Origin of the sequence: Robertmurraya mangrovi (genome assembly GCF_034427655.1) — a bacterium.
In the GTDB taxonomy this organism is placed as follows: domain Bacteria; phylum Bacillota; class Bacilli; order Bacillales; family Cytobacillaceae; genus Robertmurraya_A; species Robertmurraya_A mangrovi.
On the sequence record NZ_JAXOFX010000017.1, the window covers coordinates 57,672 to 114,362 of the forward strand.

General features: G+C 36.4%; 50 protein-coding genes, 2 pseudogenes and 1 riboswitch (1 of these 53 cut by a window edge). Of the genes and pseudogenes, 44 read left to right on the forward strand and 8 right to left on the reverse strand.

Translation table 11 applies throughout. The features are described from left to right. The 10 genes from SM124_RS19360 to SM124_RS19405 all read left to right on the forward strand — a co-directional run. On the forward strand, positions 1-1,202 hold the 3' portion of the coding sequence (locus tag SM124_RS19360) for an aldehyde dehydrogenase family protein (RefSeq protein ID WP_322448182.1). 280 nt of this gene lie to the left of the window's left edge; only the last 1,202 of its 1,482 coding nucleotides appear in the window; its start codon lies beyond the left edge, outside the window; its stop codon occupies positions 1,200-1,202. Positions 1,203-1,376: 174 nt separating this feature from the next. Next, positions 1,377-2,543, forward strand: coding sequence for an NAD(P)/FAD-dependent oxidoreductase (locus SM124_RS19365; protein ID WP_322448183.1), 1,167 nt, complete (start codon positions 1,377-1,379; stop codon positions 2,541-2,543). Between the two features lie 27 nt (positions 2,544-2,570). Next, the gene (locus tag SM124_RS19370; protein ID WP_322448184.1) at positions 2,571-3,413 is read left to right on the forward strand and encodes a 3-hydroxyacyl-CoA dehydrogenase; all 843 of its coding nucleotides are present in this window, start codon (positions 2,571-2,573) and stop codon (positions 3,411-3,413) included. Positions 3,414-3,439: 26 nt separating this feature from the next. Then, complete coding sequence (locus SM124_RS19375) at positions 3,440-4,153, forward strand: CoA transferase subunit A (RefSeq protein ID WP_407691425.1); 714 nt, start codon at positions 3,440-3,442, stop codon at positions 4,151-4,153. Next, positions 4,134-4,814 carry a 3-oxoacid CoA-transferase subunit B gene (locus tag SM124_RS19380; protein ID WP_322448186.1) on the forward strand — a complete coding sequence of 227 codons (681 nt, stop codon included), beginning with the start codon at positions 4,134-4,136 and terminating at the stop codon, positions 4,812-4,814. Before SM124_RS19375 ends, SM124_RS19380 begins: the two co-directional genes overlap by 20 nt. Before the next feature lie 15 nt (positions 4,815-4,829). Further along, positions 4,830-5,606 (forward strand): enoyl-CoA hydratase/isomerase family protein, encoded by a 777-nt coding sequence (locus SM124_RS19385; protein WP_322448187.1) that lies wholly within the window; start codon positions 4,830-4,832, stop codon positions 5,604-5,606. 18 nt (positions 5,607-5,624) lie between these two features. Beyond that, positions 5,625-6,773, forward strand: coding sequence for an acyl-CoA dehydrogenase family protein (locus SM124_RS19390; RefSeq protein WP_322448188.1), 1,149 nt, complete (start codon positions 5,625-5,627; stop codon positions 6,771-6,773). Positions 6,774-6,796: 23 nt separating this feature from the next. Further along, entirely contained in the window at positions 6,797-7,990 is a 1,194-nt protein-coding gene (locus SM124_RS19395) for a thiolase family protein (RefSeq protein WP_322448189.1), read from the forward strand. Positions 7,991-8,008: 18 nt separating this feature from the next. After that, entirely contained in the window at positions 8,009-9,004 is a 996-nt protein-coding gene (locus tag SM124_RS19400) for a hydroxyacid dehydrogenase (RefSeq protein WP_322448190.1), read from the forward strand. Between the two features lie 9 nt (positions 9,005-9,013). Continuing rightward, positions 9,014-10,093, forward strand: coding sequence for a tartrate dehydrogenase (locus tag SM124_RS19405; RefSeq protein ID WP_322448191.1), 1,080 nt, complete (start codon positions 9,014-9,016; stop codon positions 10,091-10,093). A 152-nt stretch (positions 10,094-10,245) separates the two neighbouring features. On the opposite strand, the gene SM124_RS19410 is transcribed toward SM124_RS19405, so the two are convergent. Together SM124_RS19410 and SM124_RS19415 are read right to left on the reverse strand one after the other, a co-directional pair. Next, positions 10,246-11,730, reverse strand: coding sequence for a sodium-dependent transporter (locus SM124_RS19410; RefSeq protein ID WP_407691426.1), 1,485 nt, complete (start codon positions 11,728-11,730; stop codon positions 10,246-10,248). A 245-nt stretch (positions 11,731-11,975) separates the two neighbouring features. Continuing rightward, entirely contained in the window at positions 11,976-13,241 is a 1,266-nt protein-coding gene (locus SM124_RS19415; protein WP_322448193.1) for a CdaR family transcriptional regulator, read from the reverse strand. Positions 13,242-13,376: 135 nt separating this feature from the next. Here SM124_RS19415 and SM124_RS19420 point away from each other — a divergent pair, with 135 nt between their 5' ends. The 12 genes from SM124_RS19420 to SM124_RS19475 all read left to right on the forward strand — a co-directional run bounded on the left by SM124_RS19420 (position 13,377) and on the right by SM124_RS19475 (position 26,786). Further along, a complete protein-coding gene (locus SM124_RS19420) occupies positions 13,377-14,456 on the forward strand; it encodes an aromatic ring-hydroxylating oxygenase subunit alpha (protein ID WP_322448194.1) in 1,080 nt (359 codons plus the stop codon). Positions 14,457-14,529: 73 nt separating this feature from the next. Next, positions 14,530-15,921, forward strand: a complete 1,392-nt coding sequence (locus tag SM124_RS19425) for an amino acid permease (protein WP_322448195.1) — start codon at positions 14,530-14,532, stop codon at positions 15,919-15,921. Between the two features lie 48 nt (positions 15,922-15,969). Then, on the forward strand, positions 15,970-17,391 hold the full coding sequence (locus tag SM124_RS19430) for a flavin monoamine oxidase family protein (RefSeq protein ID WP_322448234.1): 1,422 nt from the start codon (positions 15,970-15,972) through the stop codon (positions 17,389-17,391). A 75-nt stretch (positions 17,392-17,466) separates the two neighbouring features. Beyond that, a riboswitch (TPP riboswitch) is annotated at positions 17,467-17,573 on the forward strand. A 332-nt stretch (positions 17,574-17,905) separates the two neighbouring features. Next, the gene (gene thiM, locus SM124_RS19435; RefSeq protein WP_322448196.1) at positions 17,906-18,715 is read left to right on the forward strand and encodes a hydroxyethylthiazole kinase; all 810 of its coding nucleotides are present in this window, start codon (positions 17,906-17,908) and stop codon (positions 18,713-18,715) included. Between the two features lie 12 nt (positions 18,716-18,727). Beyond that, positions 18,728-19,537 carry a bifunctional hydroxymethylpyrimidine kinase/phosphomethylpyrimidine kinase gene (gene thiD / locus SM124_RS19440; protein ID WP_322448197.1) on the forward strand — a complete coding sequence of 270 codons (810 nt, stop codon included), beginning with the start codon at positions 18,728-18,730 and terminating at the stop codon, positions 19,535-19,537. Further along, entirely contained in the window at positions 19,534-20,196 is a 663-nt protein-coding gene (gene thiE / locus SM124_RS19445) for a thiamine phosphate synthase (protein ID WP_322448198.1), read from the forward strand. Before thiD ends, thiE begins: the two co-directional genes overlap by 4 nt. A 136-nt stretch (positions 20,197-20,332) precedes the next feature. Next, complete coding sequence (locus tag SM124_RS19450; RefSeq protein ID WP_322448199.1) at positions 20,333-21,952, forward strand: DEAD/DEAH box helicase; 1,620 nt, start codon at positions 20,333-20,335, stop codon at positions 21,950-21,952. Between the two features lie 370 nt (positions 21,953-22,322). Then, entirely contained in the window at positions 22,323-23,081 is a 759-nt protein-coding gene (locus SM124_RS19455; protein ID WP_322448200.1) for an exodeoxyribonuclease III, read from the forward strand. 96 nt (positions 23,082-23,177) lie between these two features. Beyond that, positions 23,178-23,759, forward strand: coding sequence for a branched-chain amino acid aminotransferase (locus SM124_RS19460; RefSeq protein WP_322448201.1), 582 nt, complete (start codon positions 23,178-23,180; stop codon positions 23,757-23,759). Positions 23,760-23,865: 106 nt separating this feature from the next. Next, complete coding sequence (locus SM124_RS19465; protein ID WP_322448202.1) at positions 23,866-24,858, forward strand: LLM class flavin-dependent oxidoreductase; 993 nt, start codon at positions 23,866-23,868, stop codon at positions 24,856-24,858. Between the two features lie 75 nt (positions 24,859-24,933). Then, on the forward strand, positions 24,934-25,953 hold the full coding sequence (locus tag SM124_RS19470) for an LLM class flavin-dependent oxidoreductase (protein ID WP_322448203.1): 1,020 nt from the start codon (positions 24,934-24,936) through the stop codon (positions 25,951-25,953). Positions 25,954-26,054: 101 nt separating this feature from the next. Beyond that, a complete protein-coding gene (locus SM124_RS19475) occupies positions 26,055-26,786 on the forward strand; it encodes a DsbA family oxidoreductase (protein ID WP_322448204.1) in 732 nt (243 codons plus the stop codon). Positions 26,787-26,863: 77 nt separating this feature from the next. Here SM124_RS19475 and SM124_RS19480 read toward each other — a convergent pair whose 3' ends face one another. Beyond that, positions 26,864-27,529 (reverse strand): Spo0E family sporulation regulatory protein-aspartic acid phosphatase, encoded by a 666-nt coding sequence (locus tag SM124_RS19480; RefSeq protein WP_322448205.1) that lies wholly within the window; start codon positions 27,527-27,529, stop codon positions 26,864-26,866. 204 nt (positions 27,530-27,733) lie between these two features. On the opposite strand from SM124_RS19480, the gene SM124_RS19485 reads away from it, so the two are divergent. From SM124_RS19485 to SM124_RS19495, 3 genes are all read left to right on the forward strand, one after another. Next, entirely contained in the window at positions 27,734-28,867 is a 1,134-nt protein-coding gene (locus SM124_RS19485) for an ATP-binding protein (RefSeq protein ID WP_322448206.1), read from the forward strand. Positions 28,868-29,418: 551 nt separating this feature from the next. Further along, positions 29,419-31,818 carry a S8 family peptidase gene (locus SM124_RS19490; RefSeq protein ID WP_322448207.1) on the forward strand — a complete coding sequence of 800 codons (2,400 nt, stop codon included), beginning with the start codon at positions 29,419-29,421 and terminating at the stop codon, positions 31,816-31,818. Between the two features lie 197 nt (positions 31,819-32,015). After that, a complete protein-coding gene (locus tag SM124_RS19495; protein WP_322448208.1) occupies positions 32,016-32,291 on the forward strand; it encodes a DUF1292 domain-containing protein in 276 nt (91 codons plus the stop codon). A 30-nt stretch (positions 32,292-32,321) separates the two neighbouring features. Here SM124_RS19495 and SM124_RS19500 read toward each other — a convergent pair whose 3' ends face one another. Further along, complete coding sequence (locus tag SM124_RS19500) at positions 32,322-32,585, reverse strand: spore coat protein (protein ID WP_407691427.1); 264 nt, start codon at positions 32,583-32,585, stop codon at positions 32,322-32,324. 13 nt (positions 32,586-32,598) lie between these two features. On the opposite strand from SM124_RS19500, the pseudogene SM124_RS19505 reads away from it, so the two are divergent. The 5 genes and pseudogenes from SM124_RS19505 to SM124_RS19525 form a co-directional block, all read left to right on the forward strand. Then, positions 32,599-32,820 (forward strand): annotated as a pseudogene (locus SM124_RS19505) (glutathione-dependent formaldehyde dehydrogenase); the annotation flags it as partial. A gap of 214 nt (positions 32,821-33,034) precedes the next feature. After that, complete coding sequence (gene desA, locus SM124_RS19510; RefSeq protein ID WP_322448210.1) at positions 33,035-34,096, forward strand: Delta(5) desaturase DesA; 1,062 nt, start codon at positions 33,035-33,037, stop codon at positions 34,094-34,096. Between the two features lie 120 nt (positions 34,097-34,216). Next, positions 34,217-35,332 (forward strand): sensor histidine kinase, encoded by a 1,116-nt coding sequence (locus SM124_RS19515; protein WP_322448211.1) that lies wholly within the window; start codon positions 34,217-34,219, stop codon positions 35,330-35,332. A 20-nt stretch (positions 35,333-35,352) separates the two neighbouring features. Then, entirely contained in the window at positions 35,353-35,952 is a 600-nt protein-coding gene (locus tag SM124_RS19520) for a response regulator (RefSeq protein ID WP_322448212.1), read from the forward strand. Positions 35,953-36,070: 118 nt separating this feature from the next. Next, positions 36,071-36,868, forward strand: coding sequence for a GNAT family N-acetyltransferase (locus SM124_RS19525; RefSeq protein ID WP_322448213.1), 798 nt, complete (start codon positions 36,071-36,073; stop codon positions 36,866-36,868). Positions 36,869-36,911: 43 nt separating this feature from the next. Here the strand turns inward: SM124_RS19525 and shc are convergent, their stop codons facing one another. Together shc and SM124_RS19535 are read right to left on the reverse strand one after the other, a co-directional pair. Next, positions 36,912-38,798, reverse strand: a complete 1,887-nt coding sequence (gene shc / locus SM124_RS19530; RefSeq protein ID WP_322448214.1) for a squalene--hopene cyclase — start codon at positions 38,796-38,798, stop codon at positions 36,912-36,914. Positions 38,799-38,977: 179 nt separating this feature from the next. Beyond that, positions 38,978-39,511, reverse strand: a complete 534-nt coding sequence (locus SM124_RS19535) for a GNAT family N-acetyltransferase (protein WP_322448215.1) — start codon at positions 39,509-39,511, stop codon at positions 38,978-38,980. A 208-nt stretch (positions 39,512-39,719) separates the two neighbouring features. On the opposite strand from SM124_RS19535, the gene SM124_RS19540 reads away from it, so the two are divergent. From SM124_RS19540 to SM124_RS19565, 6 genes are all read left to right on the forward strand, one after another. Next, positions 39,720-40,955, forward strand: a complete 1,236-nt coding sequence (locus tag SM124_RS19540; RefSeq protein WP_322448216.1) for a cell wall-binding repeat-containing protein — start codon at positions 39,720-39,722, stop codon at positions 40,953-40,955. An 86-nt stretch (positions 40,956-41,041) separates the two neighbouring features. Next, positions 41,042-42,058, forward strand: coding sequence for a F510_1955 family glycosylhydrolase (locus tag SM124_RS19545; RefSeq protein ID WP_322448217.1), 1,017 nt, complete (start codon positions 41,042-41,044; stop codon positions 42,056-42,058). 70 nt (positions 42,059-42,128) lie between these two features. Beyond that, on the forward strand, positions 42,129-43,460 hold the full coding sequence (locus SM124_RS19550; RefSeq protein WP_322448218.1) for a HAMP domain-containing sensor histidine kinase: 1,332 nt from the start codon (positions 42,129-42,131) through the stop codon (positions 43,458-43,460). After that, entirely contained in the window at positions 43,461-44,126 is a 666-nt protein-coding gene (locus tag SM124_RS19555; protein ID WP_322448219.1) for a response regulator transcription factor, read from the forward strand. Between the two features lie 20 nt (positions 44,127-44,146). Then, a complete protein-coding gene (locus SM124_RS19560) occupies positions 44,147-44,770 on the forward strand; it encodes a nitrite reductase (RefSeq protein WP_322448220.1) in 624 nt (207 codons plus the stop codon). A gap of 202 nt (positions 44,771-44,972) precedes the next feature. Next, positions 44,973-46,019, forward strand: a complete 1,047-nt coding sequence (locus SM124_RS19565; protein ID WP_322448221.1) for a class I SAM-dependent methyltransferase — start codon at positions 44,973-44,975, stop codon at positions 46,017-46,019. A 48-nt stretch (positions 46,020-46,067) separates the two neighbouring features. Here SM124_RS19565 and SM124_RS19570 read toward each other — a convergent pair whose 3' ends face one another. Both SM124_RS19570 and SM124_RS19575 read right to left on the reverse strand, forming a co-directional pair. Then, positions 46,068-46,214, reverse strand: coding sequence for a hypothetical protein (locus SM124_RS19570; protein ID WP_322448222.1), 147 nt, complete (start codon positions 46,212-46,214; stop codon positions 46,068-46,070). Between the two features lie 25 nt (positions 46,215-46,239). After that, positions 46,240-46,383: a hypothetical protein gene (locus SM124_RS19575; RefSeq protein ID WP_322448223.1), complete on the reverse strand. Its 144-nt coding sequence runs from the start codon at positions 46,381-46,383 to the stop codon at positions 46,240-46,242. A gap of 320 nt (positions 46,384-46,703) precedes the next feature. Here SM124_RS19575 and SM124_RS24125 point away from each other — a divergent pair. The 8 genes and pseudogenes from SM124_RS24125 to SM124_RS19610 all read left to right on the forward strand — a co-directional run. Beyond that, positions 46,704-46,931 (forward strand): annotated as a pseudogene (locus SM124_RS24125) (glutaredoxin family protein); the annotation flags it as partial. A 10-nt stretch (positions 46,932-46,941) separates the two neighbouring features. Next, a complete protein-coding gene (locus SM124_RS19580) occupies positions 46,942-47,229 on the forward strand; it encodes a metal-sensing transcriptional repressor (RefSeq protein ID WP_322448224.1) in 288 nt (95 codons plus the stop codon). 203 nt (positions 47,230-47,432) lie between these two features. Further along, entirely contained in the window at positions 47,433-49,313 is a 1,881-nt protein-coding gene (gene htpG, locus SM124_RS19585) for a molecular chaperone HtpG (protein ID WP_322448225.1), read from the forward strand. Positions 49,314-49,444: 131 nt separating this feature from the next. Beyond that, positions 49,445-49,864 (forward strand): hypothetical protein, encoded by a 420-nt coding sequence (locus SM124_RS19590; protein ID WP_322448226.1) that lies wholly within the window; start codon positions 49,445-49,447, stop codon positions 49,862-49,864. Positions 49,865-49,874: 10 nt separating this feature from the next. After that, the gene (locus SM124_RS19595) at positions 49,875-54,755 is read left to right on the forward strand and encodes a DUF4132 domain-containing protein (protein ID WP_322448227.1); all 4,881 of its coding nucleotides are present in this window, start codon (positions 49,875-49,877) and stop codon (positions 54,753-54,755) included. Positions 54,756-54,877: 122 nt separating this feature from the next. Next, on the forward strand, positions 54,878-55,735 hold the full coding sequence (locus SM124_RS19600; RefSeq protein ID WP_322448228.1) for an arginase family protein: 858 nt from the start codon (positions 54,878-54,880) through the stop codon (positions 55,733-55,735). Positions 55,736-55,831: 96 nt separating this feature from the next. Next, positions 55,832-56,011, forward strand: a complete 180-nt coding sequence (locus SM124_RS19605; protein WP_322448229.1) for an SH3 domain-containing protein — start codon at positions 55,832-55,834, stop codon at positions 56,009-56,011. Beyond that, positions 55,971-56,528, forward strand: a complete 558-nt coding sequence (locus SM124_RS19610) for a hypothetical protein (protein WP_322448230.1) — start codon at positions 55,971-55,973, stop codon at positions 56,526-56,528. Before SM124_RS19605 ends, SM124_RS19610 begins: the two co-directional genes overlap by 41 nt. Positions 56,529-56,691: the final 163 nt, after the last annotated feature.

The window sequence follows — 56,691 nt, forward strand, 5'->3', positions numbered from 1 at the left end:
TCATTTCTGAAGCTCGTGGAGAAGTTCAAGAGGCGATTGATATGGCTTATTATATGGCTGGAGAAGGTCGACGTATGTTTGGAGACACTGTACCTTCAGAACTTCGAAATAAATTTGCGTTAAGTGTACGTGTTCCAGTAGGTGTAGCAGGTTTAATTACTCCTTGGAATTTCCCAATTGCGATCGCCTCTTGGAAATCACTACCTGCACTTGTAACAGGAAATGCAGTAGTCTGGAAGCCAGCAACGGAAACTCCTATGGTTGCCTATGAATTTGTGCGAGTTTATGAGGAAGCTGGTTTACCAAAAGGTCTTATTAATCTAGTGAACGGTTCAGGAAGTGTTGTAGGAAATGCAATGGTTGATCATCCGGATATTGACCTCATTTCTTTTACAGGTTCAAACGAAGTCGGGAAAGAAATTAACGGTCGTGCAGGTGCTCTTTTAAAAAGAACCTCTCTTGAGATGGGCGGAAAAAATGCCGTAACGGTATTAGAGGACGCTAATTTAGATTTGGCTGTTGACGGAATCCTTTGGGGAGCATTCGGAACAAGTGGTCAAAGATGTACCGCCACGAGTAGAATTATCGTACATGAAAGTGTCAAAGAAGCATTAGAGCAAAAATTACTAAATCGAATTGGCGAACTAAAGTTAGGGAACGGTCTAGATGAAACGGTTAAGGTAGGACCTGTCATCAATCGTTCTTCATTGGAAAGAATTCATGAGTTTGTGCAAATAGGAAAAGATGAGGGAGCTAAACTGTTAACCGGCGGACATTATGTAACGGAGGAAGGGTTAGAGTTTGGTAACTATTATGCTCCTACCATTTTTACAGATGTAACACCAGATATGCGTATTGCTCAGGAAGAAATCTTTGGTCCAGTCGCTTCTATCATTCCTGTTAAAAGTTTAGAAGAAGCCGTTGAAGTGAACAACAGTGTAGAGTTTGGATTATCAAGTGCTATTTTTACAGCTGATGTTAATAAAGCTTTCCAGGCTATGAGAGATTTAGATACTGGAATAGTCTATATAAATGCTGGGACAACAGGTGCTGAAATTCATCTTCCATTTGGAGGAACAAAAGGAACTGGAAATGGTCATCGAGATTCTGGTGTAGCATCCTTAGATGTGTATACGGAGTGGAAATCCATTTATATAGACTATAGTGGGAAGCTACAAAGAGCGCAAATTGATAATTACTAAATCATATAAATTAATTCCTTCTATTAAGAACATGCTAAAGTGCCAGGCACCAAAAATGCCTGGCATGATGTTTATTTTACTAGAATAATCACTTTGTTCACAATCGATATACTAAATCTCATATATAACTCGTACATATAATAATAGAGTCTATGTATTAATGGGGTGAAACACGTGAATAACAAGGCTGATGTGATCATTATTGGTGGCGGTGTTATTGGATCTAGTATTGCATATAATCTTTTGAATGATGGGTTTAGTGGTAGGGTTGTTGTATTTGAGAAAGATGGTTTGTACGAGTTTGCCTCAACTCCAAGGAGTGTTGGAGGAATCAGGCAACTTTACACAACGGCCATTAATATTCAACTAAGTAAATATAGTCTTCAAGTTTATAAGAATTTTTCAGAGACCATGACTATTGATCAAGAAAAAGCTGAAATTGATTTTAAACAAAGGGGTTATTTGTTCTTAGCTACAGAAGAGATGATTCCCCGATTCGAAAAGCACTTGAAACTTCAACATGACAACGGTATTAACTCCGAGCTACTAGGAATCAATGAACTGCTTGAAGTGATACCTGAACTAAATATAAATGATTTAGCCGGAGGACTTTATTGCTCAGAAAGTGGATATTTAGATCCATACTCTGTTATGCAAGGTTACATCAAATATGCTAAAAAACTCGGTGCAGAGTATGTTTACGATGAGGTAGAGAGCTTAATTACGGCAAGAGGGAAGATAACAGGGATTAAACTTATTAACGGACAGACTTACTCAGCTCCTATTGTTGTGAATTGTGCAGGGGCATGGGCTTCTATTTTAAGTGAGAAAGCTGGTTTGCCTTTACCAGTCGTTCCCCTACCGAGACAAGTGTTTCAATTTGATATTGAAAAACCATTAAGTAAGTACCTTCCGTTAACGATGGATCCTACCGGTGTTTACTTTCGCCATGAAGGAGAGAAATTCATTGCAGGTTATGCGGAAGAAATTGACCCGAAAATTGATTTTAAATGGAAGCGTTCATCCTTTGTTGAACATATTTGGCCCGTGCTTGCCAATCGAGTAACTAACTTTGAACATGCAAAAATCGAACGTGGTTGGGCAGGATTATATGACTTCAATACAAAGGATCATAACGCTATCTTAGGGGAATATCCTAACATGAAAGGATATTACGTAGCTTTCGGCTTTAGCGGTCATGGGATGCAGCAGGCACCAGCAGTAGGTAAAGGATTATCTGAGTTAATTCGTACAGGAAAATACGATACGATTGATATGACACCTTTAAGAGTGGAACGATTTGCTGAAAATGATCTTGTTGTTGAAGATGCAATTTATTAAAAACTAGTAATTAAAGGAGAAAGTACGATGAAAAATCTAACGGTAGTCGGTTCAGGAGTCATGGGTAGAGGGATTGCCTATGTGGCAGCCTTAGGTGGTTTTAATGTATACCTTCAAGATATTCAAGAAGAGAATCTAGAAAAAGCAAAAACATATATAGAAGTAGAAATGACGAAAAGTGCGGAAAAAGGTTTTCTGACGTTTGCACAAGTAGAGAATGCTCTTAAAAATATCCACTATACTAGTCTATTGGAGACAGCTGCAAAGGAAGCAGATATCGTTATTGAAGCGGTATTTGAATTAATGGAATTAAAAGTAGAGATCTTCAAAAAGCTAGATGAGCTTTGCCCAAAACACACAATCCTTGCCACGAATACTTCCACCATGAGTCCTACAGAAATCGCTGCACAAACTTCTCGTCCAGAAAAATGTATCGCTATGCACTTCTTTAATCCTGTTCACAAAATGAAGCTAATTGAATTAATTAGAGGTTTAGAAACATCAGATGAAACGGTTGAAATGGCTAAAGCTGTTGGTCAAAAATTAGGTAAAGAAACGGTGGAAATCAATGAGTTTCCAGGTTTCGTAACGAGTCGTATGAACTGCTTAATTGGAAACGAAGCTATGAATCTCTTAATGGAGGGTGTTGCTTCTGCCCACGATATTGATAAAGCCATGAAACTAGGGCTGAATCATCCAATGGGACCGTTAGAACTAGCTGATTTAGTAGGTTTAGATACTCGTCTTCGAAATATGGAATATCTTTATAAAACGCTAGGGGAAAAATACAGACCTTGTCCACTGCTCATTAAATATGTAAAGGCAGGTCGTTTGGGTCGTAAATCTGGAGCTGGGTTTTATCAATATTAATACTCCTCATGATCGGAGGAATGGGTATGAAACAACAATTAAGATGTGAAAAATTAAAAACAGCCCAAGAAGCAGTTGAAATGATTAGAGAAGGTGATGTGCTATTAGTAGGTGGATTCGGATTATGTGGGACACCATTTACGTTAATTGACACCATTTCAGAATCTAATCACGCTAAAAATTTAACTATTATTAGTAACAATCTCGGAGAAGCAGGTAAAGGGCTCGGGAAACTACTTATCTCTAAACATATAAAAAAAGCAACCGGATCTTACTTTACCTCGAACCGAGATGCCGTAAAGGCTTGGAAAGCGGGAGAGCTTGAAATTGAACTGATTCCACAAGGTACATTAGCAGAAGCTATTCGTGCTGGTGGTGCGGGTATTGCTGGTTTTTATACAAAAACAGCGGTCGGTACGAAGCTCGCTGAAGACAAAGAAGAAAGAATATTTGATGGAGAAAGATATATTTTCATTCGAAGTTTAAAAGGCAATGTTGCCTTAATCAAAGCAGCTAAAGCAGATACTTTAGGGAATTTAGTCTATTCTCGAACGGCCCGTAATTTTAATCCGATAATGGCAACGGCGGCAGACCTCGTGATAGCAGAAGTGGATGTAATCGTTGAAGTAGGAAGCTTAGATCCTGAACATATTGTGACCCCTCATTCATATGTAGATGTGGTTGTTATGAATGATCGCTATGAAAAAGTAGGAGGTGAATATGTTGAGCGAAAAAAATAGAGATGAGAGCTTTTATAAAATTAGAATAGCGAAAAGAATTGCACGGGAATTACAACCTCATACCGTCGTTAACCTTGGGGTAGGTATCCCAACATTAATTCAGAATTATCTTAATCCAGAACAGAATGTTTATTTACAATCAGAGAATGGACTACTTGGGATGGGACCGACTCCTCCAAAGGAAGAAATAGACATGGACTTGATCAGTGCAAGTAAACATCCTATTACGCTTGGAGTCGGTTCGTCTATTTTTTCAAGTTCGGACTCTTTTGTCATGATACGCGGTGGGCATATTGATGTAGCCGTGTTAGGTGCTCTTCAAGTAAGTGGGAAAGGAGAAATAGCGAATTGGGCCGTTCCTGGTCAAGACATTTTAGGTGTTGGTGGAGCAATGGACTTAGTGGCTAGCGCGAAGAAGATTATTGTAGCCATCACTCATTTGACCAAAAATCAAAAGCCTAAGATTGTTGAAGCTCTAAATTATCCGACTAGTGGAATTCGTACGGCAGAAATGATTGTAACAGAAAAGGCGGTATTTACAATTAATCAAGGCGAGCTCTTCTTACGGGAAGTAGCGGAAGACAGCTCCCTTGAGGAAGTACGTCACTTTACCGAAGCCAATTTTATCGTTTCTGACGATATGATTTACTCGTATAACTAGGGAATGGAGGAGAACATGAACTATAAAAACCTTATTGTGCAAATAGAAGATTCGCTAGGGTTTATTACGATTAATCGTCCAGAGCTTAGAAATGCGTTAAACCTAGACACATTAAAAGAGATTGAGCATGTTCTTGAGGCTTGGAGAGAGAATCCAGATGTAAAAGTCATTATTTTTACAGGGTCTGGTGAAAAGTCTTTTGCTGCTGGGGCTGATATTGCCCAGTTAAACAAAAGAACAATGATTGAGGCCCTACAACCAAACATGACAGCTACTTATCGAAAAATTGAAGAATATGATAAGCCAACTATTGCCGCGATTAATGGATACGCCCTTGGTGGCGGTCTTGAATTAGCTCTTGCATGTGACATACGAATTGCTTCATTCAATGCAAAAGTGGGGCTTCCAGAAGTAGGTCTAGGTATTATGCCAGGTGCAGGTGGAACCCAACGACTAACCAGAGTGATTGGAAAAGGAAAAGCAATGGAGCTCATCCTAACAGGCGATTTGTTGACTGCCGAAGAAGCAGAAAGATTTTGTCTAGTTAGTAGAGCCGTTCCTTCTGATGAACTTTTGGCTACAGCGAAAGAATATGCAAGGAAAATAAGTTTAAAAGGCCCCCTATCATTAAGACTAGCAAAAGCAGCTGTTAATAAAGGGGCTGATATTGAGATGGAGACCGCTCTATATTTGGAGAAATTATCACAAACGATTTTAATAGCTTCTGAGGATAAAAAGGAAGGAACGAATGCTTTTTTAGAAAAGCGACCTCCAAACTTTAAAGGAAAATGAGAAATAGGAGTGAGTAGTGTGGATTTTACTTTACCTGAAGATATTCTTCTATTAAAAAAGGCGGTTCATGATTTTGTACAAGAGGAAGTAGAAAAAGTAGCAATGGAAATTGAGGAAAACGACGAAATTCCAGAGCATATTGTAGAAGCCTCAAAAGAGATGGGGTTATTTGGTTTAAGTATTCCAGAAGAGTATGGTGGATTAGGTCTAGATATGGTCGGTAAATGCGCCATTTACGAGGAATTAGGGAAAACACATAACGGATACACCACCCTGATTGGGGCCCATACCGGGATCGGTTCGGTGGGGATTGTTGAACTTGGTACGCAGGAGCAAAAAGAAAAATACTTACCAAAAATGGCTACAGGTGAATGGATTGGGGCCTTTGCTCTTACTGAACCAAGCGCAGGTTCTAACGCAGCCAATTTGAAAACGAAGGCTGTTCGAAAAGGCGATAAATATATATTAAATGGTTCTAAGCACTATATAACTAACTCCCTTTGTGGCCATGTTTTTACCGTCATGGCTGTAACCGACCCGAGTAAAGGAGCTAAAGGGATCACATCTTTTATTGTTGAAAAAGATTTTCCTGGCTTCAAGGTTGGGGCTGTGGAAAGAAAAATGGGATTAAGAGGATCTCATTCAGCTGAGTTATTTTTCGAAGATTGCGAGGTTCCAGCTGAAAATGTGTTAGGAGAAGAGGGCAAAGGGTATGTAAATGCACTTAAAATCTTAGCCAATGGTCGTGCGGGCCTTGCTGCTAGAAACCTAGGGTCTTGTGAAAAGTTACTTGAGATGAGTATGAATTATGCGATGCAACGAATTCAATTTGAAAAGCCTATTTTTGAACAACAAGCTGTTCAACATATGCTGGCTGACATGGCGATGGAAATTGAATTGCTTCGCTCCATGACTTACCGTGTGGCTTGGATGTCTGACAAAGGAATGAGAGTGGTGAAAGAAGCCGCGATGGCAAAGTTATATGGCTCGGAAGTTTATAACCGAGTGGCAGATTTAGCGGTACAAATTCATGGTGGAATCGGCTATATGCGTGATTATCCAATTGAACGCTTTTATCGTGATGCTAGAATCACGAAAATCTATGAGGGAACGAGTCAAATTCAAAAGAATATTATTGCAGCAGAATTAAAACGAGGGTTTTTATAAAAGTAATCTGCGAGGTGAAAATCGTGAGAAATGTTGTGATTGTGGAAGGTGTGCGAACCGCCATTGGGAAAATGGGTGGTGCTTTAAAAGATATAGATGTTGATTTTTTATCAGAGAAAGTAATGCGTGAGGTATTGGTACGCAGCGGTGTGGAGGGAAGGGATGTTGAGGAAGTCATTTGGGGACATTCAAAACAGAGCTCCGACGTTCCTAACCTAGCCCGCGTAGCTGCTTTAAGAGCAGACCTCCCGATTGAAGTTCCAGGCTATACCGTCCATCGCCAATGTGGATCAGGTCAACAAGCGCTCAATAATGCAGCTCAACAAATCATGTGCGGGTTAGCAGAGGTCGTATTAGCAGGCGGAGCTGAAAGTATGAGTAATGCTCCATACTATTTAAGAAAGGCAAGATACGGATATGGTGCAGGGAATGCAGAAATTATTGATTCAAATACAGAAAGTCAGCCGAGAGCTCAACCTATTGAAGTGTACGGTCAATTAACTATGGGCTTAACAGCAGAGAATCTGGCTGAAAAATATAATATTAGCCGCTTGGAACAGGATCAATTTGCGTATGAAAGCCAAGTAAAAGCAGCTGCTGCTATTCAAAAAGGACTCTTCAAACAAGAAATTCTTCCATATGAGATAAAAAAGAAAAAAGAAACAATTTGCTTCGATACAGACGAACATCCACGTCTTACAAGCTTAGAAAAGCTTGCTACTCTAAGACCTGTTTTTAAAGACGGTGGAAGTGTAACAGCAGGGAATTCAAGTGGACGTAACGACGGGGCTGCGGCCTTAATTTTAATGTCAGAAGATGAAGCGAAAAATCGTGGGTTGTCTCCTCGCCTTCGTGTGGTCTCACAAGCGGTTGCTGGAGTGTCCCCAGAAATTATGGGAATTGGCCCAGTACCTGCTACAATCAAAGCTTTAAAACTAGCTGGTTTAACTTTGAATGATATCGATTTAATAGAATTAAACGAAGCCTTTGCTGCTCAGGCACTAGCGGTTGTTAAAGAGTTAGAAATTGATCAGAAGAAGCTTAATGTAAACGGCGGTGCAATCGCTTTAGGACATCCCATCGGAGGTACAGGGGCGATTTTAATGGTAAAATTAATGCACGAGATGGAACGTAGAGGAAGCAAATATGGTTTAGTGACTGCATGTATTGGCGGAGGCCAAGGCATTGCGACGATTGTTGAAAATCTACGGGTGTAATTTTTGGGAGGAGTAGAAATGACCAAACCGAAAGTATTGCAAATCCTTCCTATGTATCATCCTAACGGGGAAAAGGTACTTAGAGAAGGGGCTGAAGTATTTCAAACGAATCTTTATGATATACCCCACCTTTGTGAATGTGTAAAAGGAGTAGAAGCAATCGTCCTTAGAGCACCAGCAAAAATTACGAAAGAAGTGATCGATGCCAACCCTAATATTAAAGTCATTTCTGGAGCAGGGGTAGGGCTAGATAATATTGATGTTGAATATGCGACGAAAAAAGGAATTCTAGTTCTTCATGCGCCGTCTGTTAATAAAGTATCAACAGCTGAGCATGCGATTATGCTCATCATGGCCCTTGCAAAAAATGTTATTCCCATGCATGAAGAAATGAAAAAAGGAAATTATGATTCAAGAAATACGATTCCATCTAGAGAACTTAAAGGCAAAAAGGTTGGCCTAATTGGTTTTGGAAATATTGCTCAAGAAGTAGCTAGAAGACTAAAGCTTGGATTTGAGATGGAAGTGACGGCTTGGGTAAGGGAATACAAGCCTGAAAAACATGGGATAGCAGAAGAAATAGGGATTCATATTAACACGAACATGGAAGAAGTTTTTTCCGATGCTGATTTTGTTTCCCTTCATATTCCGTTGAATGAACACACACGGAAAAGCATTGATAGCAAATTATTTAAATTGATGAAACCAAGCGCCTATTTAATTAATACAGCAAGAGGCGCAATCATCAATCAAGAGGATTTGTATCTAGCTTTAAAAGAGCATTACCTTGCTGGCGCAGGACTTGATGTATTTGAGCCAGAGCCACCTGCAAAGGATTTACCATTGTTGTCCCTACCAAATGTCATTGTAACACCACATGTAGGAGGGACGACAGTCGAGTGTAATTATATTATGTCAACTACAGTAGCGGAAAATGTCATTAAGACTTTAAACGGTGAAAAACCGGACTATATAGGAAACCCTGAATTGTTAAAGTCTAAAATGTTGGAATAGGAGACTTTTATGAAAAATTATTCAATTGCTCTTCTCCCTGGAGATGGGATTGGGGTAGATGTCGTTAGAGAAGGAAAAAAAGTGTTAGATACGGTTAGTGCTTTGCATGGTGGTTTTACTCTGAACTACGAAGAATATGATTGGAGTTGTGAGTACTACGCCAAGCATGGAAAAATGATGCCTGATGATGGATTAGAGCGATTAAGGAACTTTGATTCTATCTATTTAGGTGCTGTTGGATATCCTGGTGTTCCTGATCATGTTTCTTTATGGGGATTACTTCTACCGATTAGACGCCAATTTGAGCAATATATTAACCTGCGTCCAGTTAAACTTCTAAAAGGAATACAGTCGCCACTTGCTGGAAAGACTCCAGAGGATTTGGATTTAATCGTGATCCGTGAAAATGTTGAAGGGGAGTACTCCAATATCGGTGGAAGAATGTATGAAGGAACCGATATGGACATGGCAATCCAAAATAGCGTTTTCACTAAAAAGGGTGTTGAAAGAGTATTGCGCTATGCTTTTGACCTTTCACAAGCGAAAGGAAAGAAGAAGCATGTCACAGCAGCTACAAAATCAAACGGAATTAATCACACGATGCCATTTTGGGATGAATATGTTCACAAAATAAATAAGGAATATCCTGATGTAACAAGCAGTATTGTCCATATTGATGCTTTAGCGGCTTTCTTTGTGAGCAAACCAGAGACCTTTGATGTTGTGGTTGCTTCTAACTTATTTGGTGATATTTTAACAGACCTTGGTGCTGCAATTGTTGGCGGACTTGGAATCGCTCCATCAGCCAATATCAACCCTGAGAAGAGGTATCCATCCATGTTTGAACCCGTTCATGGTTCTGCACCTGACATAGCAGGTAAAGGGATTGCAAACCCCATTGCTGCTATCTGGTGTACGAGTATGATGCTAGAGCAACTGGGAGAACAAGATTCAGCTGAGGCAATTATGACTGCCATTGAAGATGTTCTACAAGAAAAGGAAATCTTAACGCCGGACTTAGGCGGAAAATCAACGACTGAAGAAGTTGGGGATTATATTTGTAAGAAATTGAAGAATTCATTAAATTAGAACTAAAAATAAAAGGCTGACACATCAAAAATGTCAGCCTTTCACTATTAATCCTCATATTCAGTCGTTAACGTTCGATAAACCATATATGAAAAGCCACCCCAGAAAATACCGAGCATGAGAACCATCATAATAATAGTGGATGCACCCATTTACACGTCCTCCTTTTCATTTAACCCTTCTTCTTTAACCGAGCTTCTCAGACGATTTTTTAAACGAAGTAATAAAGGAGTGAGGAGTGCGACAATCGCAAATTGTAGTACGACTGTTCCTACGTTGAATTCTTCAAACGGGAGCCACCATGAATCAGGATACCATGTCACTGCTTGGTATAACCACCAGCTTGTCATGACGATAAACAATGCAGGAATAAAGAATTTAATCGAATAAACCCACCAGTTGTTTAGTTTTATAAAACTTACTTCGTTAATACCATCACGCATTTTTTCTACCCCATACTTGATCGCCGCAAATGCATAAAGGAAACAGGAAAGTAGAATACCAATTCCCCACACCCAGTCTTGGTTATTAAATACCGCCATGTTGGCAGCAGATGGAATTCCCCCTACAAAGATAAGGGCAACGGTAACTGGAATGGCAATATTTCTCTTAATTCCGTAGTCCGATAGATTTCTTGTAATTAATTCAACCATTGCAATTAATGAAGTAAAGGCAGCAAATGCTAAGGCACCGAAAAAGGCTATGCTAAAGATATAGGTTTGCGGCATGACACTTAGTAGTTCAACCATGTAAATGAAGGTTAAACCCGTATTTCCAGAGCTTGTTGCTTGTGTAATATACTCTTGAGAAGGTGCTAGTGCAAAAATAGCAGGAATAATCGTTAGACCTGCTAATAACTCAACGGAATTATTTCCTAGGCCAGCTGTTAGAGAGTTTTGTGCGATGTCATCACGCTTTTTCGTATATATAGCATAAGTGGCATAGAGACCCCAACCAGCTCCAACACTCCATGCGGATTGTGAGAGTGCCTGTAGCCATGTAGATGCCTTACCTAAATACTCCCATTGTGGAGTAAACATGAAAGCAAGACCGTCCATTGCTCCTGGTAAGGTTACCGAACGAATAGCCGTAAAGATGAGTAGGAGAAATAATAGAGGTAGGAAAACTTTTGATGTTCTTTCGATTCCTTTTGTAATCCCCATATATACAATTACCCCACATAGCCCAACAGCTAGTAAATGGTAAAGTATCGGCTCAGCGGGATTACTAACGAAGTTTTCCCAAAGTTTGGTTGAGTCAATTTTTTTAGTAAACGTACCCGTCAATGCTGCTATAAAATATTTAAAAGTCCAACCTACAACCACGGAATAATAAAAGGTAATTCCAATGAGAACAAGAGTCACAACAGGTCCAATCCAAGCAAATTTTTCCCCGATAAAGTCTCTAAAGGATCCCATCGTGCCCATTCTTGTTTTTCGACCAATATAAATTTCGACCATAATTAGTGGTAAGGACCAAAGAAATAAGAAGATCGCCCAACCGATTAAAAAGGATCCACCACCATGCTCTGCAACCATTCGTGGAAATCTCCAAATGTTCCCTGTACCAACGGCCATACCCATCGCCGCTAGAATAAACCCAATCCTTGATGACCATATGACTTGATTATTGTTCAATGATTTCACCCCTTATAATGAAATAGATAACATACAGAAAGCGCTTACAATTCAGCATACACCTCCTTTGAAAATTGTAAAAATATTCTGCATTTTAACTATAAAAATATTTACAAATTTTTGCTATGTGCAACTTAAACAAAAATGGTGGAAGGAAGGACGTTAATTTTATTGAATTTAAACAAAAGTAAGGCCACTAATAATAAATAAAGTCTGATTCAGATAGAACCAGACGAGTTGTGCGGCTATGAATACAGCTTAAATAATATGTCTTCACCCTTCTTTATTGGGGAGGATTGATTTTTTTCACTCTCTCTATATTCCTCATAACATTGGATAGCCGTATATAGAAGCATACAATGCTCAAAATTACTTGTATTGAGAGAGGTAATTTCACTGATTTTTTCTAAGCGATAAATGATTGTATTTCTATGAATATACATATTTCTGGATGCTTCGCTTAGCTTCATATTATTTTTACAGTAAGAAATAAAGGTTTCAGCTAAGATATCATAATTATCATGATGGATGAGGGCGTGGATGACCTTAAATAGCTTACTTTGATAATCGGTTGTTAGTTCCTTAGGGAGGAGCCTTAACATCATATCTCTTTCATTATATACATGTATATATTTCTTTGAATCTGTCTTTACTCCAACATTCATCGCTTTCTTGGCATTTTTATAAGACTCAGAAACACCAGTATTGGATGAGCATATATCACCTACAGAAATGGTAGCAGAAACGCGATATTTGCTACTTAGAAAAGTATTAATTTTTTCAAGTCTCTCTTCTAAGCTTTCAATTAAGGCAGAGTAGGATTGTTGATAGGGAAGAGTTTTTAAGACGATAAATCTTTCAATGTTTAAAAATGAAACAATATCGCCTTGTGTTTCATGAAAAATCAAGTTTAAGAAGCTTAACACTTCTCTTTGGAAATACTGTAACTGAAAGTCACCAAATAGCTCTGTATCACCATGTTTCGACGATATAGTATGCGATAGATCATTTATATCCACTAATAAACAAACTCTATTTTCACTAAAGTCAAAATCAAGTAGTTTGGAATATTGGAGAATGTGTTCATTTTCCTCATATTCTTTAAAATGGATGATTTGATGTACAAATACCTCAACCATTTTTTCTTTCAGTTCATTCATTTCTTTCCTAAAAGCTTCCTGACACATCATTTCCACTTGGTTTTTAACAAGTTGTACATATTTTTCTACTTCCTTTGGATCACCAACAATTCCTAGTACGCCAATTACTTTATTGTTAAATTTCAAAGGAACAGAAATACCAGGAAGAACATTACTTCCAATCTCACTTTTACAATTAACAGTCGTATTCCTTTTAATGACTTCTAGAGAAGGTTTGTGGAATATCCCAATTCTACTTTTATCAGTAGATCCAATAATAAATCCTTCATTATCTGTAATGCTTATTGGATATTGGAGAATTTCACTAGTTTTATCAACAATGTCTTGTGCAATATGTTCTAGAATTCTCATCTATCTCACCTCGCAAAATAAGTATCCAAAAAATGAATCAAACTTGTGATGTTTTTTGTACAAATTGAACATATAATTCAGAATATTTTTGATTTATTATTAGTTTAATATTCATGATGATAGGGGTGAAAATGATTGGTAAATGAATCGTTTCATGTAAGTGAGAAATTGAGTGAGTCACAAACTTTACCTTCCTGGCTGTATACGAATAGAGAAGTACTAGATGTTGAATATGAGGAGATTTTTAGTAAAACATGGCAGTATGTTGGGCATATGAGTCAATTTACAAAGGCGGGTGACTATATTACCGCTGAAATAGCAAATCGTCCGATTGTCGTCACATATGACCAAAATGGTAAACTACGTGCATTTTATAATGTTTGTAGACACCGAGCTTCTAAGCTAGTTGAGGGAGAGGGAAATAAACCAATCCTTACTTGTCCATATCACGCTTGGACTTACCGTTTAGATGGAACCCTTAATCGCGCTCCAAATATGAACGGTGTAGAGAATTTTAATCCTAAGGAATTTTGTTTAAAGAAGATAAAATTAGAAGTATTTGAATCCTTCATTTTTGTAAATCTTGATCCAAACGCACCTTCTATGTCCTCTCTCTATCCTGATTTATTCAAACATGTAAAGAAATATAACCTATCCAACCTAAAAAAAGTACGTGTGAAAGAAACCATTTGTCAATCAAACTGGAAAATTGGCATTGATAATTATCTAGAATGTGATCATTGTTCCATTGTTCATAAAGCACTCGTTTCAAAATTAGATATGAACCAGTATGAATATGTGATGCACGAAAACTATTCCTATCAAGGAACTCCTTTAAAAGGGTTAAAATTGGATTTTCCGTTGGGACAAGGTGGAAGGTATTATTGGCTCTATCCTAACACGTGGTTTTCCTTTGATCCTGGACCGGCAAATTTATCGATTCATCAGTCTATTCCTATTGATCACCGAACAACGAAATACGTATATACGACATTCTTTATGAATGAAGAAATTACTGAAGAAGAGGAAAAATTAATGGCCATTGATGAATTAGTAAGAAAAGAAGACCTGGAGATTTGTGAGATGGTACAAAAAGGGATAGATACGGGAGCTTATGAACAAGGTCGATTCTCTTTAACTGAGAATCTAGTACATCATTTTCACTTAATGATTCAGAGAGATTTGAAAGATGTTCTTTTAAATAAAAATAGATAGACTTCCTATTCATTTCACCAAGGATTGAAAGCGCTTACTAAAAACATATTTTATGTGAAAGCTAGGTGAAAATATGAGTCAACCTGAGTTAAAAAGAGCCATGAAGAGTAGACATTTATTTATGATGTCACTTGGAGGAATTATTGGTACTGGATTATTTTTAGGATCTGGTTATGCCATTGGAGAAGCAGGGCCATTCGGTGCAATTATAGCCTATCTTGTTGGTGGACTACTCATGTATTTAGCAATGGTTTGTTTAGGAGAATTGTCCGTGGTTATGCCAGTTTCGGGATCGTTCCAAGCGCATGCGACCAAGTTTATAGGTCCAGCAACAGGGTTTGTTGTCGGTTGGGTGTACTGGTTAAGCTGGGCTTTGTATGTTGGACTTGAGTTTGTTGCTGCAGGTGTGTTAATGAAAAGATGGTTCCCTGATACGCCTGTTTGGATCTGGTGTGCGATTTTCATCATTTTATTGTTTACCATCAACTCACTTACAACGAGAAGCTTTGCAGAAACAGAATATTGGTTTGCTGGAATTAAAGTTTTAGCCGTTATTTTATTCATTATTATTGGTCTTTGCGCTATGTTTGGTGTCATTAGTTTAGGAAATGAACCTACACCGTATTTTTCAAACTTTATTGGTGATGGATTATTACCAGCAGGAATGGTTGGTGTCTTTATCTCTATGATGACCGTAATTTACGCCTTCCAAGGGGCTGAGATTATGGGTGTTGCTGCAGGAGAAACAGAAAATCCTGAGAAGAATATTCCAAAAGCCATTCGAGCCATTGTTATCCGTGTATTAGTATTTTATGTTTTAGCGATCTTTGTTTTAAGTGCTCTCGTTCCATGGAAAACAGCAGGTGTATTAGAGAGTCCATTTGTAACTGTATTTGATATGGTAGGAATTCCATACGCGGCCGATATTATGAACTTCATCATTTTAACAGCGATATTATCTGTTGGTAATACAGGATTGTTCGCTTGTACTAGGATTCTTTATTCATTAGCCAACACAAATATGGCACCGAAAGCATTAGCGAAATTAAATAAACGAGGAGTACCTTCAAATGCGTTACTTGTAACACTAGCGTTTGCTTTACTTTCCTTATTAACTAGCTATGTGGCTGCTGATACATTGTTTGTCGTCTTACTTGCTATCAGTGGAATTGGAGGGACATTAACTTGGTTAGCCATCGCCGTAGCACAGCTTAAATTTAGAAAGCAATATGTTGCGGGTGGAGGGAAAATAGAAGATTTAAAATACCGAGTAAAATGGTACCCCTTCGTTCCTATACTTTGTATCGTTATGTGTTTAGCGATCTTCGTCTTTACAGCCTTTGATCCGACTCAAAGAACTTCCCTGTATTGGGGCTTCGGCTTTGTGGTAGCGAGTTATCTCTATTATCACTTTGTTTATACCAAGAGAAAATCATCAGAAATCGATGTAAAAGAAGAAATATAATTGGAAAAACTCCAGTATGCTAGTAGTGGGTGCTGGGGTTTTCTCATGATGAATATTAACTCACATACTAAACAACTAACTCTAGGAAATGAAGTTTTTCAAGGAGGAGAGTTATATATGAAAGAAAAAAAGTATGATGTCATTGTTATTGGTGGAGGCTTTTCTGGTATTACGGCAGCAAGAGAATTAAGATTACTAGGACATAATGTACTTGTTTTAGAAGCACGAGACCGAATTGGCGGCCGAACTTGGGTAGACAAACGTCTAGATTCTGAGCTTGAAATGGGTGGGACTTATGTTCACTGGCATCAACCTTACGTCTGGACAGAGATTACTAGATACGATTTAGAATTAACGACAGGTCCTAAAGCTGAAAAGGTATATTGGATTACAAATAACAAAACTTATTCCTCAACGGTTCCTGAGTTTAGACAAAAGTTAAGAGGTCCTATTGAAAAGTTAATGAAAGAAAGCAATAAAAATATGCCACTCCCTTTTCAACCACTTTCATCTCCAGATATGAAAGACTTAGATAAACTGACGGCAGACGAATTTTTAAAACAGTTTAATTTAACTCAAGAAGAGTATGATATTATTCACGGTTGGGTTGCCTCAGATTTCTGTGGTTCCCCTGCGGAAGGTGCACTTACGCAAATCTTTCGTTGGTGGGTGTTCTCACAAGGGAACTGGGATACACATAGTGCAATGATTTCAAGTTTCAGGATTAAGAAAGGTACAAAAGCACTTATTGAAGCCATGGCATCTGACGCCGACGCCGATTTGAAACTTTCCACTGTAGTGAAGAAAGTTGAACAGCAAAATAATCAAGTGATTGTAACTACACAAAAAGGAAAAACGTACACTGGAAAAGCTGTAATCGTTACGGTACCTTTAACGACCTTAAAGGATGTTGAATTTTCACCGCCACTTTCAAAAGAAAAACAGGCTTCATCGAAGGAAGGGCAGACTTCAAAGGGAGTTAAAGTTTGGGCAAAACTAAAAGGAAAACTAGAGCCTTTTGATGCTTTAGCACATGGAGATTATCCATTAAACTCTGTCCATTTAGATCGTTATGTAGGTGAAGATAGCATTATCGTAGGTTTTGGTGCTGATGTTAAAAAATTAGATCCTAACAATCGTGAAGATGTGGAGAAAGCACTGAAGTATTGGTTACCTGATGTAGAAGTACTTGAATGTACCGGTCATGATTGGGTCAATGATGAGTTTACGAAAGAAACCTGGCCTATGTTAAAGCCTAATCAACTAACGTCCTTTCAGGAGGCTTGGAATACACCTGAAAATGCTGTGTTCTTAGCTGGGTCAACCTATGCGAACGGTTGGGCCGGATTTATCGATGGTGCCATTGAGTCAGGTATTAAAACAGGAAGACGTGTTCATCATTTTTTAACTGGAAACACGACTTTAAAAAAAGAGTTTCTGTTGCAAAATAAGAATATTATAAAGAACTAACTTACTATATTATTGTAGTAATCTACTGTTTACTTTCATTGTTTGAAAAGTTACTATAAAAGAGAATTGAATACGTTTAACTACTAGGGGTGCTCATTGGAGCTGAGAGAAAAACGGATGTTTTTTAACCCTTTGGACCTGATCTGGATTATACCAGCGTAGGAAAGTAGTCAAAAGATGCATGTTTCTTTTACTAACCAACCAGCCAGGTCCATTTTTATGGGTCTGGCTTTTTATTTTAGGTTTTTTTCAGATAGATTGGTTGTTTTAAACATTACCCGTTGATTTCCGCTCCAGGTACTTGCTTTCCGCAGGGAGGGATGGGAGCCTCCTCGGCGTGCCGCCTGTGGGGTCTCCCATCCCCTCTTTTCCTGCAGGAGTCAAGTACCTTCCGCTCCAATCAACTCAGACTTGTAAATAAGGAGTAGACTACAACTATATGAAAACAGCCTACTTAGATCAGGATTTGCATCTTCTTTAAACTATTTTATTTTACCTTAGGAGGGAATTGCTCATGGAAAAGAGTCAAGTATTTAACTTATTAAATAAAGTAAGAGAGGTTAATCCGCTTGTACATAATATTACGAATGTAGTGGTAACGAACTTCACTGCGAATGGGTTATTAGCTTTAGGTGCTTCACCTGTTATGGCGTATGCAGCTGAAGAGGTTGCGGATATGGCCAAAATTGCTGGGGCACTAGTTCTAAACATGGGGACACTCCATTCTCAAGTAGTTGAATCGATGATGATTGCAGGGAAATCAGCTAATCAATCAGGAGTTCCGGTTATTTTTGATCCTGTTGGTACAGGAGCTACTCCTTATCGTACGGAGACAGCTAGAAGAATAATTAACGAAATAGAAATAGCCGTTATTCGGGGGAATGCAGCAGAGATTGCTAATATATCGGGAGAAAATTGGGATATCAAAGGTGTAGATGCTGGAAATACAAAAGGGAATATTAGAGAGCTAGCTCAAAAAACAGCTAAAAAGCTTAACACCATCGTAATCATTACTGGGAAAGATGATGTAGTCTCGAACGGTGATCAAACTTATATTGTTCGCAATGGACATTCATTATTAACAAAAGTAACAGGCACTGGTTGTCTATTAACTTCAGTAGTTGGAGCATTTGCCTCTGTTGAAACAGATTACATGCTAGCTTCAGTAGCTGCTTTAACTACGTATGGAGTAGCAGCAGAAATGGCCGCTAAAAGGACAGCTACACTTGGTCCAGGAAGCTTTCAAATCGAGTTTTTAAATCAATTGTCTCTTATAACTGAAGATGATTTACGAAAATATAGCTCTTTTGAAAGAGTTGAATAGGGGGATTAGACATTGAGGAAAGTGTTAACCATAGCAGGTTCAGATAGTGGTGGTGGTGCAGGGATTCAGGCGGATATTAAAACCTTTCAGGAGTTAGAGGTTTTTGGTATGTCTGCTATTACAGCCATTACGGCTCAAAATACATTAGGAGTTCAAGCAGTTTTCCCGCTTACACCAGATGCAGTTGCTGAACAAATGGACTCCATAGGTACAGATATGGGAACGGACGCAATCAAAACAGGGATGCTTTTTAATGGAGAAATTATTCAAGCAGTTTCAGGAAAAATTAAACAATATGGATGGACGAATGTGGTAGTGGATCCCGTTATGATCGCTAAAGGTGGAGCTTCCCTACTAAAATTAGACGCCATTTCAGCTCTAAAAAAATATTTACTTCCCATCTCAACCATTGTTACACCAAATATTCCAGAAGCAGAAGAGTTAACTAGTATGAAAATAGAGAGTCTTGAAGATAAAAAAGAGGCAGCTAGAAGATTGATAGATTTGGGTGTAAAAAATGCAGTGATTAAAGGGGGGCATGACACAGACCCCTTGAAATCCAATGACCTCTTATACGATGGAGTAAATTTTATCATTTTTGAAAGTGATAGAATTCAGACAAAAAATACGCACGGAACGGGTTGTACTTTTTCGGCAGCTATTGCAGCAGAACTGTCGAAGGGAATTCAAATTGAAAAAGCTGTTAAAACAGCAAAAGACTTTATTCAGGCTGCAATTGAAGACCAGCTTTACATTGGACTAGGTCATGGACCAACAAACCATGGAGCTTATAGGAAGAGTCTAAGGGAGACTAGAATATGACTGCTGAACAGTTAAGATTCCATTTGAAGTTATATTTCATTATGGGCAGTACAAATTGCAATAGGAACCCTTTAGATGTTTTAAAAGAAGCGATTGATGGAGGCATTACCTTTTTTCAATATCGAGAAAAAGGAGAAGGGGCACTAAAAGACGAACAGAAACTAAATCTAGCCCTACAACTACAAAAGCTTTGTAAAAAAGTGAATATCCCCTTTATTGTAAATGATGACATTGATTTAGCTATAGCCATTAACGCTGATGGAGTTCATATTGGTCAGGAGGACGAACCCGTTGAAATGGTTAGAAAAAAAATAGGCAATATGATTCTTGGTGTATCTGTACATAACCATGAAGAAGCCATTATGGCAATGAATGCAGGTGCCGATTATTTTGGAATTGGACCGATTTTCCCGACCCAAACAAAGACAGATGCAAAGCCAGTACAAGGAGTATCTCTTATTAAAGAATTGAGAGATAAAGGGATCAGCATTCCAATTGTAGGAATCGGTGGTATTCATGCTGAAAATGCTCATACTGTAATGGAAGCTGGTGGTGATGGAGTTTCTGTTATTTCTGCCATTAGCTTAGCTCCATCGGTAAAAGAGGCTGCAAGAAGTATACGTAAAAGTGTTGATACTAACCATTCTCCAATTAGCTAACGATCAAGGTATCTGGAAAACCAGATACCTTTTATTTTAGGGTAAAATCAATGAATACTTGATATTTATAAAACAAACACTCATTATTAAGTAGATATTAATAATTAAATGTGGTTTTATTTAGAAAGTAGGGATTATGAAAGTGCGTGATTTTTTATCACTTGGCCTATCGGAAAATATCGTTCATAAATTACGTCATAACGGAATTGTTACACCAACACCTATACAGGAACAGGCGATTCCATACATAACAGAAGGAAAAGACATCATTGCCCAAGCCCAAACGGGGACAGGGAAAACATTAGCGTTTATTTTACCCATATTAGAAAAAATAGACAAACGTGCAACACATGTCCAAGCATTAATTATTACACCAACAAGGGAATTAGCTTTACAAATTACAGAAGAAATTGAAAAACTCATACAGGATATAGAAGATGTCGATGTATTGGCTGTTTATGGCGGTCAGGACGTTGAAAAACAGTTGAAGAAGTTAAAGAAAAACGTGCAATTGGTAGTAGGAACTCCTGGACGTCTATTAGACCATATTAAAAGGGAAACCATCGATTTAGGACAGCTGTCTTTCTTAGTTCTTGACGAAGCTGATCAAATGTTACATATTGGTTTCCTTGATGAGGTTGAAACTATTATTAAGGAAACACCTAAAAGCCGACAAACAATGTTGTTTTCTGCAACGATTCCAGCTGAGGTAAGGAAATTAGCTAAAAGGCACATGAAGGAAGCGGAATATATTCAAGTTGAAAAAACACAAGGACCTGCAGAGACCGTTAAACAAATTGCCATCCATACAGTTGACCGTGCAAAGCAGGGAACCTTAATTCAACTAATTGAAATGCATCGACCTTATCTAGCCGTCATTTTCTGTCGGACAAAGCGAAGAGTAAGTAAATTGTATGAAGCTTTAAAATCACATGGTTTAAAATGTGATGAGTTACATGGAGATTTATCACAGGCCAAAAGAGAACAAGTAATGAAACGCTTTAGAGATGGAGAAATACAGCTATTAATAGCTACAGATGTAGCTGCTAGAGGACTTGACGTTGAAGGAGTTACTCACGTTTATAACTATGATATCCCGCAAGATTCGGAAAGCTACGTTCATCGTATCGGCCGAACAGGAAGAGCAGGAATGACAGGACTGGCGACTACTCTTTATTCATCAGATGATCGACCAGCTCTTGATTTGATTGAGCGCGAGTTAAATATCTTTATTGACAAGAAGAACCTCGGTAATGCAAAAGTCGCTGAAGGTATCGAAACAAAGCCGAACCAAGACTCTAAGAAAAAACAGAAAAGAAAACCAAACAATCGAAATAAAAGGGATAAACGAGAAGATAGGTCTAAGGGCAGATCTCCTGATAGTAAAATGAAGCGAGAAGACACGCCAAAGGACAGAACTCGTGACAGTAAAGTGGATAAGAGAGAAGACTCGCCTAAAGGTAGAACTCGTGATAGTAAATGGGTTAGCAAAGACCGAACAATAGAAAGAAATAGAAAAACAGACGAAAAGCCAACAGGGAAAGATTCATTTAAGCCAAGAAAAGGTGTGCAAAACCCCACTTTTAATAGAGAAAAAGGCCAAGATGTTGAACACTCTCGCAATAGGCAAGAAAATAGAAATGATCAAACATCCAGTGGAAGCCGCCAAACAACAAGAACAAAACCAACATCTCCTAGTTTCAGTAAAAGAAAAGGCACTAGCGGAGGCACCAATAGACAGAAAAGACAGAGATAGAATTCTAGTTATTTTTACAAGGGATAATTTTATGTTGTTCACAAAAAGAACCACAAAATTATAAATCCAGTAACTAGTTGATTGGAGGGAAGGGCGACGACTCCTGCGGGATGAAGTGTGAGCCTTGAGACCCCGCAAGGAGCTAAGCGACTGAGGAGGCTCAAGCCACACCCCGCGGAAAGCGTTCGCCCGTAGCGGAAATCAACGGGTGTTGTGCACATATTATGTAATAGTAGCAAACTAAAGGGTTTTATAAAGAGTTGTAGCTATATCTAATCAGGTATAGCTTTTTCCTATTATTTCTCTTGTATAAAATTGTATAATAGACGATAGAGCTTTCTAGGCATCTTAAGAGCAAGGAGTTAACCCAATGAAATTCGTATCATGGAATGTAAACGGTATTCGCGCCTGTGTAAAAAAAGGCTTCTTAGAATACTTTAAAGAAATAGACGCAGATATTTTTTGTATCCAAGAAACAAAACTTCAAGAAGGACAAATCAATTTGGAGTTAGAAAACTATCACCAATACTGGAATTACGCTCTTAAAAAAGGGTATTCGGGTACGGCTATTTTCACTAAGCATAAACCCCTTTCTGTTAAATATGGGATTGGTGCTAATGATTCTGAACCTGAAGGAAGAGTCATTACATTAGAATTTAATCAATTCTACTTAGTGAACGTTTATACACCTAACTCAAAAAGAGACCTCTCAAGAATTGATTATCGAATAGAATGGGAAGATGAAGTTCGCGAATATTTAATAGAACTAGATTCTAAAAAACCAGTTATATTCTGTGGCGACTTAAATGTGGCTCACCAGGAAATTGATTTGAAAAATGCCAAATCAAATAGAGGAAATTCCGGTTTTACAGATGAAGAACGAGAAAAAATGACGTCTCTACTAGACTCAGGATTTGTTGATTCTTTTAGACAACTATATCCGGACCAAGGAGATCAATTTACTTGGTGGTCCTATATGGCTAATGTTAGAGCAAGAAATATTGGATGGCGAATTGACTATTTTATTTTATCTAATAGATTAGTAGATTCGTTAAAAGACTCTCAGATTCATTCGGAAATACTAGGTAGTGACCACTGTCCGGTCTTTATTGAGATGGACTTAATATAAGCAATTGTAAATACGTTAATTCTGGATATACTGTTGTATGAATCAACTTTTCATACAACAGTACCTCAGGCTCATCATAAATAGGAGGTTATGTATTTGTTAAAGAACAATCTTAAAAAACATATCGAAGAAAATGGTAACACCATATCCTTATTTAAAGAAGAAATTAATTTTATACAAAAATATGAACTAAATCTTGGTTCCATTGACTTAAATGAGAAGGAAGAAGGAACTAGGTTTGCAGATGCTTATATCGAACGTTGTGATAAAGAGTCTGAAAATGTACTTGCAGAAGAAACAGCCTCATTTTTAAACCAATCAATTCAGTATCTACAGAAGAATAAAAATGAATTTATTTATCTAGAATCTCCTTGGTTTGAATTATTAGATGTCGATGCTGTATCTCTAGAGGTAGATGATGTATTTGGTACATACGATGTAATGCTTGGGTTAAAACTTCAGAAAAAGTTTGAAGGTCAACTTAAAATGCAGTTAAATCATTTACTGAATGGCGAAGGGGCAAAATTCGACTTAATGTTTGATGCAAATGAAGGTTTTTGGAATTTAAACTTTACATTAAATTATGCAAGCGACTTTAATGAAGACATGACGATTGGTGAAGCGTATCAATTGATTCATCGTTTACTTTTTGCTGTAGTTGAAGGATTAGAAGGTTGAATAAAGAAAGTCAGCCATTGACATGAAGGCTGACTTTTTTCTGTGAGCTAATATCTTGACTTCAAGATATACCTGGATTATATTTTGGCTTGTGAAGGAGACAATCATGAACCTTAGTATTTTAGATCAAGCACCGATTCCCTCTGGAAAAACTCCTCAAGATACCCTGCAAGCTTCTATGCAACTAGCAAGGAAAGCAGAGGAATTAGGGTATGTACGTTATTGGATTGCTGAGCATCATGACTTTTCAGGATTAGCCTGTTCAGCTCCTGAAGTGATGTTAAGTTACATTGGAGCACATACTAACCACATACGTATTGGGTCTGGTGCTGTTTTACTTCCCCATTATAAACCATATAAAGTGGCTGAAACTTACAATTTGTTATCGACTCTTTTTCCAAACCGGATTGATATTGGGATTGGGAGAGCACCAGGTGGTTCAGCAGAGGCAACTATGGCACTTTCCGATAATTACTTAGAACAAGTTAGAAAAATGCCTGAAAAAATAAAAGAGCTATTACACTTTCTGAACAACGATTTCCCTACTGACCATATGTTTTCAAAAGTATCGGCTGCCCCTGTTCCAACTGTACCACCGGAACCATGGATTCTAGGTACGTCTGAAAAAAGTGCAATCCTAGCCGGAGAATACGGAACGGCGTATGTATTTGGTGCTTTTATGAGTGATAAGAACGGAAAAGAAATCATTCAGACCTATAAAAAACATTATCAAAATAAGTTAAACCCACCAAAAGTGATCGTAACGATATCAGCCATTTGTGCTGAAACAACTGAAAAAGCTGAGGAACTAGCACTTTGTAATTTAATCTGGGGTGTGCAGTTAAGTAAAGGAGAAGGAAAAGAGGGAATACCAACAATAGAAAAAGCAAAACTCTACCCTCTGACTCCTGAAGAAGAGGATAAACTAAAATTAAAGAAAGAAAATATGGTGATTGGAAATCCTCTCGAAGTGAAAGAACAACTTATACATTTAAAAACTTTATATAATGCTGATGAGTTAATGATTGTAACTATTACTCATGAGTTTGAGGATCGTCTTCGCTCATATGAGTTAATTGCAAATCAGTTTTCGAATTAATCACTGTTTTGTGAAAAAAATTTGAACGTTATGCTCTAGAGCACATTGCTAATAGTATCAAAGGAGAATTAGGTTATGACTAAACGATTAAGTGACATCCCACTTTCTGTGCTTGATTTAGCACCAGTAGTGGCTGGGGGAACAATCTCACAATCATTCAAAAACAGTTTGGACTTGGCACAACATGTAGAAAAATGGGGTTTCCACCGTTATTGGCTAGCGGAACATCATAATATGCCTGGGATTGCTAGTTCAGCAACCTCTGTTGTAATTGGTTATATAGCTGCAGGAACTTCCAAAATTAGGGTAGGATCAGGTGGCATTATGTTGCCGAACCATGCTCCACTAGTGATTGCAGAACAATTCGGTACGTTAGAATCCATGTATCCAGGGAGAATTGATTTAGGGTTAGGTCGTGCGCCAGGGACCGATCAATTGACGGCTCAAGCATTGAGAAGACAGCTTAGAAGTGATGGACATGACTTCCCGGAATTACTCGAAGAATTACAAGGATTTTTCAATCCGGGTCCTGAAATAAAACGTGTTCGTGCTTATCCAGGGGAAGGATTAGATGTTCCAATCTGGCTATTAGGTTCTAGTGGGTTTAGTGCACAGTTAGCAGCGGAACTTGGTTTACCATTTGCATTCGCCAGTCATTTTTCACCTGATCATACCATACCTGCAATAGAGCTATATCAAAGACGCTTTAAACCTTCTGACTCACTCGAAAAACCTTATGCAATGGTATGTGTGAACGTAATTGCGGCAGATACAACTGAGAGAGCAAAATGGCTCTTCACTTCTATACAACAACAGTTTTTAAACTTAGTTCGAAATCGTCCTTCATTACTAAGTCCTCCAATCGACAACATTGAGGACTTATGGAGCCCATTTGAACGTTCGGCGATTGAACAGCAGCTAAGAACATCCATTGTTGGAGATAAAGAGACGGTTAAGGAAAAATTAGAAATTTTCCTAAGTGAAACAGGTGCTGATGAAATCATGATTAATAGTCATATTTATCACCAAGAGGACCGATTAAGATCGTTTGAAATCATTAGCGAATTGATTGACGAGCAACGAAAAGGAAACTAATAACTAGTTCACCTATAGTGTACAAGGAAAATTGATGCTAAGGGATTCGAAAAATCATAGCAAGTGAACCTAGCATTGTAATTATAAAATGAGGTGTTAATATGAAAATTCAAGTTTGGTCCGATTATGTTTGTCCTTTTTGTTATATTGGAAAACGACGTTTAGAAGAGGCTCTTAGTGAGATGCCATTTAAAGATCAAGTGGAAGTGGAGTTTAAAGCGTTTGAATTAGATCCAAACTCACCTGTTCAAATTGATAAAACCATTCATGAAGCCCTTGCCGCGAAGTATGGGATGAGTGTTGAACAAGCGAAACAAGCAAATGAAGGGGTAGGTCAACAGGCGGCTAGTGTTGGCTTAACTTTTAATTTTGATGAAATGAAACCTACTAATACATTCGATGCCCATCGATTAACGAAATTTGCCATGACAAAAGGAAAAGAGAAAGAAATTACGGAAAAACTACTTTTCGCTTATTTCACTGAATCAAAACATATTGGTAATACAGAAACTTTAGCCGATATTGGTGATAGTGTTGGATTAGATAAAGAAGAAGTAATCAATGTTCTGCAAGATAAAACTGCGTACGCAAACGATGTTAGAATGGATCAGTCCATTGCGGCTCAGTATGGAGTTAGCGGGGTTCCTTATTTCGTCATAAATCAAAAATATGCGATTTCAGGTGCTCAACCTAGAGAAACGTTTGTAAATGCACTGCAAAAAGTCTGGGAAGAAGAAAATCCAAAGCCTGTATTTCAAGATCTTTCATCAGAGGCGGGAGCTTTTTGTACGGATGATGGTTGCGTAGTGCCGGAAAAGAACGAAGAAAAATAGTGACAATTTTTCAAAATAAAATCAGTGGGGAATAGATTCCTCACTGATTTTCTCATTAGTGAACACAAGAAGTAAGTTTATTTATCCATAATGACTCTAAATTCTCCTCCTTTTATAAAAGATACAACGGTGATTTGAACTTCCACACGATACTTTTCCGCAAGTCCTTTCAATATTCCATAGTTAAAAGCATAGGGATAAAAAGGTGTATGACATATTACTTGAAACTCATTTCTTCCATCAAATATAACCTCATAAAATCCTGCTTTTTTACTCGTATGATTTAAATGATAAGCCGTATTTAGATTAAATAGACCTTTTTCAAAAGAATCGATGTTTTCAGGGAAAATACAATTAATTGGAACATATCTACCAATATTCGTAAAAATATTCGGATCATAATTTTCCTCCAAATACGAGAAGATGGTTTGAAACTCCTCTAAAGAATACCATTCAAATGGATCCTTACGATTTAATTGATATTCATTAATAAGCTTATTTAAAGAGGAATCAAACTCTAGTGACCCTTGTATAATGTTACTAATTAGGCTTCCATTCACTTTAAGGTCTAGTAATTCCATCTTGTAAAATTCGTCAGTTAGTCCGTATTTTTTTTGATAGAGATTGAGTAAATGATCTAGCTTTTGACTAGTTAACACAGTGAAAGGAGAAGTTTGTCCTTTCAACTCAGCAATATTCAACATATCTCTCCTAGTTTCCTCAATCATAGTCCTTAACAACATTTTCCAATCATCCTATTCTATTTACTTAGATAAATAGTACCTAATTTCTAAGAAAATGTAATAGATACGACAAAAGTAGTCAAAATATTACTTAATTTTCTAATATGCAAAATTTAGAGGAAAATTTCAAATGTTCAAAATGAAAATTTTAAGATATAATAAACAAAAAAGTAACCGAAAATTGAAAAAGGAAAGGGGAGTTATATGGGAAAAGAAGAAAACGTAATTCAAATACAAGAAACGGACAGTTATTCTATCTTAGAAGTGGAAAAGAAATACTCTAATTGGAATTTTACTACTAATATCAATGAAAATTATAAGGCTCTATTAGATAACTCCCTAGATGGTATATGCGTGGTTTATGACTCTAAATTTGTCTATGTAAACCGTTCTTTTATTAAGATTTTTAGAGGATCAAACGAAAGTGATTTTATCAATCTGCCCATTAATAAACTGTTGCATCCTAACTTTCATACCATTGCGTCTGAACGGATTAATAGAATACTGGAACTGGATGACATTCCTGAACGAATGGAACAGCAAATGTACACTGTGGACGGTCAATTAATAGATGTAGAAGTGATTGGTTTTTCAACCATTTTTCAAGGGGAAAAAGCGGTTCAAGTCATTATTAGAGACATTACTGAACAGAAAAGAAATCATCACAAACTGATACAATCAGAAAAGTTGAATACGGTAGGACATCTTGCTGCTAGCATTGCTCATGAAATTAGAAACCCATTAACATCTTTAAAAGGATTTTTGCAACTGGCTGATTCAGAAGAACAGATTGTAAAAAGGTATATACCTATCATGAGAAGTGAAATTGAAAGAATTGAATTGATTGCTAGTGAGTTACTCACGTTAGCCAATCCGGTTCCCTTGGAATTTAATAAGGCAAATATAATAACGATTATTGAAGAGGTTATTTTATTAGTAGAAATAGAAGCGGGCAACAAAGAGGTCACCATACATAAAAACTTTGATCACAAACAAATATTCATAAAATTGGTTGAATCACAGTTGAAACAAGTTCTACTAAACCTAATAAAAAACGCCATGGAGAGTATTAATGGAAAAGGGGATATCACTTTAGAAGTAAAATGTACGGAAACTAAAGTATATTTGCATGTTCATGATAATGGAACAGGCATGTCAAAATCTGTAATAAACGAAATTTTTGAGCCTTTCTTTACCACAAAACCAAATGGTACTGGTCTCGGATTAATGATCACTAAAAAGATTGTTGAAAATCATGAAGGAGTGATTTCCGTAAAAAGTATAGAAGGTGAAGGAACAACCTTTACAATTGAATTACCACTAATTTTAAAATTATAAAAACTATCGAGCTGTAGTATCGGTAGTTTTTTCTATGGCTATATTCTAATAGATAATTGTTTTTTCTTATATTTTGCCCGTTCCTTTCCGCTCCAGGCACTTGCTTTCCGCAGGGAGGAAGTCGAGCCTCCTCGCCGTTCCGTCTGCGGGGTCTCGACCTTTCCTCTATTTCCTTGCTGGAGTCAAGTGCCTTCCGCTACAATCCACTCAGAGAGTCAAATATGTTGAATCAATAATATTTAAAAAAAGGACTTTTCTTTTTTCTCCTCTATTAGTAAAAATATCTAATTATAGTTCCGTAGACTATTGAACTTTTTCTACACAATCAACTCGTGACCATTTATTCATACTTTTTTTGAATAATTAAGAGAAAAGATAGTAATTTTTGTCATAAAAAGGTAGTTTTCTGTCGTTAAAATCAGGTGCTATTGCCTACAGAATATTCTGTTTATTTGGAATTATAATAATAGTTGTAATCATCTTACTAATCTTATCGGAAGACTATCTAAAACTATTATTCTATTTTTCAGAAACGAAAGGGGTATTATTTAATGAAAAGAAGAAAAAAGAACATTCGTACTCTAGCATCAGCTATTGTTCTTACGGTTTCACTATCTAGTTTTGGTATGGGGGCTTCAGCCAATACATATACCCAAACCACATTACCTACTGTGGAATTATTGGGGAATTTTGATGTAACTTCTTCTAAACCGGTTACGGTGATCATTCAGTTAACAGAAGAATCTATTATTGAAGCAAAGAAGAAAGGTAAAGGGCAAACAAAACAGAGATTAGCTACTGAGAGAGGCAAAGTAGTTAAAGCATTACAAAATAAAATTGGTAAAGTAAAAGTAAACAGAGAGTATGACTATGTGTTCTCTGGTTTCTCTTTAGAAGTTCCAGCTAATGAAATCCCTAATTTACTTGCAACTCCTGGAGTTAAAGCCGTATATCCAAACGTAGAATACCAAGTAACTTCAGATACACAGTCAATTGATTCTGAATTATTTAGTCCAACAATGTTAGCTAGTGCACCACATATCGGCTCAAATAAAGCTTGGGATGCTGGTTATACTGGGGAAGGTGTAACGGTTGCTGTTATTGACACAGGGACGGACTATACACATCCGGATTTAGAAGGTAGCTTTGGAGCATACAAAGGGTACGATTTTGTGGATAACGATAATGACCCACAAGAAACTCCAGCTGGTGATCCTAGAGGTGCTGCGACAGACCACGGAACACACGTTGCTGGAACAGTAGCTGCAGATGGCCAGATTAAAGGTGTTGCTCCAGATGCAACATTACTTGCTTATCGTGTATTAGGACCTGGCGGTAGAGGAACAACTGAAAATGTTATTGCTGGTATTGAAAAAGCAGTTGAAGATGGCGCAAATGTTATGAATCTATCACTAGGAAATTCGTTAAATAACCCAGACTTTGCTACTAGTATTGCATTAGATTGGGCAATGGCAGAAGGAGTAGTAGCCGTTACTTCAAACGGAAACAGCGGTCCAAACAACTGGACGGTAGGTTCTCCTGGAACTTCTCGTCAAGCAATCTCAGTTGGAGCAACTCAATTACCTTACAACATTTACAGTGCTTCACTATTTACGTCTGAAGGAGTTAGCTACCCAAGTGCAGCCGTAATGGGCTTCCCTAACGATCAATCAGTAGTTTATTTAAGTGGTAAAGAACTTGAATTTGTAAATGTTGGGTTAGGACGAGCTCAGGATGTAGCTGGAAAAGACCTAACAGGGAAAATTGCATTGATTTCTCGTGGTGAGATTCCTTTCGTTGAAAAAGCAGATAATGCAAAAGCACAAGGTGCAGTAGGGGCAATCATTTATAATCATCTTGAAGGTGAAATTCCTGATGTTGCAGGAATGGCTGTACCAACAGTTCGCTTAACTAAAGCAGATGGTGAAAAATTACTAGCTGAGTTGGCTGCTGGTAAAAATACAGTGAAATTTACAACAGCTTTAAGTAAATCAGTTGGTGAAACAGTTGCGAGCTTTTCTTCACGTGGACCTGTTGAATCTACTTGGATGATCAAACCGGATGTATCAGCTCCTGGTGTAAACATCAATAGTACGATCCCTGGTGGTTACGGTGCAAAGCAAGGTACAAGTATGGCTTCACCACACGTAGCAGGTGCAGCAGCATTACTTTTACAAGCAAAACCAAATTATACAGTGGATCAAGTAAAAGCAGCGTTAATGAATACAGCAGCAGAGCTTGTTGATCCAAATGGACATGTATATCCGCACAACACACAAGGTGCAGGTAGTATCCGAGTAGTAGACGCAATCGGAACACAAACTCTAGTAACACCTGGAAGTCATTCATTTGGTGTTTATTCTAACCTTGAGTCTGTTGAAGAAAGACAACAATTTATTACGATTCAAAACTTATCGAATGAAAGAAAGAAATATACATTTGATGTAGCATTTAAAGGAAACCCAGCTGGTATTAAGGTAGTTACAAGTAAAAACCTTAACGTCCAATCTAAGAGCACACAAAAAGTTAACTTTAAAGTAGAAGTTGACGCATCTAAACTTACTCCTGGTTACTATGAAGGTACAATTAAAGTAAGTGATGGGAAACAAACGATTGATGTTCCAACGATTCTTTTTGTTCAAAATCCATATCATTTAACTACTTTCTCATACGGTCAGAATGCTAATGGTGGTTATGATATGAATGTAGAGCTTCCTGGTGGAGCAGACCGTGTAACATTTACTCTTTCAAAATATACAAATGGTGCAATTGGGGATTTACTTGGAACAGTTGCTCAATCTACTGATAACAAAGTAGGATTAAACACTTATACATGGGATGGTAAACTAAATGGTAGCAAAGTTCCTGCTGGTACTTATGTTATGGGTGTTATCGTTCTAAAAGATGGTCAAACTCAACAAAAGAACTACTTAGTTCCTGTACAACCTTAATATTTTTAATAAACCTACATTCTTATAATTAGGATGTAGGTTTTTTATTCGGAAAAAAATGTCTGGTTTATGATATGATTTAAAAAGTTGACAAATCTTGTTATAAATTTTTCTGGAATGCCTAATGATAAGTCAGTAGGTATTCATTTTTTAACAAGCTCTTTTCGACATACATAGAGCAAGAGGAGGAGATATAAATGGAAAAGATAGAAGTAGGAGAAGTGTTTACGATTAGTGATGAGAATAATGAAGAACAAGAGGTAGAAGTAGTAGGAACCATGACAATTGAGGGTACGGATTATGTAGCCGTTAGCTTTGTTGAAGACCTTCAAGAAGAAACAGATGAAGATATCGATATTTTCTTTTTAAAAGTAGATGAAGACGGCGATTTCTCTGCAATTGAAAGTGATGAGGAATTTGATAAAGTATCATCAGCTTTTGATGAAATGATGGACGAAGAGGATGAAGAGTAGAAGAGAGGGCTCCCCCTCTCTTTTTGTTTTCTATTGCTTATCAGCTAAATTTAAAGCGGTATCTGTAATTTGTAAATCTAATTTTAATTGCTCTCCTAAGTCATTCGGATGATACATTCCTCTAGAAATCATGTAGTTTGAAATTTGTTCATGTGTTTCTACTGCGTTTCTTAACTCTTCTCTTAAGGTTGCTCGGAGTTCAGGTGTGGCAGTCTCTGTTAAAGCAAATGCTAGATTTCTAATACCCGCTTTTGTTGATATCAAGAAGTCTGTCGCATTCACTTGGTCGGTCATTCCACCCATCCGATTCCCATTAGGTGACATATTCCAACGTAATGTGGACTTGAAAACTGGTCAAGCTCCAGTTATTCCATACATGCCACATATTTATAACCTAATTAGTGAAGGAAAAGTCGATCCAGCTGAAATTATCACACATATTATCCCGTTAGACAAAGCAAAACATGGTTATGAGATTTTTGATACAAGAACAGATGATTGTATAAAAGTTGTTTTAAAACCACATTAATAAGAATAGGTACGAGGCTCAGACTATCCATATAGCTCTGAGTTTTTTATATGTATCATAATAAAAACCACCGTTATTAACCTCATCAAACCTTAAAACCCAAATATTTGAAAAACATATATGACATTTATCATGTATGTACACATGACACGTATGTCTACACACAACCTTTTAAATCTTATATCATTAAGTTAATCAATTGATGAAGGGAACAATGTTAATGACAAATACAAAGCAAAAACAAGCTAATTTACGTAAACAAGTTGCTCCTTACGAAAAATCCAACTTGAAAACAAGTATATTTCAGATGATTAATACAATTGGACCGTTTTTCTTACTTTGGGTACTTGCTTACCAAAGCCTATCCATTTCATATTGGCTAACTTTACCTATCTGTATTGTTGCAGCAGGCTTCCTAGTAAGGATTTTTATCATTTTTCATGATTGTACCCACTACTCTTTCTTTAAAAGTAGAAAGGCTAATAAAATCGTTGGTACTATAACAGGGATTATAACGATTTTTCCATTTAGTCAATGGCAGCATGAGCATACTGTTCACCATGCAACAAGCTCAAACTTAGACAAACGTGGGACAGGTGACATTTGGATGTTGACAATCGATGAGTATTTAGCAGCACCATGGCACATTAAATTCGCTTATAGATTTTACCGTAATCCAATCGTTATGTTTGGAATTGGACCTATCTTTGTCTTTTTAATTCAAAATCGTTTTAACCGAAAAAACGCAAGAATGAATGAACGTTTAAACACATATTTAACCAATGTTTCAATTGCTGCGATTATCACTGTACTTTGCATGACAATCGGCTGGCAATCATTCCTTTTAGTACAAGGGACGATTTTCCTTATCTCAGGTGCTGCAGGAATTTGGTTATTCTACGTACAGCATACTTTTGAAGACACTTATTTTGAGCATGATGAAAAATGGGAATATGTTTTAGCTGCAGTTGAAGGAAGTTCTTTTTACAAATTGCCAAAAGTTCTTCAATGGATGACAGGAAATATTGGCTATCACCATGTACATCATTTGGCTCCAAGAGTTCCAAACTACAAGCTTGAAGAAGTTCACAACAACACTTCAGATTTAAAAAATGTACCAACTGTTACACTTTCTACAAGTATTAAATCTTTGAAATTCCATTTATGGGATGAAAAAAATAAAAACTTCATCGGCTTTAAAGATTTAAAGAAATTTGTATCTGAGCAAAAACAAAGTAGTGCTTCTATGACGGCTCGTGTAAAGTCTGAGCATTAATATATTAAATTAAAAAGGCTGCTTTCACATTTGTTCTAAAACAATGTTGAAAACAGCCTTTGTATTGAAGTTATGATAAAATAGCATGTAAAAAACACGAAGAGATTGAGGTTTCTTACCATGCGTAATCGATTAATGCTTTTTCAAAAAAACTGGGGGATTTCTCCATATGCGTGGACAGTATTCAGTATCCTCCCATTTTATTTTATTTTCCAACAATCAACATCGACTAACGAAATCATTATCGGGATCATTTTAGTTGCGTTATTTTTTACCTCGTTTCGTTTTGCTTTTATGTCAAAAAAATGGCCAGTCTATCTTTGGACATCCATTTTGATTGGTATCTCTATTACGATGACCATAATGTTTCAGTTTGTATATTTAGCCTTTTTTATTGCTTACTATAATGGGAATATCAAAAACCGGGTTGCTTTTTTTACCTTGTATATTATTCATTTAGTTCTGACCATTGGGGCGATTAACTATAATATTATTTTACAAGACCCGTTTTTCCTTAAACAAATTCCTTTCATAATTATTATCTTTATTGGTGTCATTCTTTTACCGTTTAACATTTACAACCGTAAAAAACAGGGGCAGTTAGAAGAGCAGCTTGAAGATGCGAACAAACGAATTGCTGAGCTTGTTAAACAAGAAGAACGACAACGAATTGCACGTGATTTGCACGATACACTAGGCCAAAAACTTTCTCTCATAGGCTTAAAAAGCGATTTAGCTAGAAAACTGGTATATAAAGACCCAGAACAGGCTAGAGAAGAGTTGAATGATGTTCAACAAACCGCACGTACGGCTCTTAATGAGGTAAGAAAGATGGTTTCACAAATGAGGGGTATTCGATTAAAAGAAGAAATGGTACGAGTGAGGCAATTATTAAAAGCAGCTGAAATACAATTAATAGAGGATCCAGACATGTCTGTAACAAACGTATCTTTGTTCCTCGAAAATATTTTGAGTATGTGTCTGAAGGAATCCATTACTAATGTAGTGAAGCATAGCCAAGCTACCACTTGTGAGATACGTTTTGAACAATCCATGAACGAAATTCGACTGTTTGTTAAGGATAATGGAATCGGAATAACAGAAGAAGATGAACATGGAAAAGGTAGCGGGCTAGCTGGTATAAAAGAACGTCTTGATTTTGTCAATGGTACATTAGAAATTTTGGCAAATAATGGTACAACTCTTGTGATGAGAATACCAAGCATTGTAAAATAATATAGGAAGGAGGAGTAAAAATGATTAGAATAGTCATTGCCGAGGACCAACAGATGTTACTAGGTGCTCTAGGCTCCCTACTCAACTTGGAAGATGATATGGAGGTTGTTGGGAAAGCTTCGAACGGGGAAGAGGCGGTTTCACTTGTACACCAGCATCAGCCAGACATTTGTATTATGGATATTGAAATGCCGGGAAAGAGTGGCCTAGAAGCAGCTGAAGAACTCAAGGGCTTGGGCTGTAAGGTGATTATTTTAACTACTTTTGCTCGGACTGGCTATTTCCAACGAGCGATTAAAGCAGGTGTAAGTGGCTATTTATTAAAAGATAGTCCAAGTGAAGAACTAGCTAGCTCCATCCGCAATATTATGACCGGGAAACGAATCTATGCTCCTGAACTCATGGATGATTTCTATGGTGGAGAGAATCCTCTGACAGACCGAGAAAAAGAAGTATTAGAACTCGTAGCCGACGGTAAAAATACGAAAGAAATCGCTGAACAATTAAGTATTAAAACGGGCACTGTCCGAAATTATATATCCACTATTTTAGACAAACTTGAAGTAACAAATCGAATTGAAGCCATTACCCAATCAAAAGAAAAAGGTTGGTTTAAATGAAGGAATCTTGGACGGATGTCATAACGACACCGTCTTTTTTTAATTTCTTAAAAAAACTCTACCTATTTTAACAAATTATAGTAAAATATGAAGAAATCTATTTTCTGGAGGAAACAACATGATTAGACGTTTAACGAAGGAAGATCATGAAATATGCTTCTCCCTTTTGAAATCAAAACCAGCTGAAAATTTATTTATGATTGGAGATATTGAAGGATATGGCTACGAAACTCCTTTTCAAAAGTTATGGGGAGAATTCGATGAAAAAGGTAACCTTATTGCGGTTCTATTAAAATATGAGGAAAATTATATTCCTTTTGCAAAAGGTTCATTTAATGCGAAACAATTTGCTGAAATTATGTTAGACGATCCAAGCTTTAAAATGATGTCTGGACTAAAACATCTAACAGAAGCGATTGAACCTTATTTACAGGATAGAATTGATAAAAAGAGAGAAACGTATTATGCAAAATGTACTTCTCTTCAATTAGATAGAATGGTAGATACAACTGAAGTGTCTCAAGCTAAACCAGAAGATGCGGAAGGACTTGTTCAGCTTCTAAATTCGATACCGGAATTTTCTGATTCAATCATAACAGTTGAGAGAAAAAGACGGGGTCTTGAAGATGGAGTTTCTAGGTCCTACTTTATCGAAGAAGATGGACTTATGGTTTCTACTGCATCCACTACTGCTGAAAATTCCCTATCTGCTATGGTAGTAGGTGTTGCCACATTGGAAGAATATAAACGAAAAGGATATGCGACCAAATGCATGATTAAGCTTTGCTCTCAATTATTAGAAGAAGGCAAAGAACTTTGTTTATTTTACGATAATCCTGATGCGGGGCTTATTTACAAACGTATAGGATTTGAAGACATCGGTTTTTGGATGATGTATACGATTAAAACAAACTAGAGGAAGGTGGTGCACTATCATGCACCACTTTTTCAAAATTTTATTAAGGTTCATATTTATCTAGATAGTTGCTTAATGTTAACAGCGGCCAAATATAGTTGTAACTATGGTACCGGACATAAAAACCACCAGGTAAACCTGCACCTGTTGGATATTCTACCGTCCAATTGTTTTTATATAGAGAAGTCATCAAAAATCTAATGCCCTTTTGTATTTCTGGTGTTGGCTTTTCATGTACAGCAATCAATGCATCAAGAGCCCAAGCTGTCTGAGAAGGGGTGCTTGCATATAAAGGTACATATTTTAATTTCATATCACTTGAACATGATTCCCCCCAACCGCCATCTGAGTTTTGAATGGAGAGTAACCAGTTAGCAGCCTTTTGTATGATCGGGTCAGTCGATGAAACATCACAAGCCTTCAATCCTGTTAGTGCAGCCCAAGTTCCATAAATGTAACAAATCCCCCATCTACCATACCATGACCCATTTTCCTCTTGGTTGTTTTTTAACCATTTAATTCCTCGTCTTATTTGTTTGTTATAAGAAGGTAGGTTTGTGAATTCTCCAAGAAAGTGTAGGGTTCTTCCCGTTAAATCAGCCGTTGATGGATCGAATAACACGCGGTCTTCATAACGAAAAGGCACAAAAGAAAACCATTTATTCTCCGTGTTTTTTTCGAACGCAGGCCAACCACCATCTTGATTTTGCATCGATAATAACCACTCGACACCCTTCTCCCAGGATAGAGTGGATTTTTCTTCATAACCAACAAAAGGAGAGATTGAACGTAACGCCGCTGTAGTATCATCAATGTCTGGAATAAGTGTATTGATATGGGAGAATCCCCAACCACCAGGAACAGCATCCCTGTTTTTAGCAACCCAGTCCCCGTATCGTGTCTGCTGACGTGATACTAAGTAATGAACGGATTTATTAATAATAGAGTGTTTTCTAGAAAGTCCAGCCTTTTGTAAACTATTCGTAATTAATGCCGTATCCCAGACGGTTGACGGTGAATTTTGAATATGAAACTGTTCATCTATTTTACATAAAAATGTTTTAATTCCCTTAATAGCATCTACGATTACAGGGTGATTACGACTATATCCAAGGGCTAATAGGGAATAAATCATAAAAAAGCTCGAACTATAATAGCTAAATAACGTACCGTTTCCTTCAATTCTATCTAGCATATATTTTTCTGAACGTTTAAATGACTCACTTCTCATGAGGTGGGGGAGTTGAACAAATTTCTTAGCCTCTTCTTTCACCTTTTCAAAAATAACCTTAGTCTCTGCAATTAGACGCTCGTCATCAGTAGCTCTTTCACTAATTAAATGGGATAGATTAGGTGTGAATTCATTTTGGATGGAGAAGTTTTTATTAGAAGATATAATAATAGGAACCCAATGAGCTCGCGCGTAGCCAACAATTGAATACATATTAATGGGAGACCAAGGAGGAAGTAACATCATTTCAATCGGAATTAATTTAATGATTGTTGGCCAGGGTATTTGTCCGGTTAGTGCAAGCATGGCTTTCGTTAGCCATTCCACTTTATAGATTCCACCATTACGTAGTATAAAGTATTTTGCAAGTATCATATTTTCGTCTGATTCAGAAACATATCCAGAGTATAATAACGCAAAATAATTCTCTACTGTGCTTGATAAATCACCAGACTTTTCGTCATAATACTGCTTCCAAGCCCCAGTTCTGTCTTGACGGGATAAAATACGCTCCACTAAAGTTTTAATAAGAGTCTCTTCATCATCTATTTTTAATGAGCGCAACAAAATGATCATATAAGCATCTGTCATTGAACTGCCTTCAAAACAAAATCTCCAGGCACCATCCTCATCTTGTAACTTTTCCAAGGTTTGAATTAACTTATTTTGCTCATAGCGAATTTGCTTAAAAATGTCCAAGCTAAATGACACTCCTTTAGACAGAGTTGTTGTATTTAAAATATTCTTAGTTACCTAGGAACATTCCGTTATTAAAATTAATTATTGGGAGGTTTTCTGTCCATTAATAAGAGCTTCTTTCATTTAGAAAAAAGCTCTCGCCATTTTTATAGAAATGGTTAGTATCTATTTTTAAGACATTATAGACACAAGTTCGCCCAATCTTCCTTCACCAATTTCATACAAACGGTTACATCATCATCCGGTTTTCTGCAAGGTTCACAGTATTTAAAAGCAAACTTTTCAACACTGCGAACAGAAGCCGAATTCTCAGGATGAACAAACACATATACGTGATCCACGTTTAAATGTTGAAAGCAAATGTTCAATATAACAGGTATGGCCTCTGATATATAACCTTTTCTCCAATAGTCCTTCCAAATATCATAACCTATCTCGACTTGTTTTAAGGTTTGATCCCAATAATGGTACCCGCAAGTGCCAATAAAAGCATTTGTATTTTTATCGAACATTCCATAACGTAGATAGGCTTTCCCATTTGGATCCTTATAGTGCTCAATAATCTCTTTTGCTTCATTTAAATCTACCGGCGGTTCACTAAAGTAACTACACATATCAGGGTCAGAAAATTGTTTATAAACATCATTTAAATCGTCCATATTTAAAATCCGGAAATATAATCTTTCCGTTTCAAATGGCTGTGATAAATCCATTATTTCCTCACTTTCTAAGGGGGGTAAGGCCTTAAACTAGTTTTATATTATTCTATCAAATCCCCTATTAAGAATACCATATTTTTCTTGCAACTCTTACTTTTATAATTGTTCATTGTCATCTCATTATTTTTACTAATTTGCATAGTTTCTGCACAATTTTTTTATACTATCATTTTAGAACTTTTAAAAAAGGAGATTTTCGCAAATGGTTGGTAAAAAATTCTATAAGAGCTTTTTTATTCTTGCATTATCAGCAGGATTGGTTGCTTGTTCTGGGCAACAAGATAATGCCAATAATACGGCAGATCCACACGCAGGTCATAACGGTGCCTCTGAAACGTCTAAAACAAAAAACAAAAATACAAGTGGGGAGTCGACATCCACTATAAATTTAAGCACTAAAAATGTCACAAGGCTTCATGCAACTAATCCGATTGAAGCAGCCATTGGGGTATCACAAACGATTTGGCCATCCACACACGATGAGAATAAACCAGGTACGGTTATTTTAGCACCTGTGGAGAATTGGCAAGTTGCACTAGCTAGTACTAACCTAATCCATCACCCTAACAACGGACCAGTTTTATATTATAAAGATGGAAAAATCCCCGCAGAAACTTTAGATGAAATTAAACGTTTAGGTCCATTAGGAAATACAAACGGGACAGAAATTATGGTTATGGGGAGTTTAGAGGAGAAGGAAACGGAACAGCTTAAAGATTATAAGGTAGAAACGATGACAGCCGTTGATCCAGCTCAATTTGCTCAAGACATCGATAAGAAATATGCGGAGATTACAGGTGAAATTACAGATGGTGTCATCATTGTATCCGTTGAAGATGATGCTAAGCTTCATTCAATTATTGCTGCTAACTGGATTGCTCACATGCCAGAACCGATACTATTTGTCACTAAGGATGATGTTCCAGAGTTCACGAAGCAAGCACTTTCACTTAGAAATAATAAAGCTTCATTATATATTCTTGGTCCTGAATCAGTTATTTCTAAAAATGTAGAAGACACTTTAAGTGATTATGGAAAAGTTACGCGCATAGCCGGTGAAACTCCGACAGAAACTTCTCTTGCTTTTGCCAAATTTAAAGATCAGAACATAAAATTCGGCTGGGGAATCTCTAACCCTGGACACGGACTAGAGTTCGTTTCTACTGAAAGTCCTGAAATGGCCATTGTAGGAGCTCCTTTTGCTCATTTAGGTAAGCACGCTCCAATGATATGGTTAGATAATGGAGAAGCGACGGATCCTGTTCATGAATACTTAGGGCTGTTAAAACCAACATTTAAAGATGACCCAACTGTTGGACCATACACACATGTGTATTTATTAGGGTCAACAGAGTTAGTATCCAGAGAAACTCAAGGTATGATTGATTTAATGATCGAAATCTCTCCAGAAGATGGCGGAGGTCATGGAGGGCATTAATGATTAGTAGATGGAGGAGGCTACACAGGTGTAGTCTTTTTCATGTTTCTCGTCATTGAATGAATAAGTCAAAGGAAGTGTTTAGTATGAAAAAATGTGCGCTATTATTGAGTTTGCTTTTACTAACAGGTTGTACGGCTAATGAAGAGAAGGTACAAGAAGAGACTGTTAAAGAAGAGGTAGTAGATAATGCGGAAAACACTGAAGAAAATAAAACAGAAGACAAAGTTGATTCTGAAGCTTCAATCATTAGCTCCAATGATTTTTTTGAACCATTTAAAGGGAAACTAGACCATGTTCATGGTATCGGTTATGTTGGCAATGCAAACGCTGTATTTTTCGCTGCACATGATGGATTAAAAGTGTATGAAAATAATAAATGGTTTCAAACAAAAGACCAGAACCATGACTATATGGGATTCAATGCCGTAAAAGATGGATTTTTTACAAGCGGTCACCCTGCTCCTGGATCAAAGCTCCCGAATCCTTTTGGCATTAAAATGGGGACGGAACTAGGTGAAAATCTTGAGAGTATTGTTCTTGAAGGGGAAATTGATTTTCATGTAATGGGTGTAGGATATGAATCAAACACCATTTATGCAATGAATCCTCATGCGAATTCCCTTTTAAAAGAAGAAGGGGCACTATACATTAGCGAAGATAAAAGTGGTTCTTGGAAAAAAGCTTCTGCAAAAGGCCTTGGTAAAGAAGTGTTCCATTTAACTGCCCACCCAACTAACCCTGACATTGTAGCTGTTGCTGCAAAAGACGGTATCTATCTTTCTACTGATAAGGGAGAAAGTTTTAACCACATATCTAAAAATCAAGGGACTACGGTTTTTTTATCTGATCATCATTTATACTATAGTGGTTACAACGGACAACCAACTTTAGTAAAATTAATGTTAGAAACAAACGAAGAACAATCTCTCATATTACCAAGTAACATGAGCAAAAACGATGCTGTTATGTACCTCGCTCAAAATCCAAAGAATCTTAATGAAATCATTTTCATCACTTTTGAAGGAGATATCTTTATAACAGAAGATGAAGGAAACACATGGCATCAGCTTTCTGAAAAAGGTAATATTAACTCTAAATAGGTTGTTCATAAGGAGACGACGAGCTATAAAAAAGGTATCTATTAAGCTAGGGGTTTTATTTTTCTTTATTTTGTTACTCATTGAAGGAACTTTATTTATCTCATTGTACTACGGTATTGTCCACGAGCGGATTGAACATGAACTGAATAATTTATTAGCTAGAGGGACAAGTCACCGGGAAGTTCTCGAGAAGAACTTTGATCAAATGACGATTTCTCATGTGGCACTTATGGAGGCTGAAGCAGAAACTTCTGTTGTCATTACGGATGAAAAATATGAAGTGATCCAGTCATCTAATGAAGTGACTCCTGAAAAAATAAAATTGATATTAGAAAGCTCTGACCATAAGTATAATAGTGCAGGAGAGTACTTAGAAACAAGGTGGCGGACAGAGGAGTATTTGGCTACCGCAAGTCCAATCATCATAAATCAAAATGAAGTCGGTTATGTCTATATGTTTTTAGATACTAGTATTATCCGAAACATGATTCAAGGGCTGACAAAACAATTTGTCTATATAGGCTTCCTAACCGTCCTTGTTTCGTTAATTTCAGTTGTTTTCCTATCTAGATTTATCACGAAACCTCTACTGGAAATGAAACAGGCAACTGAAAAAATGGCGAAAGGAAATCTTCATCAACAACTAGATACTAATAGAAACGATGAACTGGGGGATTTAGCACGTTCCATCGAAATGCTATCAAGCAATTTATATACGCTAAAAAAAGACAGAAATGAGTTTCTATCAAGTATTTCTCATGAACTCCGCACCCCGTTAACCTATTTAAAAGGATATGCAGACGTATCAAAGAGGAAAAATCTAACGGATTCGGAGAGAGATGAGTACTTAACAATAATCGAAGAAGAGGCCAATCATTTAACGGAACTAGTGAAAGACCTCTTTGACTTGGCTAAAATGGACGAAAACTCGTTTCTAATCAACAAGAAAAGGGTCAATTTGAACTTATTTTTAAATAGGATGGTTAGCAAGGTAAAGTCATTATTTGATGAGAAAAAGGTTGGTTTACAATTAATGATTAACAGAGAATTTCATTTAAATCTTGATGAGAACAGATTTGAACAAGTATTTATCAATCTGCTAGATAACGCTCTAAAGTACTCAGAATCAAATACGAATGTATATATAAATGTAAACAAAATAAACAAACAAATTCATATATCAATCACAGATGAAGGTGAAGGTATCTCGGAAAGGGAATTACCTTATATATGGGACAGATTGTACCGGGTAGACAAATCAAGATCTCGGGCAACAGGTGGATCTGGACTAGGATTGCCCATTGTAAAAGAAATTATTGAACGACATGGAGGGCAAATTACGATTAATAGTAAGTTAGGTAAAGGAACAACTTTTAATATTTTTCTAGAAGAAGGGAAATAGATGAAAACCTTATTACTAGTAGATGACGAGCTTAGAATGCTCCGTTTATTAAAAATCTATTTAGAACCCCATGGATATAAATGTGTTACAACTACTAGTGGTTCTGAAGCAATCTCAATCATTGAAAAGGAAAAAATTGATTTAGTCCTATTAGATTTAATGATGCCAGATATGAATGGGTGGGATACAGCAAAGGAATTGAGAAGTTTCTCAGACGTACCTATTATTATGCTTACTGCAAGAGATACTAGTTCAGATGTGGTAGAGGGCTTGAGGATTGGTGCAGATGATTATGTCACAAAACCTTTTGAAGAAAAAGTGCTTCTAGCTAGAATTGAAGCAGTGTTACGACGAGTAACTGGCTCTAATGTGATTACAGTAGATAATTTAACATGGGATGACCAGAAATATGAAATTACTTATTTGGGAAATAAAATTAGCCTCACTCGTAAAGAATTTGATTTCGTCGGACTCTTATTAAAAAATAAAGGTACTGTGTTCACTAGAGAACGACTTCTTGAACGAATATGGGGTTACACCGCGGAAACAGAAGATCGTACGGTCGATTCTCATGTAAGAAATATTAGAGATAAATTTAAGAGAGCGGATTATCCAATTAATAATCACTTACTTACCGTATGGGGAATGGGGTACAAATGGGAATAGGTAAACAGGGGGGAAGAGAAATGGAAGCAGAAAGAGTTAAGATTGCAGTAAATGGTGGGATTGGCTTTGGAGCTAAGTTAAACTCAAAGCAACTGATTACCCTTGCCAAGTATCTAAATGAAGACGAAACTCTTGAAATGACAACCTTCCAGCAACTTTATCTAGAAATTGAAAAAGATCAAAAGGAAGATATTATAGAAGAGTTAGAGGGTGTCGGTCTTAGTTGTTACCCTGTCGGAAATTATGTGAAAAGCTTAAGAACATGTAATTTCTGTAAAGGTGAACTAGAAGAAGGAATGCCTGTTGCTAAAGAGATTAATAGAAGAACGGCAGGGATAGAGGTTCCATTTACATTAAAAATGGCTTACACCGGTTGTCCGGTTGGTTGTGGTGAGCCTCTAATAAACGATATTGGAATCATGAAGAAAAAAGAAGAGTTCTCCATCTTTATTGGTGGTAAATCTAAAGGAGAAGACGCTAAGGCTGGTCACCTGCTTTTTGAGAAATTAACCCCAGAAGCGTTGTATGCTGTTATCGAACAATTAATCCATTTATATAATAACCAAGGAAAGAAAAGAGAAGCATTTTATAAATTTGTAAATCGTATTGGCTTTGAAAACATTAAGGATTCTATCGAGGTTTAGTAACCCCTTCTAAGTTTCTAGAATAATAACCGTGTTTTTGAGACACGGTTATTTCTTGTGAAGTAAAATAAATTGATTTTTTAGAAAATTTAAAATAACATAAGTATAGTAGTTAGCTAGTTAAATACAAAACCCAACCATGAAAAGTACATATAATTATTTTCATAAAATGTAAGCGTTAACAACTAAAGGAGGGGAAATATTGGCCGTTGAAAAACTTGATATAGAACAGTCTTACTATACAGAAAAAGACTTTGAAACAACGATGTTAACACCTAGTTATCGAATTGATTTAAGGAATGTAGGGAACGAACACCTCGATCAGTTTATGAATGCCAACTTAGTCTCTAATTGGTCTACACTCACATGGAAAGAAGTTGGGAAGCCATATGAAGTAAAAACGGTTGCTAAATCCAAAAAGGACTATGAAAAAGAACATGGTGAAATGTCAGTCAAGACATCATGGGAGTATTTTAACCGTTCCTTCCACGAGTGGTTTGTTAAGGATTTACCTGAGGAGATGTCAAATTCAAAGAGAGAATTAATAAGATATTTATCCAGATTTCAGTTCGGTGATGTAAAAAAAGCTTTAGGAGAGACTGTAAGATTATCCCTTTGGAATTATGCCCATCGGATAGAAGATGGCGTTTGGGATCCTAGAGGAAAGCGGGCTTTATTTCAAGGGTTAGACTTAAAGAAACCGCGAATTTTGTTTCTTGGAGCAGCAGAAGGATATGAAGCCATGCAACTTTCTGCCATGTATCCAGGTGGAGAAGTAGTCATGGTTGATTATGATGAGTTTTGTAAAACGAATCGATTTGGTCACTTTCCAAATCAGTATCCTTTCCTAGGAACCAATCCTTCTTCAGGTCATCCAAAAGTATGGCATAAAAACGAAATGAATATCCACTACATGGTTGAGGATATTCGAAACCTGCCATTCGGAAAAGAATTTGATATCGTCCTAAGTGTTGGGCTCCTTGAGCATTTTCCTGACGATTATAAAGCTCAGGTTATGGATTGGCATAGAAAATTTCTAAAACCTGGTGGATATGTGATTATGACTACGCCAAGATTACAGTTAAAATCCAGATTGTTTTATACCATAATGGCGGACGTAATGAACCATACTTACCGAGAGTTAATGGATATTCGCCAAATGGGTTTATATGTATATGAAGGCGGTTTTGATATTTTAAGACATGGATATATTAAGGTTCATAATGGAATTGTTGCTCAACCTAGATAGTTTTAATCAAAATAGCCGGTAACGGATGGTGGTTACCGGCATCTACTACTAAGAGTCCATTTTTTGATCAAGGGATTCTTTCGGATTTTTCTGATTATGCCTTTGTGCACCAGAATTACCTTCACCTTTATACTTTGTCACTTTCCCCCCTAAACTCACATTAGGGAAAGAAGTTTCTTTTTTATTATTCATCATATCACCTCCATACTTATGTTTCCCATTAGTCTTCCATAAAAATTCTAGCGTAATATAATGATTCTTCGTCTAGTTCGTTTTCTTTACTACTTTTGAGTTCTTGTTTTCTATCGTCTTCAACAATTTGGAATGTACCTGAAACATTTTTTGTTTCTTTTTTATCACTCAAGTGAGTCCGCCTCCCGTAAGAAAATTTAAAACTGTCTATTTTATATTTTCTTTCATTGAGTCCTGTTTTATTTCTAAAACTTTCGTCTGAGACATCTCATACTTTTGGATGAATTCATTAGAAATATAAAAAAAGTGTGTAATTTTTACTTTAATTTACATCCAGCATATAGTAATATACCAATAGTGGAAAATTTTATGTGATTGAAGTTGAGTTTTCTGCGTTAACTAATGAACGTTAGTTATAAATTTTGATTTTAAAGGGGTATAAAAATGAAACTAGAGTTATATACAAGACCACTTTGACTAGATTGTAAGGCTGCGAAAGAGTTTCTTTCCGATCAACAAGTTCCATTTAAAGAAATAGACTTATCGAAAAATCCGCAACTGGAAAAAGATTTAATTAAATTAACAGGAACACGTATCGTTCCTTCATTTATTTTTATCAAACATAGATTCCTACTTCCGAATCAAAAAACCATTATTATTGGTTTTGAACAGAATAGGGAAAAGATTTCAACACTAGTTCAAAAAATTCCGACGAGATGAGGTAACATACATGAGTACTGCAACCTTAACGAATAAAACTCCAGAAGTACGAAGCAAGTTATTCATCCAGTTAAATCATATAGAGAGACAGATAAGAGAAATAAGAACATTAATAAAAGATGAAAATTTGTATTATGAACAAGTTCTTGCTCAAATCACCTCTTCAAAAGGTACATTAGAAGAAGTATCTAAGCTGGTTGTAGAGGAATATTTCAGAAATGACATACTGAAACATAGAGATGATGCTATTGCTTTAGATGAAGTTTTATTATTGTTAGACAAAATTTTTGATAAATAGATTCCATTTTTAAAGGCCGTTCTCATTAATGATGAGATTGGCCTTTAATCTTTTTAAATGAAGATAATTATTTGAACCCCTCCTATATTATTGACAGTTTAAAATTTATATGATATTAAATAATTGTTGATTAGCACTCAGAACTAGAGAGTGCTAAAATTAGATGAATGGTTATATTTGTTTTTTAAAGGAGAGGTTTTAAAATGACGAAAAAACAATTTCAGGCTGAGTCCAAACGTTTATTGGACATGATGATTCATTCGATTTATTCACAAAAAGAAATCTTTTTACGTGAGTTAATTTCGAACTCAAGTGATGCAATCGACAAGATTTATTACAAGGCATTGACTGATGAGCAATTAAGTTTTGATAAAGAAAGTTATTACATAAAAGTTGTGCCAAACAAAGAGGAGAGAACTCTACGTATTATTGATACGGGTATTGGGATGACGGAAGAAGAATTAGAGAGTAATCTCGGTACGATTGCAAAGAGTGGGTCTTTAGCGTTTAAAAAGGAAAACGAATCGAAGGATGGCCATGACATCATTGGACAATTCGGTGTTGGATTTTACGCAGCATTTATGGTTGCTGATGTAGTTACAGTAATTAGTAAAGCACTTGGCAGTGATGTAGCTTACAAGTGGGAGTCAGAAGGTGCAGATGGCTATACAATTGTACCAACTGAAAAAGACTCAGTCGGAACAGAAATCATCTTAAAAATGAAAGAGAACACTGAAGATGAAAACTATGATGAATATCTAGAAGAATACAGACTAAAATCAATTATAAAAAAGTATTCAGACTTTATCCGTTATCCCATTAAAATGGATGTTACAGGTAGTAGACCAAAAGAAGGTACGGAAAATGAGTTTGAGGACTTTATAGAAGAACAAATCATTAATAGCATGGTGCCTATCTGGAAGAAAAATAAATCAGAATTGACTCAAGAAGACTACGAAAACTTCTATTCGGAAAAGCATTATGGCTTTGATAAACCAATTAAACACATCCATATTAATGTAGATGGAGCCGTAAGATATAATGCCATTTTATATATCCCTGAAAAAATTCCGTTTGATTATTATTCTAAGGAGTTCGAAAAAGGCTTGGAGTTATATTCAAATGGTGTCTTAATAATGGACAAATGCTCCGACCTTCTTCCAGACCACTTTAGCTTTGTAAAGGGAATGGTTGATTCTGAAGATTTATCTCTAAATATTTCTAGAGAAATGCTACAGCAAGACCGCCAATTAAAGTTTATTGCAAAAAATATTAGCAAAAAAATTAAGAGTGAACTACTTAGCGTGTTAAAGAACGAAAGAGAGAAATATGAAGAGTTCTTCAACTCTTTTGGTAGACAGTTAAAATATGGAGTCTATAGTGATTTTGGGGCAAATAAAGACGCTTTACAAGATTTATTAATGTTCCATTCTTCAAAAGAAAAGAAACTAGTGACTTTAGACGAATATGTAAGTAGAATGCCTGAAGATCAAAAATATATTTACTATGCTTCTGGGGAATCTATTGAAAGAATTGAAAAGCTTCCACAAACTGAATTGGTTGCCGACAAGGGATATGAAATTTTATACTTTACTGATGAAATTGATGAGTTCGCGATTAGAATGTTAATGAACTTTAAAGAAAAAGAGTTTAAATCTGTATCTAGCGGTGACTTAGGAATTGATTCCGATGATCATCAAAAAGATAGTGACACTGAATTGAATGAAAATAAGGAACTTTATGAACATATGAAGAACCTTTTAGGTGATAAAGTTAAAGATGTTCGTGCATCGAAAAGATTAAAGTCACATCCGGTATGTTTATCTACTGATGGAGAAGTGACCATTGAGATGGAAAAAATATTAAGCGCTATGCCAAATAATCAAAATGTAAAGGCGGATAAAGTGCTAGAAATCAATCCAAATCATGAAGTATTCCAATCTTTAAAGGCTTCGTTTGAGAATGACAAAGAGAAGTTAAATCTATATACACATTTGTTATATAACCAGGCTCTTATTATTGAAGGGCTGCCAATTCAGGATCCTGTTGAGTTTACGAACGATATATGTAAAATTATGGTTTGATTTATTATGAGGGTGTCCCTAAAGTAATGGGCATCCTCTTTTTCTATTCCAACATTTTATCTATGTATTGTTTTGAAAATTAGAACTATAATGAGGGAAAACCTTTATCCCTTCTATAGAGAGGTACAAAAATGAAAGTATATGCAACGGTAAAAAGTTTAGGCAGGAGGAAGCCTCAATTTGTTAAAAAGGAGATTATTTTGGCGTCTGTTCCTTACACTTTGAGAGAATTTTTGACTGCTTTAGTGACCATAAATGTTGAAAAATTTAACGAAACAGGTGTTGATGAGCCTATATTCCCATACTTAACAAGCGATGAGATTGAATCAAGTAGTCAGACAGGTAAAATTGGGTTTGGAGTAAAAGACAATGATAGAAAAGTGAATGTAAAGCAAGCCGTTTCCACAAGTTTAATAGCTTTTCAGGATGGATTATATAAAGTGTTTATTAATGAAAAGGAACAGGAAGATTTAGAAGATGAGATTCAACTTATTGACGGGGCAGAGATTGTTTTTATTAAAATGACCATGTTAGCTGGACGAATGTGGTAGGGAGGCTCATATGGAAAATAAAGCAGATTACTTAGCAAAACTAAATGGGATTGTGAGTCATTTTACTGGACTTGAAAGAGAGATTGGTGAATGTGTTTTAAGCATTGCCAGCGGTGACCCTCATGATTTGGATCCTTACGAAACTAAATTAGAAGGGTTGTTATCGACTGTATCTTCGGATGATATTTTTAACCCCTTAAAGAGTGTTGTAAGTAAACTAGTTAATCCCTATTTTGGAGATTTATTTCAATATATTTGTGAACATAAGGTTGAATACCCTAACACGGTTGGATTTGACAGAAGACCTTTCCGAACGACGGAACAAATGGTTCATCTCTCAGGTATTATTTCGAAACTCTATTACTTGATGGATATGAATCATAAAGAAATGACTCTTGAACATTTAATAGGAATAGAGTCTAGTGAATATTATTTTTCTAACTTAAAGGCTGATATGATCGCGTACGAAATAGACACAAACCCTGCTCGCATTATGCCTTTATTGCATGAAATGGTCTATGGAGAAAACCAAAATGAGTTATTATCTCTAAACGTTATTAAAGGCATGTTACTAAGTCACCATCAAGAAGCCTATAAAATGCTAGGTGAATTATTAATAGCTGCTAGATTACAAGAAGGGCTCCGCCAAAGTATTGTGGAGAATATGGATGAGGGGACCATCGATGCTACACTATATCTTCTAAAAATAATCCTTGACCATGATTTGATTCGCTATAGTTCTGTTGTGAGAGCCCTAATGGTTTGGACAGGGATTGAACTTGAAACTAATAAACCACGTGTTATTAAACAAGCCATACAATATGCATATGATTGCTTAACGAATGAAGAAAAACGTCTAACTTATTTAACAAGTAAAGATGTTTTTCAAGTGTACTTTAGCCTTTGGGCGACAGCTGTTAAGGAAGAAAGCGATCTCTATGCGAACATCGTGCAAGTGCTGAACTTCGGTGAACATTATCAGAAATTAGTAGCTCTATCTTTATTAATTCAGAGTCAAAATGACCATTTAAAATATAAAACGATTGAGCCATTTTTAGCAGAAACGAATCCTGAAGTAGAAGCTTTTATTCTTAACCTTTACCCCTATCAAATCAATTATAGATGGATATATGAAAAAGATTGCGTAGATTATGTGAGACACATTGAACTGGAACGTGTACCTGAGCTTGAAGAGTATACCGTTAGAAAGTTTCAGTTTAATCTTTTTAAAGAAAAGCTTTTAGCTATAGGTAGAAAAGAGAGAGAATTTGTCTCTCCAACAGGGCAATATGTTTCCATTACCTCTGATCTTTTAGCTCAAAAGATGATGTATTTAACTGCCTATGACATGAATGAACATTTTATTGAGGAACTGATTTTACTAAAAGATGAAGTAAGTCCAGATACACGAAGAGATTTACTTGAATTTTTTGTCGTTAATGAAAATGGTGTTAAACAGAGGGAGTTTTTATTTTCGAGCTTAAGTGACAAAAGCCTAGCTAATCGCGAAATGGCTTTGTCTATTATAAAAAAACTAACACTCACTTCAACAGAACTGGTGATAGTTGAAAATTTATTAAAATTAAAAACGGCTAGTATCCGTCAAGGTGCCATACAAACATTATTAAATGTAAATATCGAACTGCTTCAACATTCGATTCACCGACTTTTTAATAGCAAAAGCGAGTGGCAGCGGTTAGGTGGATTAGAAATTCTTTTTGAGATCAGTCAGGATCAAACGAGACAAGAGCTAAGCCTATTATTAAGTCCAATGCTTAATATTATAAAAAGTCCAACAGAAAAAGAAAAAATTCTCATACAGAACATTTCTAAAAAAGAAACATATACGGAAGAGAATGGTTTTGGATTATTGAAACCATCCGAAGAGAGTTCTAATTTTATCGAGCTTGAAGACTTAATTGAAATGAACCAGGATACCTTTTTTACTTATCCTATTGAAAAAGCAAAGTCATTTTTACAAGGGTTAAATGATCTTATTTATGAAAATAGACATGTGGAGTATGAAGTGGAATGGGAAGGTGGTTTTAAACAAAAGGTTTTAATAGACAACCAGCTAGACCATGGACCTAAAAGCCATGAAAATGAAAGAGAAATTGAACGGTTTCCACTTGCGCCTATTTGGATTCAATATTTGGAAGAGAATCCACTTCATGAATATGAATTATTACAAATATGGAGTTATTTTGAGCTTGGACATGTAAGGCGTTTTTATCATGATAAACTAGAGTTTTGGGAACAGGACGAATTTCCGAAGCTTAATGATTGGAGAAAGAAAGTTGTAAAAAGGGTCATTAATATGGACCAACTAGATGCATTCGAGAAGTTTAGAGAAGAGATTCCATATCATTTTGGTGTTCAAAACTTAATAGAAGCTTATGTTGCTGACTGTGATAAAGCCTTAATATTTAAACACACTTCTAAGATGCTTAGCACCATAATAAATGCCATTTCATTAGACAAACTTGAAAAGGAAATCGGATTGGCTCTTGTTTTGTCTTCACCATGGATTGATTGGCTGAGTACTTTCGTTCATGACAAAGAGTCATTTAGGAAGTATTTCTCTATGAAATACCACCTTTACACTCTTTCAAATTATAAAAATTTTACATTTTCAACTGAGAATTGGGCTAATGCCTATGAGCTGGGAATCGTATCCTATAATGAGTTAATGAGAGAGATGCTAACTCGAGAAGAAAGCTCAGCACATATTTATCATCTAACGGAAAGAAACAATGAAATACTAGCAAAACATCCCGTTATTCATTCTCTTAAAGATCATATGATTGACCGAATTGTAAACATAGAATTAAACAGAGGTGAATTGCCTACAGAAGTAACGAAGCTAGCAATTAATATTCGATACTTTGAAGGAATGGAGTATTTTGTGGAGTTATTATCTCGTCTAGAGAACGAGACGTTCGTAAGAGGTTATATTTATAGCTATGATGAAAAAACGACAAGGAAGGAAGCATTTAGTCATTTAATTCAAACTTGCTATCCTCATGGGAACGATAATTCCAAAAAATTAGAAGTTTTGTTAAGAGAGAAGCAGGTCTCTGAGAAACGGTTACTGGAAGCAGCAATTTATGCACCGCAGTGGATTGACATTGTAGCTGAGTATTTAAAATGGGACGGTTTAAAGAGTACAGTGTGGTATTTTCATGCTCATATTTATGAGCAATTTACCGCTGAAAAAGAAACGATTGTCGCACAGTATTCTCCTATTACTCCTGTTGAATTTAATGATGGTGCCTTTGATATTGATTGGTTTAAAGATTCCTATCATTGTATGGGAGAAGAAAAATTTCAAGTGGTTTATGATTGTGCCAAATATATCTCAGGTGGTGCCAATCATCGAAGAGCACAATTATTTGCTGATGCAACACTAGGCAAATTGGTAAAAGAAAAGTTATTAGAATCTGTAACAGACAAGCGTAATAAGGACCACCTTCTATCGTATAGTTTAATTCCTTTAGAGGGACGAAAGGATTTACTTGAAAGATATGAATTCATTCAAACATTCCTTAAGGAAAGTAAGTCTTACGGTGCCCAGCGTCGAGCAAGTGAATCAAAAATAGCTTCTATTGCATTATCCAATCTTGCTAGAAACGCAGGATATAAAGATGTCACTCGCTTAACTTGGGACATGGAATCTCAAAAAATCGTAGAGGTTTCTCATTACTTTCAGGCTAAATCAATAGATGAGCTTTCTGTATCTTTAGTAATCGATGAACAAGGTGGACCTGAAATAGAAGTAATCAAAAACGGTAAAAAATTAAAATCCGTTCCAAGTAAATATAAAAAGCATAGCTACGTACTAGAGCTGAAAGAGCTAAAAACAGAGTTGAGAGACCTTTATAAACGAGCAAAAGGTGAACTAGAAAGGTCGATGGAAACAGGAAGTGCTTTTACCGTTGATGAGCTTATAGGGATTAGCCATAATCCAGTTATAGCACCACTTATTAAAACGCTAGTGTTTAAGTATCAAGATGTTTTAGGTTATTTCAGAAATGGAAGTTTAGTTGGGTTAGATGAAAGTGTAGTATCTTTAAATATTCAGGATGAAGTGGTGATTGCACACCCTTATGACCTGTTTATAAGTAGACAATGGAGCCATTACCAAAAACATCTATTTGATCAACAATGGAAACAGCCTTTTAAACAAGTTTTCCGGGAATTGTATGTTCCAAACATCGATGAGCTTGAAAATGGTACGATTTCTAGAAGATACTCGGGTCATCAAATACAGCCACAAAAAACAGTGGCTTTGTTAAGAAACCGAAATTGGACCGTTAGTTATGAAGAAGGCCTTCAAAGGGTCTATTATAAGGAAAATGTTATAGCAAAAATTTATGCCTTAGCGGATTGGTTTTCTCCTTCTGATATAGAGGCCCCTACTATAGAAACAGTCGAATTTTTTAACAGGAACACTCTTGAAAGTATAAGAATTTCGGACATCCCTCCGTTAATTTTTTCTGAGACGATGAGAGATGTAGATTTAGTCGTTAGTTTCGCACATGTTGGAGGAGTGGATCCAGAAGCTAGTTTAACCACTATCGAAATGAGAACAGTCATCGTAACTGAATCCTTACGCTTAATGAAAATAATGAATGTAATTCTTAGTGGAAACCATGCCATTATTAATGGGAAACTAGGAGAATATAGCGTCCATTTGGGTAGTGGGAATGTCTATAAACAAGCAAGTGGAGCAATTTCGATCATTCCGGTCCATTCCCAGCATAGAGGGAAAATCTTTTTACCATTTATGGACGAAGACCCAAAAACAGCCGAAATCCTATCAAAAATTGTACTTTTGGCACAAGATACGAAAATTAAAGATCCTTATATTTTAGAACAAATTAGAAGTTAGTAATTAGAAAGGGGCTGTCCTCAACTTGAAGACAGCCCCTTTCTAATAGAATATTCCTGTTTTCCAAATTCATCAAAAATAGTAAAATATTAATTAAACACTAATATAAATTTGGAGGAACTATGAAAAACATTTATATATATGGGATTCCCACTCATGCAGGGGCTTTGTTTGAGGGTACTGAGCAAGCACCTAAACTAATAAGGGAAGCTGGTTTAGTTAGTCAACTAAAGGAAAAGGGTTTCTCCGTTGTTGACTTTGGTGACATCGAGTTAAAAGACGAGCTTGTGAGGCATAATGTTCCACCTGTACGTAATTGGCCATCTCCGAGAATCGTCTGGGAGTCGATTGAAGATCAGGCTGAAAAAATCTTCTCCAAGACAGGATTTACCTTGTTCCTAGGTGGAGATTGCAGTATTGAGGTCGGTACATTTTCAGCTTTCAGAAAGGTTTATGGGAAAAATACGCAGTTACTAGTACTGGATGGTCATGTGGATACGATGGAACCAAGTGGAAATCAATGTATTGGAGCCGCAGGTATGGGTCTTTGGTTTCTCCTTGAAGGCAAATCGATTTGGTGGAAAGAAAGTACTGTTACGGGCAAGTCTATATCTGTTATTGGACCAAATCAAATACCAGAACAAACATTTGGAATGTCTATCATCTCTATGGATCAAGTGAAAAATTCAATTAATGAAGTTAAACAATTACTTGCGTCTTTATCATCAGATACAAAGATTTTAGTTCATTTTGATGTTGATCTCTTACACGAGATGATCATGCCAGCAGCCTATGCTCCAAACCAAGATGGACTAGGGTACCAAACAGCAAAAGAGATGCTTAGTTTAATTCTAAGTGATTCAAGAGTAAAAGGACTAGAAATCACAGAATTTTCCGCAGTTAAGGAACAGGCAAATGAGAGTGCAAAAATATTAATTGATTTAATTGCAAATAGTTTACCTAAACCTGAAAAAGGATAATTTTCACAAGTATGTGCGTAAATTTTACTATTTTGATATATAGCTTTCTTCCTGTTTATCATATATAATTCTCATGTACATTTAAGGAGGAAAGTCATGAAATTAAGTAAGCTATTTTTTATGTTTTTAACTGTCATTCTACTATTATCGCTTTTTCCTGTTTTTAACCAACAAGTAGAGGCTGCTACAAAGGAAGCAATTGTTGATGTTGATAGCGGTAGCTTAAGTATGCGAAGTGGCCCAGGAAACAAATATAAAGTGGTTAGTAACTCTTAATTCAACTACTAAAAATGGTTGGTCTAAAATTAAATTTAAAAATAAACAAGGTTATGTATCTAGTGAATTTTTAAGAGTATACTCTTCTTTTAGTTCATCTACTGCTAAAAAGATAACAGAAAAAGTATATAATATACAATTTCAAGCATGGGAAGGTTTCGTTACAAAAAAGCAGTACGAAACAATTATGTCTAAAGGATATACGAAGAAGTATATTGAAGCCCATTTTCATCAAAACATGCTTCCATATGGAACAGATAAATACGGAAACCAATTGTACACCGTACTAGAAACATCGATTTGGGGAACTTCAGTTGAATTATTTGATTGGAATTTAGAATATAATCCTAAAAAGCCAAAGGTTACTTACTACCAAAAGAATGGTAAGGATTATTTATCAGTAAGCCAATATGTATTAAATGAAATGGATGGGTATTATACGTACACACTTTACTTAAGCAAAGACAGTAAGAGTTCAACTTGGAAAGTGTATAACATTAATAGAAAATATGATTAATATTTTTTGAAGGAAGTTCTCATTTTATCGAGAACTTCTTTTTCTTGTGTGCCAGGCATGGCAATTATCTAGGTGGTGAAAGTCCACTGTGGGGGTACACATCGACCAACCACTAAGGAAGCGCAAGGTACTTATCGTGAGATAAGGGCTGGAGGAAGCGTGG

What these genes read in the sequence shown, in the direction of transcription:
- SM124_RS19370 (WP_322448184.1), top strand. Translation starts at nt 2,571, where the DNA reads ATGAAAAATCTAACGGTAGTCGGTTCAGGAGTCATGGGTAGAGGGATT.
- SM124_RS19375 (WP_407691425.1), top strand. Translation starts at nt 3,440, where the DNA reads ATGAAACAACAATTAAGATGTGAAAAATTAAAAACAGCCCAAGAAGCA.
- SM124_RS19380 (WP_322448186.1), top strand. Translation starts at nt 4,134, where the DNA reads ATGTTGAGCGAAAAAAATAGAGATGAGAGCTTTTATAAAATTAGAATA.
- SM124_RS19385 (WP_322448187.1), top strand. Translation starts at nt 4,830, where the DNA reads ATGAACTATAAAAACCTTATTGTGCAAATAGAAGATTCGCTAGGGTTT.
- SM124_RS19400 (WP_322448190.1), top strand. Translation starts at nt 8,009, where the DNA reads ATGACCAAACCGAAAGTATTGCAAATCCTTCCTATGTATCATCCTAAC.
- SM124_RS19405 (WP_322448191.1), top strand. Translation starts at nt 9,014, where the DNA reads ATGAAAAATTATTCAATTGCTCTTCTCCCTGGAGATGGGATTGGGGTA.
- SM124_RS19415 (WP_322448193.1), bottom strand. Translation starts at nt 13,241, where the DNA reads ATGAGAATTCTAGAACATATTGCACAAGACATTGTTGATAAAACTAGT.
- SM124_RS19425 (WP_322448195.1), top strand. Translation starts at nt 14,530, where the DNA reads ATGAGTCAACCTGAGTTAAAAAGAGCCATGAAGAGTAGACATTTATTT.
- SM124_RS19430 (WP_322448234.1), top strand. Translation starts at nt 15,970, where the DNA reads ATGAATATTAACTCACATACTAAACAACTAACTCTAGGAAATGAAGTT.
- thiM (WP_322448196.1), top strand. Translation starts at nt 17,906, where the DNA reads ATGGAAAAGAGTCAAGTATTTAACTTATTAAATAAAGTAAGAGAGGTT.
- thiE (WP_322448198.1), top strand. Translation starts at nt 19,534, where the DNA reads ATGACTGCTGAACAGTTAAGATTCCATTTGAAGTTATATTTCATTATG.
- SM124_RS19450 (WP_322448199.1), top strand. Translation starts at nt 20,333, where the DNA reads ATGAAAGTGCGTGATTTTTTATCACTTGGCCTATCGGAAAATATCGTT.
- SM124_RS19455 (WP_322448200.1), top strand. Translation starts at nt 22,323, where the DNA reads ATGAAATTCGTATCATGGAATGTAAACGGTATTCGCGCCTGTGTAAAA.
- SM124_RS19465 (WP_322448202.1), top strand. Translation starts at nt 23,866, where the DNA reads ATGAACCTTAGTATTTTAGATCAAGCACCGATTCCCTCTGGAAAAACT.
- SM124_RS19470 (WP_322448203.1), top strand. Translation starts at nt 24,934, where the DNA reads ATGACTAAACGATTAAGTGACATCCCACTTTCTGTGCTTGATTTAGCA.
- SM124_RS19475 (WP_322448204.1), top strand. Translation starts at nt 26,055, where the DNA reads ATGAAAATTCAAGTTTGGTCCGATTATGTTTGTCCTTTTTGTTATATT.
- SM124_RS19480 (WP_322448205.1), bottom strand. Translation starts at nt 27,529, where the DNA reads ATGTTGTTAAGGACTATGATTGAGGAAACTAGGAGAGATATGTTGAAT.
- SM124_RS19485 (WP_322448206.1), top strand. Translation starts at nt 27,734, where the DNA reads ATGGGAAAAGAAGAAAACGTAATTCAAATACAAGAAACGGACAGTTAT.
- SM124_RS19490 (WP_322448207.1), top strand. Translation starts at nt 29,419, where the DNA reads ATGAAAAGAAGAAAAAAGAACATTCGTACTCTAGCATCAGCTATTGTT.
- SM124_RS19495 (WP_322448208.1), top strand. Translation starts at nt 32,016, where the DNA reads ATGGAAAAGATAGAAGTAGGAGAAGTGTTTACGATTAGTGATGAGAAT.
- SM124_RS19500 (WP_407691427.1), bottom strand. Translation starts at nt 32,585, where the DNA reads ATGACCGACCAAGTGAATGCGACAGACTTCTTGATATCAACAAAAGCG.
- desA (WP_322448210.1), top strand. Translation starts at nt 33,035, where the DNA reads ATGTTAATGACAAATACAAAGCAAAAACAAGCTAATTTACGTAAACAA.
- SM124_RS19515 (WP_322448211.1), top strand. Translation starts at nt 34,217, where the DNA reads ATGCGTAATCGATTAATGCTTTTTCAAAAAAACTGGGGGATTTCTCCA.
- SM124_RS19520 (WP_322448212.1), top strand. Translation starts at nt 35,353, where the DNA reads ATGATTAGAATAGTCATTGCCGAGGACCAACAGATGTTACTAGGTGCT.
- SM124_RS19525 (WP_322448213.1), top strand. Translation starts at nt 36,071, where the DNA reads ATGATTAGACGTTTAACGAAGGAAGATCATGAAATATGCTTCTCCCTT.
- SM124_RS19535 (WP_322448215.1), bottom strand. Translation starts at nt 39,511, where the DNA reads ATGGATTTATCACAGCCATTTGAAACGGAAAGATTATATTTCCGGATT.
- SM124_RS19540 (WP_322448216.1), top strand. Translation starts at nt 39,720, where the DNA reads ATGGTTGGTAAAAAATTCTATAAGAGCTTTTTTATTCTTGCATTATCA.
- SM124_RS19545 (WP_322448217.1), top strand. Translation starts at nt 41,042, where the DNA reads ATGAAAAAATGTGCGCTATTATTGAGTTTGCTTTTACTAACAGGTTGT.
- SM124_RS19555 (WP_322448219.1), top strand. Translation starts at nt 43,461, where the DNA reads ATGAAAACCTTATTACTAGTAGATGACGAGCTTAGAATGCTCCGTTTA.
- SM124_RS19560 (WP_322448220.1), top strand. Translation starts at nt 44,147, where the DNA reads ATGGAAGCAGAAAGAGTTAAGATTGCAGTAAATGGTGGGATTGGCTTT.
- SM124_RS19570 (WP_322448222.1), bottom strand. Translation starts at nt 46,214, where the DNA reads ATGATGAATAATAAAAAAGAAACTTCTTTCCCTAATGTGAGTTTAGGG.
- SM124_RS19580 (WP_322448224.1), top strand. Translation starts at nt 46,942, where the DNA reads ATGAGTACTGCAACCTTAACGAATAAAACTCCAGAAGTACGAAGCAAG.
- htpG (WP_322448225.1), top strand. Translation starts at nt 47,433, where the DNA reads ATGACGAAAAAACAATTTCAGGCTGAGTCCAAACGTTTATTGGACATG.
- SM124_RS19590 (WP_322448226.1), top strand. Translation starts at nt 49,445, where the DNA reads ATGAAAGTATATGCAACGGTAAAAAGTTTAGGCAGGAGGAAGCCTCAA.
- SM124_RS19595 (WP_322448227.1), top strand. Translation starts at nt 49,875, where the DNA reads ATGGAAAATAAAGCAGATTACTTAGCAAAACTAAATGGGATTGTGAGT.
- SM124_RS19600 (WP_322448228.1), top strand. Translation starts at nt 54,878, where the DNA reads ATGAAAAACATTTATATATATGGGATTCCCACTCATGCAGGGGCTTTG.
- SM124_RS19605 (WP_322448229.1), top strand. Translation starts at nt 55,832, where the DNA reads ATGAAATTAAGTAAGCTATTTTTTATGTTTTTAACTGTCATTCTACTA.